This is a genomic window from Acetobacter papayae JCM 25143 (assembly GCF_000613285.1).
GTDB classification, from domain to species: Bacteria; Pseudomonadota; Alphaproteobacteria; order Acetobacterales; family Acetobacteraceae; genus Acetobacter; species Acetobacter papayae.
Map to the genome: position 1 here is coordinate 1 of NZ_BAIN01000012.1, position 57671 is coordinate 57671.

The following is a 57671-nucleotide window of genomic DNA, read 5'->3' on the forward strand; positions in this document are numbered from 1 at the left end:
CCCCCGCCGGGGCCGCCGCCGCCCGGCCCACCACCGGGACCACCCCCACCGGGGCCTGCAAATGCACTGACTGGCGCTGCCCCAAGGCATGCAACCAGAACCCACGCAACGGCTTTCGTCTTCATATGATCTCCTCCATAACAGCCGGACATGTTCCCCATGCACTGGCTGCTCTCTCTTATTCCTATAGGCCAGAACTGGTGGCGAAAATACGGCTCAGCCCCACAACGCCCAGAGAACGCAAAAAGCTCCATCACGTCACGCTGTCGGCAATCAAAAACTCCATAGATACGGCCAGTTGCAGCAAACCCCGCCACTGGGCACCCAAGCCGCGGCACCAGACAAGGCTTGCGAATCAAAACGCAGACCAATATTATCCGCGTATGGCACTCTATGGCGCAAGCACCGAATATGTCCTGCACAGTCTGCTCTGGCTAGTGAACAACCCCGAGCCTGTCAGCAGCCTTGATCTGGCGGAGCTTCAATCCATTCCTCCTGCTTCATGGCCAAGCTTCTACCCCGGCTTGAAAAGGCGGGCCTGCTGATCGCCGCTGAAGGGCTGAAAGGGGGCTACAGGCTGGCCAGACCCGCTGGAAATATCAGTGTTCTTGATGTCGTCCACGCTGTTGAAGGCGAAAAAAGCCTTTTCAACTGTCAGGAAATTCGCGGACGCTGCGCGCTTTTTCACGAGAAACCACCCCAATGGGCTACGCGGGGCCTCTGCGCTATCCACGCCACCATGCTACGGGCCGAACAGGCCATGCGGCAGGAACTGGCGCAAACATCACTTGCGGATCTGGCGCACTCCGTGCGGGACAAGGCTCCCCCGCCGTTTTTTGAAGAAGCCCGGTCATGGCTTGATGAACGCGCACAAACCCGCCGCACCGGTAAGGTCAGACAACGCAGGCGCGCAGAAACAACCCAACCGCTCCCGAAAAGCAAGAGTATTTGAAAAAGGATATGAACCTGTCGTGAAAATTCTTGTTGCCGGAGCCAGCGGTGCCCTGGGCCGCCCCCTGATAACACGCCTGCGCGATGCAGGGCATGAAGTCTGGGGACTGGCCAACCGAGTAGAAAGCCTCGAAACCATCGAGGCCCATGGCGGCCACCCTGTACAAGCCAATGCGCTCGATCGTTCAGACCTGTTTGCCGTGCTTGAGCAAATCCGCCCGGATGTGGTTATCGACCAACTGACCTCGCTCCCCGCAAGTCCTTTTGACCTGCCGAACAGGCTCGCCGCGGATCGTCAGCTCCGGCTGGAAGGCGGCGGCAACCTGTTTGACGCGGCACAGGCATGGAAGGTCAAACGTTACATCCAGCAATCCTGCGGTTTTTATCTGGATGGGAATGATACACTGGCCACAGAAACCTCGCCCCTGCGTATTCATGCTCCCGGCAATATTGGAGAAAGTGCGCGCATGTATGCTGCACTGGAAAAGCGGGTTCTAACGGCCGCCGGCATGGAAGAAATTGCGCTGCGCTATGGCTTTTTCTATGGGCCCGGCACATGGTATTGGCCAGACGGCGCCTTCAGCACACATATGAAAAATGGTGATGTTGCGCTTATGGGCGCTGGCAGCAGCGTTTTTTCCTTTATCCATGTCGATGATGCAGCTCAGGCCACTATCGCGGCTTTAACAGCACCCGTCGGTTTATATAATGTGGTTGATGATCAGCCGACCCGATTTTGCGACTGGCTACCCGCTTACGCCCGCTGGGCCAAGGCCCCGCCCCCGGCCTCTTTACCCCTGCAGGACGCCCTCCGGCTGGCAGGGGAGGAAGGCGTTTATTACCAGAACAGCCTGACAGGTGCATGCAACCGCAAAGCCAAGGAGAACCTGAACCTAAGCCCCCGCCCACAGCCATGGTTCCCCGAAAACTAATTGTATGGCTGGTGCATACCTGCCCTTGAAATATAGGGACAGGTATACGCGGTTTTTTTGATTCCATTACATCCGTGTTGCTATGCAGGGCGATACGAACAAATCCCCTTTCCATGCCCCGGCGAGTGTTCTGCACGCGACAACCAGCCACAGAAACGCCAGCACAAGGGTCAGGACCGTGGCGATATATCCAAAAACTGCGAGGTGAAGCATCAAACCAAGCCGATAGGTCGCCGCCACATAAACCCCCAGTGGAAACGTATAGCCCCACCAACCAAGATTGAACGGAATACCGCTGCGCAGATAACGACCGGTAATCAGCAGGGCAAGCACCAGCCACCATACCCCCAGCCCCCACAGGACAAGCCCCGCCATGACGCCTACCCCCTGTGCGATCACACCGATCCGGGCGAGACCATGGGCCGCAAAAACAGCCGGTGCATCCTCCCCCATTACCAGCATACCCAGTGCCCCCGTTCCAACAGGCCCCAGCGCCAGCCAGCACGATGCCGCCATGCTCTCATGTGGCAGTTTATGAAGCGCCATACGCAAAATAAGAATTGCAAGGATACTGAGCGCAATAGGAACAGAATACGCCCACAACACATAAGACGTTATCAGAACAACAAACCCAGCATTGGCATCAGCCAGATGGGGCACGAGCAGCCCCCCTGTTGCACCGGCCACCTCGGCAGCAACAACAGGCAGCAGCCATACAGCCGTCATACTATCGAGGCTTATCTGATGGCGGGTGAACATCAGATAAGGAATACCAACACCGCAGGCCAATGCCATGACCACATCCACCCACCAAAGGGCTTGCACTGCCGGAATAATGGAAGAACCAAAAAGGCTTAATCCAAAAACACAACATCCATTGATAATAGTTGCAAGCCCCATCGGGATCGTGCCGATAAACATCGATGCGACAGAATGCCCGAAGATACGTCTGGCCTCCTGCCCATACAAAATCCAGCGGGCAGCATAAAGCGCGCTAAAAAGCAGGAAAAGCCCGATCGTGACAAACCACAACCCTTCACCCACAGGCCTCAACAACGGGCCAATACCAGACATTTGCGGCAGGGTAAGCGCCAGAATGCCGGTACCCATGGTTGCTGCAAACCAGTTTGGCGTAAACTGGCGAATAACTTCACGCGAGCCGCATCGCTTTCCAAATGTCGCAAAAATATCAGGGCTTTTTTTGATAGCATTCGAGAGAGTCATTGCTGTTTCTCCCTAAGAATAGCAACCAGCGCATCGGCCATACGTGTCCGATAGCGCTCCTTGTGCCGCAATGCGTGAAAAGGCCGGGCTGGCATTGGCAGCGCATATTCATGCAGGTCTCCCACCGCCAGCGCACGGCGCACCACAAATTCCGAAAGAACGGCAACACCGGCTCCAGCCTCGACAGCACTGCACACCGCTTCGTTGGAAGGCATGACCATCGCAATGTTCATATCCTGCGGATCGAACCCCCGCGCGCGTAGCACCGCCTCGAATGTTGAACGCGTGCCAGACCCCTGCTCACGCACAATCCAGCGCGCTGCACGAAGCCAGCCCTCATCCACCACCTGACCAGCCGATGCCCCGACAAGGAGCATCCTGTCCTCGCCCACTGTCCATGAAGCCAGAGCGGGTTCGTTAATCGTGCCCTCCACCACCCCCAGTTCCGCAACACCGTCCAGAACACGCCGGGCCGCCCCCTCGCTATTATCGATGCTCAGTTCAATCGCAATGCCGGGATAGCGCGCATGAAAGGCAGCAAGCCTTGCGGGGAGCCAGTAGCTTGCAACCGTCTGACTGGCGACGACCCGCAATGTGCCACGTTTCAATGCGCCATAGTCAGCCAAGGCAAGCTCAGCCGCCGAGGCCCGCCCCAGCACAGCGCGCGCTTCATCAAGAAACATAGCTCCGGCCTCGGTCAGTTCGATACGCCGCCCGATACGATGGAAAAGCGGCACGCCATACTGAGCCTCCAGCGCGGCAATGGCATTACTAGCAGCAGACTGGGTAATATGCAGCGCCTCAGCCGCCCGCGTGACATGCTGGCGTTCAGCAACGGCAATGAAAATACGAAGCTGCTCTAACGTCATGGCTTCCCCCTTCGCATCCAAAATACGCAACCGGGATCAATCTTTCCAATGCCATTTATCTATGATTCCAATCTGAAAATCAGATCATTCAATCAGAACAGCCTGCGCACGGATCGAACCAAGCCTGACCAGAGCAGACGCAGCGTACCCGGCCCCTGAGAAGGTCGTGCCAGTTCAGTTTCCAGACCAGACCACTGGACATTTCGAAAAACCATATCAACCAGATGATTGTTTTCATCAACATGAATGACACAATCACCCGAAATCGAAAAAACCTTATGTCTATTAGCCCTACGCCCGAAACCAATCCACACGATGCGCTGCTCTCTATCAATTTCAATAGAAATATCCTCTTTGAAATCGATATCATCCTGCGGTGGTTCACTCTTCTGCATCACAAGCGATACAAGCGGCCCGCTTTCAAAAGCACCCTCATATTTAAAGAGTTCATTTTTTATTCTACCATAATAAATATAAAATGAATTTACGATATATCCTACCCTGAGACCCAACTGCATTTCCCCAATATTGACCCTCGGAAATGTTTCACTGATTCCCAATCGAGATTCTATGCTTTCCTGCATAGATGTTCTTTTATCACCATACGAAAAAGGATAAATAATTTCAGCATAGAACGCGATATCTGAATATACCGCATCCAATCGTGGTGCCACATCGCAGGGCAGAAAATCAAACTGTACCATGGTCAAATCCCTGACTTGAGCACTGTTATCCGTAAGCACTTTTTGGCCCAGCCTTGCTCAGGCCGCCTGAGCCTGCAAGAGTAGCCCGCTGCTTGCAAGCACGCCTGCCAATGGCTTTATACCTGCGCACCTACCGAGGTTTTACCCTTGTCACTGCTGGATAATCCCCTGCCCGCCTCGACACAGGCTCAACGTTCCACCCGTCTGGCTTTTCTCATCGCCGGGTTTGCTGGTGCCGCCTGGGCTCCCATCATCCCTTACGTAAAGCTCAGATGCGGCCTAACAGATGCTCATCTGGGCCTGTTACTGCTCTGCCTTGGCACGGGTTCGATCATTGCTATGCCTGTAGCCGGCGCGCTGGCTGGCCGTTTGGGTTGCCGGTGGATTGTGGCTTTTTCAACCCTTGCTGTCTGCTGTGTCCTGCCTGTTCTAGCCACATCCAGTTCAGTCCCTCTGCTCGCGGTGGCACTGACTATTTTTGGTGCCGGGATCGGGTCGATCGACTGCGTGATTAACGTGCAGGCAATTCTTGTCGAGCGGGCGTGCCAGCGCACCATGATGTCGGGCTTTCATGGCCTGTTCAGTGTCGGCGGGTTGTCGGGGGCTACGGGCGTCAGCACTCTGTTGAGCCTTGGACTATCGCCCACAATCGCATGCAGCGCTGTTTCCGTTCTGATACTACTGGGTGGCATTCTGGCCTTGCCCGGCCTGTTTACCAGCCACACCAGTTCCGGCGACAACCAGCCCTTTGCCATACCGCATGGTGTGGTTCTGATTATCGGGATCATGTGTTTTATCGTGTTTCTGGCAGAAGGGGCCGCAATCGACTGGAGTGCAGTGTTTCTGGCCACAATCCGCCATGTAGACATGCGCTATACGGGGTTGGGCTATGTCGCCTTTGCCTGCACCATGACAGCAGGCCGATTGTTGGGAGACCATCTGGTACGCCGCGTGCCGGGCCGCACGCTAGTAACAGCAGGCAGCCTGATGGGCGCTTTGGGCATGCTGCTGATTGCAACAGTCCCTGTCTGGCAATTAACTCTGTGCGGTTATGCTATGGTAGGGGCTGGCTGTGCCAATATCGTGCCGGTTCTGTATTCCACCGTTGGTCGGCAGAAGCTCATGCCGGAACATCTGGCGGTTTCTGCGGTCACCACCCTCGGCTATGCTGGCATCCTACTCGGCCCCGCAGCCCTCGGATTTATCGCACAGAGCCTCAGCCTGCCCTTCGCACTCGGCACTGTGGGCGTTCTGCTGATGGTCGTCGCCCTGTCAGGCATGATTTTACCACGCGCCCTCATCAACGGCGAGGATCAGGGGTAATCAACAGCGCACACGGCATGCGGCCACATGGGGCATGCCAGAAAGCCCAAGGGGCTTATGGTGGTGTAAATTTAAAAGGGGAGACATGGATAAACCGCTGATTTCTGCGGCCAGGAATGGTGGGCGCAACAGGGATTGAACCTGTGACCCCTACCATGTCAAGGTAGTGCTCTACCGCTGAGCTATGCGCCCATTCCTGTGGTGTGTGGCCTTGTATCGTGCTTGCGCTGGCAGCGCAAGCCCACAATAAAGGGGGGAGATGAAAAATTTTGTTCACTCCGTCCTGTCCCGCGGAATCCGTGCTTCCCTGTCGGCCATGCAGCCGCAGGAAACTGCCAATGCCCCTCCAGCAGACCCGCAGGCGCCACCTCCTGTCATCACCATGCAGGGCAGTGCGGCAAGCCCCATCGTGCTCGCGGCCCCCCATGCGGGACGCTACTACCCGGACTGGTTTGTAGAAACGGCACGCCAGCCACTGGATGACCTGCGCAGCGGCGAGGACAGTTTTACGGAGCTTCTAGCGCAACCGGCCCATGCTCTGGGCCCTGCGCTTGTCCATGCCACGTTTCCGCGCGTTCTGTGCGACCCGAACCGTGCCGCATGGGATCTGGACCCGCGGATGTTCCATGGCCCTATCCCCCCATTCATACGCCCGACAGAACGCGGGTTGGCTGGACTTGGCTCCATTCCGCGCATTACCGGCAGCCACCGCGCCATTTACCGTTCCCGCCTGCCATTCAACGAGGCGGCACGGCGGATCGCAACATACTGGATGCCCTACCATACAACCCTCGCCAACCTGCTGCGCAGCACCCATCAGCAGCATGGGCAATGCCTGTTACTGGACCTGCACTCCATGCCGGACACGGCTGAAATCGGCACGGCGGATTTTGTGCTGGGCGACCGCCACGGCACGGCCTGCGCTCCAGCCATTATGGACAGGGCCGAGCAAACCCTGCGCGCTCTGGGGTACAGCACCGCACGCAACACACCGTATGCGGGTGGCTATATTACCCAGCAATATGGCCACCCCCCGAAAAACTGCCATGCGCTGCAAATTGAAATCCGCCGCAGCCTGTACATGACTGAAGCAACCCACACACCGCATGACGGCTTTGAGCCTCTGGCGCAGGGCCTTGCTGTTCTGGTGGCCCGGCTGCTTGAGCAGATGAGCTGAAAATACCACTCCCCAATGCATGACAAGATATTGAAACAGAACGACCAAACCCTCATCTCATGCTGCAAAACAGGGTGTGGCGGAAACCCTCAGGCCGCACCCATGCCGAACCACGACAGAGGATACAGAATATGACCGACAGTACGAGCACTACTCATCCGGGCAGCGAAACCAAGGAATTCAGCGCCGAGGTCGGCCGCCTGCTCGATCTGGTCGTGCATGCGCTGTATTCCGAACGGGAAATCTTCCTGCGTGAACTGGTAGCCAACGCGGCGGACGCCACGGACCGCCGCCGGTTTGAAGCGCTGACAGATGGCGCGCGCGCCCTGCCCGACGAGGCCAAAATCCGCATCAACCCGGACAAAGATGCCCGCCTGCTGAGCATCAGCGATGATGGCGCAGGCATGAGCCGCGAGGAACTGGTGTCCAACCTTGGCACCATCGCACGCTCGGGCACACGCGCCTTTGGCCAGCAGCTTGAAAACGCCAGCCCGGAAGACCGTCCGAACCTGATCGGCCAGTTTGGTGTTGGTTTTTACGCGGCCTTCATGGTGGCTGATCGGGTTGAGGTCGTCTCCCGCCGAGCCGGTTCCGATGAAGCGTGGCGCTGGACATCCGACGGACGGGGTTCCTACACGATCGAACCCGCCAGCCGCGAGACAGCGGGCACCGACATTACGCTGCATATCAAAACCGACGCCGATGAGTTTCTTGATACCTACCGGCTGCAATCCATCATCCGCAAATGGTCGGACCATATCGCATGGCCTGTCACCATCGTGCAGGACGGCAAGGAAGAAGCCGCCAACGAAGGCACAGCCCTGTGGCGCAAGCCCCGCTCCGAGGTCACCACGGAGCAGATGGAGGAATTCTACCGCCATCTGACCCATAATTTTGATACCCCGTGGGAAACCCTGCACTGGCGCGCCGAAGGCACCATGGAGTTTTCGGCCCTGCTGTTCATTCCCTCGTCCCGCCCGTTCGAGTTTGGCGAGCAGACGCGTGAAAGCCGTATCCGCCTGCATGTGCGCCGGATGTTCATTACCGACGAGGCTGAAATTCTGCCGCCGTGGCTGCGCTTCGTGCAGGGCGTTGTGGATACGGAAGACCTGCCACTAAATGTCTCGCGTGAGATGCTTCAGGCCACGCCGGTTCTCGCCCGTATCCGCAAGGCGGTAACCGGCAAGGTGCTCTCGTCCCTCAAGACCCGCCTTGAAGATGCGCAGGCCTATGCCGCGTTCTGGGAAAACTTCGGCCCGATCCTGAAAGAAGGCATGTGGATGATCCGGCCTACCGCACCGAGGTTGCCGGGCTGAGCCGTTTCCGCTCCAGCGCGGTAGAAGGGCTGACCGGCCTTGCGGACTATGTCAGCCGCATGAAGCCCGAGCAGGACGCCATTTACTACGTAACGGGTGACAATGTGGACGTACTGGCGGCCTCACCCCAGATCGAAGGTTTCAAGGCACGCGGGGTCGAAGTTCTACTGCTGTCGGATGCAGTGGATTCCTTCTGGCCGGAACGACTGGGCAGCTATGAGGGCAAAACCCTGCGCAATGTCGCACAGGGCCTGAACGATCTCGACAAGTTCGCCCCCGATACGGAAACCGCTGAACAGAAAGCGGACATGGACACACTTCTGCCAGCCCTTAAAACCGCGCTGGAAAATGAAGTGACGGACGTGCGCGCAACCGACCGCCTCGTTTCCAGCGCCATGGTACTGAGTGCGCCCGAAGGCGGGCCGGACCTGCAACTGCGCAAGCTGATGCAGCGGAGCGGACAGGCCATGCCAGAAGCCAAGCCGGTGCTGGAACTCAACCCCGCCCACCCGCTGGCACACGCGCTGGCCGCCCGCCTGCAGGCAGGGGAAGACATTACCCCGCTGGCGCAGATTCTGCTTGATGTCGCCAGTATCCAGAACGGCGACACCCCCAAGGATGTCAACGCGTTCGCAGGCCGGATCATGACCTATCTGGCCGCTGCCCCTGCAACCGCAGGCTGATAATACAGGGTGGGCTCGGCGTTCAGGCCGGGCCCACCTGCTCCTGCTGCTTGACCTCGCGCCACAGGGCATCAAGCGTTTGCACATCCTGCTCGGCCATGGACAGGCCCTTGTCTGTCAGGCGGGCTTCCACCCCTTCAAACCGCCGGGTGAACTTGTCGCAGGCCTGCCGTAAACAGGCCTCGGGGTCCAGCTTCAGCCGCCGTGCAAGACTGGCGACCGAAAACAGGATATCGCCCAGCTCATCCTGCATGCGGGCATGGTCTCCGCCCGCCATTTCCACGGCAAACTCCTCGACTTCCTCACGCACCTTGTCCAGCACGCCGCGCTCATCCGGCCAGTCAAAACCCACACGCGCCGCACGGGATGCTAGCTTGGATGCCCGCAGCAACGCAGGCAAAGCCGGTGGCACGCCCGCCAGAGCCCCCTGCACGCCCCCACCGGCCGCACGGCGCTCACGCTCCTTCAACTGTTCCCACTGAGCAGGCACACCCGCCTCCACCACAGGCGGTGCTGCCTGCTGGACAGGAACCGACAGAACATCCGGGCCGAAAGTGACATGCGGGTGACGACGGATCATTTTTTCCGTCACCATTCGTGCGACGGTGGCAAAGTCGAACAACCCCTGCTCACGCGCAAGCTGGGCCTGATACACCACCTGCAGGAGCAAATCCCCCAACTCATCGGGGAAAGCGCGCCAGTCCTGCTTCTGAATAGCGTCCATGACCTCATACGCCTCCTCGATGGCGTAAGGAGCAATGGTTTCGAAGGTCTGCTCCTTATCCCACGGGCACCCTTCCTCAGGGTCGCGCAGGCGGGCCATCAGCGCCAGCAAACGTGAAAGCTGCTGCTCTGCCTCAGCCATGCCAGAAGAAGAAAAATCCGTCATGCCGCCTGCATCCATCCTGTTCTGCCAGCCCCGCCATATGCGGGCTTTATCGCGGGCGCATTGTGCCATAAAACGCTCTTACGTCCATGCACCCCGGCATACGCCCCATCGGTCGGGCGGGATGGCATACAGGCGCAACGCGGAGAACCAGAATGGCGCAGCAACCAGTCGTATTCATTGATGGCGAAGCAGGCACAACCGGGCTTGGCATTCGCGACCGCCTGCGCGCGCTGCCGGTACGCCTGCACTCCATAGACCCAGCCCAGCGTAAGGATCGTGACGCGCGCAAGGCCGCCATGGCCGAGGCCGATCTGGTGGTGCTGTGCCTGCCAGACGCTGCCTCCCGCGAGGCCGAGGCCATGGCCCTTGAACTGGGGGCTGATGCCCCACGCCTGCTTGATGCCAGCACGGCATTCAGAACCGACCCCACATGGGTTTACGGTTTTCCTGAACTCTCGCCCGAGCAGGCGCATGCCATCTCATCGGCACCGCGCGTCTCTAATCCCGGCTGCTACCCAACGGGTGCCATTGGCCTGCTGCGCCCGTTGATTCAGGCCGGTGTGCTGCCCGCGCATTACCCGGTGTGCATCAATGCCGTCAGCGGGTATAGCGGCGGCGGTAAACAGATGATCGAAGCCCATGAGCGCGATGGCGGCCCTGCTTTCGAGCTGTATGGGCTGTCCCTCGAACACAAGCATGTGCCGGAAATCCATACCCATGCCGGGCTTACGACACGGCCACTCTTTGTGCCTTCGGTCGGGCATTTTGCACAGGGGATGATTGTTTCCATTCCGCTGCACCTGTCCATGCTGGAAGGCGCCCCCAGCGCTGCCGACCTGCACGATATTCTGGCCCGCCACTACGCAGGACAGGACCATGTGCGGGTGGTTACGGCCGATAACACACTCTCCGCCGAAGCGCTGGCGCATAGCGACCTCATGGAACTGCGCGTGCATGGCACCCCCCATACCCGCCATGCCCTGCTGACCGCTCGACTGGATAACCTCGGCAAGGGCGCCTCCGGGGCGGCATTGCAGAATATCCGGCTCATGCTGGGGCTTTCGTAAGAAAGCCTTTGAGCCGGTTTGAAAACAGGAAAGGTTAGACAGACATGACACATCGTGTAGCGCTCGTAACCGGCGGCAGCCGTGGCATTGGTGCCGCCATTGCCGAACGGCTTGCGGCAGACGGATATGACATCGCCATTTCCTATTCCAGCAACGCCACGGCAGCCGAACAGGTCGTTGAAAAAATCCGTGCACAGGGGCGCAAGGCGCTGGCCATCAAGGCCAATGGTGCCTCTGTGGAAGGCAACCGCGAAGTTATTGCCGAAACCATAGTGGTTTTTGGTCGGATCGATGTGCTGGTGTGCAATGCAGGCACGTTCTTCTCCGGCCCGATTGACGAAATGAGCGTCAGCCAGATCGAGCATATCCTCAACCTGAACGTGCGCGCGTCCATGATTGAAACCATGGAAGCTACCAAATACATGACCACGGGCGGGCGGATTATCTATATCGGGTCTGCTTTTGGCGCACGCGCTCCATTCCCCGGTATTTCGCTATATGCCGCAACCAAGGCCGCGCTGCGTGGCTTTGCCAAAGGCGTTGCGCGCGACCTTGGCCCGCGCGGCATTACCGCCAACGTGGTGGAGCCCGGCCCGATCGATACTGACCTGAACCCCGATAGTGGCGAAGTCGCAGCCCTGATCCGCAGCTTTGTCGCCACCGGCGCTTACGGCAAGGCGCATGACATTGCGGATATGGTCTCTTTTCTGGCCAGCCCGCAGGCCAGCTATATAACAGGGGCCGCCCTGCCGGTTGATGGCGGCCTGGAAGCCTGATCGCCCCCTCACCCCGGCCCACTCAGGTGCCGGGGGAGGTCTTGCCTTCACGCGGTTTGAGGGATTTCAACCACGATCCGGCCTGTCAGCCGGCTTTCAAGCAGATCTTCCGCTGCCTGCGGCACCTCTGCCAGCGGCACGCTCCGGCTTAGCCCGGCCAAACGCTCCAGATCGACCAATTCTGCCAGACGCTGCCAGGCCGTCTGCCGCAAGGGGCGCGGGCACATAACGCTGTCGATCCCCACCAGTGTAACACCCCGCAAAATGAACGGCGCAACAGTCGCGGGAAAATCCATGCCCCCCGCCAGCCCGCAGGCTGTCACCACGCCCCGCGGCTTCATACCTGCACAGACCGCGGCCAGCACATGCCCCCCCGCCACATCAACAGCACCGGCCCAGCGGGCCTTTTCCAGCGGGCGGAGCGGCGCTTCAAACAGCGCGCGCGGCAGCACCTCATGCGCGCCGAGGCTTTGCAGGTAAGGCTGTTCCTCCAGCCGGCCGGTCACGGCGGCCACCTCATAACCCAACCGGGCCAGCAGCATGACAGCTACACTACCAACCCCACCCGTGGCGCCCGTAACCAGCACCGGGCCATCAACCGGCCGCACGCCTTCACGTTCCAGCGCCATCACGCACAGCATGGCCGTAAACCCAGCCGTGCCCAACGCCATGGCCTGAAAAGCATCCAGTCCCGCAGGCAAAGGCACCAGCCAGCTCCCCGGCACTCGCAGGCGCTGGGCATAGCCACCCCAGTGCAGTTCACCCGCACCACAACCATTCAGCACCACCGACTGCCCGACCTGAAACTCAGGCGATGTCGTGTGTTCCACAATCCCTGCCGCATCTACACCCGGCACCATGGGCCATGTTCTGACAACCGGCCCACGGCCTGTCACAGCCAGCGCATCCTTGTAATTCAGGCTCGACCAGAGCACCCGCACCGTAACATCACCCTGCGACAGGGCATCGTCCGGGAGCTACGCAGCGCGACATGCTGGCCACCTTCAGCGGTTTTTTCTATGTACAAAGCTTCAAACATACGCTCTTCCATATCATGTGGGCAGAACAGCACCTGCACGCCTGCCCCTAGCTCTTGACCATCCGCCCCTGCGCAGGACCATGTCCGGCAGAAGGTAGCAGGCTCTCAACGCCCGAAAAGAGCCGATGTTTGTGTCTGACAGAGTTTTGATACCGGGCGAGAAAGCAATCGCACGCTCAGGCATACGCGATCACATAAAAAATACATTGGCCTGCCCACCCCTATCAGGACTATAGATGCAGTAATTATTATAATATCTTACTGACCGGACATTCTCTTGCTCCTGTTTATCATGGGCCTGCTGGCTCTTACGCTGCTCATCGCGGTTAGCGTACTGATCTCCCTTTCAGAAATTTCCTTTGCCGCCGCGCGCGATGTGCGCCTTCGCAGTCAGGCCGAAGCGGGCAACCGCAAGGCACAGGCCTTCCTTGCCCTGCGCCGCAACAGCGGTCAGGTCATGACCGTTATCCAGATATGCCTCAATGGCGTGGGTATTCTGGGCGGTATCGTCAGTTCGGAAATGCTCACCCCACCACTGACCGACTTTCTGCTTCAGTGGCATTTTTCAGAATGGTGGGCGCAGAACCTCGCCTCGGCCTCCAGCTTTTTATTTGTAACAGGCGTATTCGTTCTGTTTGCTGACCTGCTGCCAAAGCGCGTCGCTATGAACGACCCCAACCGGGTAGCACTGGCTATCGGCTGGTTTCCCCGGGTCGCGCTCCGTGTGCTTTACCCTTTTGTCTGGACGTTCTCGCGTATATCGGATGCCGTGCTGCACGCCCTGAAAATTCCCGCAGCCTCGGCGGTGGAGCCCGTAACCCCGGAAGACCTGCGCGCTATTCTAGCTGCCGGCACTGTCTCCGGTGCATTGCTCCAGCAGGAGCACCAGATGATCAGCAACGTGCTGGCATTGCAGGACCGGGCTGTAACCTCCGCCATGACCCCGCGTGATGAGGTCGTGTTTCTGGATATTCAGGATACGGCGGAACATAACTACGACAAGGTACGCGCGGCCCCCTATTCACGCTACCCGCTCTGTAACGGCGGGCTGGACAAGGTTATTGGCTCCATCCGTGCGGAAGACGTTCTGGCCTCCGTAGTGGACCCCAACGCCATTCCGGTGGAACAGCCACGCGGCAACCCCATCGCCCGCCTGCGGCGCGATGTGCTGTCTGTGCCTGAAACCCTACACCTTTGGGACACGCTGGCCCAGTTCGACAGCCATGGCACGGGCTTTGCCCTTGTGGTGAACGAATATGGTCTGGTGGTGGGGCTAATTACCTTCAAGGATATCATGGGCGTGCTGATGGATGGCGTGGCCAGCCCGTTTGAGGAACAGGCCATTGTCCGCCGCGATGAAAACTCATGGCTGGTGGACGGTGCCGCCCCTATTGGCGATGTCATGCGCGAACTCGCCATCCTTTCTCTGCCCGATTATGATCAGTTCGACACCATCAGCGGCTTTATCATGCACCGCTTGCGCCGCATGGCCCGCAAGACCGACCGGGTTGATGCCTCTGGCTTCCGTTTTGAAGTGGTGGACGTAGAAGGCTTCCGCATCAACCAGCTATTGGTGACACGCCTGCCCGCCAAACTACCCACCTGAACCCCGTAACAGGCTCTCAGCGGGCGAGGCCCTTTAGCCAGACAGGCCATAAACGCCCCTGCTGGGCAGCGCTGCGCATGATCATGCTCCAGCCCCCGGCATAGACGCCTCCACGTATCGCGTGACAAAATAAGACGCTGCCCCCCTTCCCTCCCTTGGACCATATCGCACGAGCAGTCACGCCCTATCATCCGTGCGCCTGCCGTGCGCAGCCTGTCAGGATATCGTGAGAGTTTTCACAGAACATCCTGTTGCGCATGCAACCTCTGGCTGCCTCGCGGGTTTACATAAAAAAACGGGCCATTCCCTAAGGAATGGCCCGTCCTGTGCAAGTCTTTTAAAATCGGAAGAACCGGGATCAGGAAAACTTAGAAAGCTGCCTGAACACGGGCTGCCAGCGAGTTACCGCTACGACCATATTCGTTGATGACGGCCATTGTGCCGTAATTGGTGTTGCCGTTGCCGGTAGCCATGAAGTGGTTGAAATCAAGCATGAAGCGGAAGTGACGGTTGGGATACCAGTTCAGTCCACCAGACCACACAGTCTGCTGGTTACCGTTCATAGCGCCTGCCGCGTTACCGTTAATCGCAGTGTCGTGGAAGTCGCTGACGCTATAACGACCCGAGATTTCCAGAGCACCCCAGTAACCGTGCTGAGGATCAAACTCGTGTTCAACACCCGGAGCGCCGAACGCGCCTTCTTTCTCATTATAGCGCGCCCTTTACCCATCAGGGTGTAGTTGGCTGCCACGTAGTAACCATCCATGTTCACGTTGCCCATGCCCTTGGCATAGTCGCTGGCACCGAGAGAACGGCTCACACCAATGTTGTAATACTCGGCCTTAAGCACAAGCTTTTTCCAACGCAGACCCAGTTCCGGGCCAGCCGCCCAGACAGAGTCAACATTGTTCATAGTCGCACCAACACCGAGGAGAGAGGTAGAGGTAAGAGCCACTTCCGGGTTGCCGTTGGCTGTATAGCTGCGGTTACCCGTAGCGGAGTTTGTCCCCGGACGGAAAGAGCTGATAGCCGACAAACCGACGTGCAGGTCGATATCTTTCGATACAAACGGACGACCGGCAACACGGAAAGTACCACCAAGGGGGTTATTCGTCGTGTAACTGGTAGCCGAATTGCCGCCACGCGCACCGTATTGCTGGCCAGTGAAGTAGGCTGCAATCCACCAGCGCTTTTCATAATGCAGACCGCCAAGACTAAAGCGGGCATCACCTGCTGCAATGTTACGCACCACGTTGGTAATATTGGGGCGTTCCATCATTTCAAAGTCGTTCGAACTTTCGGAATCTTCTTCCGTCACGCGCGGCTGGAAGTAACCAATCGTCAGGACCGTATTGTGCAGCCCAGTATAATTCAGGTTTGCTTCATACAAATTCTGGTATGTCTGATACCCATCGGTGCTGCCGCCAAGATCAGGCGTTACGTTAGCTACCCAATCTTTATAACGGAATGTGAAGGGAATACGAATACGGCGAGCATTTTCTGTCAGACCGGAGAAATCACCACGGCTCTGACCGGGAGCGGACGACATACCCATGAAACCACCGAAGTCTTCATGGAAGGCCAGACCAACCGAGAAGCCGTAAGCACCATCTTCAGAAGAAACCGTGAAGCGCCCCTTGGGGAAGCCGATGATCATGCCACCAACGCGGACTTCTTCATCCTTAGCACTTGCAGCCTTGAAGTCCTTCCAGGACATCGTGTCACCACGGTCGGAAGGCGGGGTGCCCACGCCGCTGGGGCCAAAGGACTTGTGCAGAGCGGCGTCATCAAACTGTACGCCGTGCTCGACCGGGCCAGAAGAAATCTGGCGGCTGGCGCGGTAGCCATGGGTTGCCTGCTTCTGAGCCGCATCGGTCTTGGCAAGCTGGGACTTGAGGCTAACGATCTGCTGCTGCATTTCGCGGCGCATGGAAGCCATTTCCGCCTTCAGGGCGCGGAGCTCGGCATCATCAACCGGGGCAGCCTGAGCCACAGGAGCAATCCCGGCCAGCAGCATGGTCGTAAAAGCAATTGTCGGAAAAAGGGGTTTGCAGCGCATTATGCCATTCCACAAGTAAAACAGTGAGGGATGGATACCGTGTCCGCTCGCTTTTGCGTGTGACGCTTCAATGAGGGTTTCATTACGGTTTCATTAAAAAAGCGGCCTGGAAAACCAAACCGCTTTTTATGGATATCCACCAACAGGTTACAAAAAAACCTTGGTAGAACTCTTACTTTCCGCTCTTCCAAGCAGCAAGGATATCATCCTTCACGCTCTTGGGCAGCGGAACGTAGTCCAGCTTCTCGGCAGCGCTATCGCCATTGGCGAAATCCCAGGAGAAGAAGTTACGCACAGCTTCGTCACGCGCGGGGTTACGCGCAGGTACCGGCACCAGCACATAGGTTGCGGAAACAACCGGCCAGGCTTCCTTGCCGGGGGTGTTCAGCAGGTTGATGGCGAAATGCTGAGCGCTCTTCCAGTCGGCGGCTTCAGCCGCATGGGAGAAGCTGAGCAGGCCAGCGGCAACATTCGTGCCCGCCTTGTTGCGCAGGCGCACCGTGGTCAGGTGGTTGCGGCTAGCATAGGCGAATTCGACATAACCGATCGCACCCTCGGTGTTACGCACCGTGGCGGCCACGCCGTCATTGCCGCGCGCACCCAGACCGTTCGGCCAGTTGATGGAGGTGCTGGCACCCTGGTTCTGCTTCCAGCTATCCGAAGAATCAGCCAGGTAGGAGGTGAACACGAAGGTCGTGCCTGAACCGTCAGCGCGGTGCACAGGAGCAATAGCCGTGTCAGGCAGATGCACGCCGGGGTTCAGCGCCGCAATCTTGGCATCGTCCCAGGTGGTGATGTCGCCTGCATAGATCCCGGCCAGCACTTCGCCGCTCAGGGTGATGGCGTCAGGCTTGACACCGGGGATGTTCACAACCGGAACAATGCCGCCCATGACCGTCGGGAACTGGAACAGGTGACCGTCTTCGAGCTTCTTGGCATCCATCGGCGCATCGGATGCACCAAAATCAACCGTTCCGGCCAGAATCTGGTTCTGCCCCGCGCTGGAGCCAACGCTCTGGTAGTTAACCGTAACACCGGTTGCCGTCTTGGCCGCCGCGCCCCAGGATTCATAAATGGGGGCCGCAAAGCTGGAACCAGCGCCAGTCACGTTTTCAGCCCGGGATACCGCCGGAAAAGTGGCCAGGAGGCTTGTAACAGCTGCCAGACACACTCCAGACCTGATTGAAAGACGCATTGTTGGATAAATCCCTTTGCCGTGAGCTTGCGGCGGCTTGCCGCGCCCATGTGCTTAAAGGAGCCACCCACGAAACGGTGTGATGTTTTCAGGACATTTACATTACAGATTTATGACAGGGCATCCGCCAGCGGCAACCACACGCAACATTCCGTGCCCTGCCCCACCACACTGCGCACGACAAAACGTCCGTTATGCCGGGTCACAACATGCTGCACGATTGCCAGACCCAGCCCGCTACCCTGCACGCTGGCGGCTGTTTTCGCCACACGATAAAAGCGTTCCGTCAGGCGGGAAAGATGCCGCGCAGGGATACCCGGCCCCGTATCGGCCACACTCAACACCACCCCGGGTGTTGCGGGCCAGCCTGCATCCAGCGGCGCGCGCTCTCCGCGCACGGTAATGGACAATGTCGCACCGCCAGACTTTGCTTTAGCGGCCAGTCCATATTTAAGGGCATTTTCAACCAGATTCATCAGAATCTGGGAAAGCTGCGCCTCATCCCCCTCTACCCGCAATCCTTCATCCTGTGGGATATCGACCGTAAGGGCAGCATTTTTACCAGCCAGAAGCCCAACCGTTTCTCTCTTCAGGTGACTGAGCAGGTCTGTCAGAGCAACCACTTCCGTCGGGCGCAAATGCTCCTGCATCTGCACGCGCGAGAGATAGAGAAGACTATCCAAAAGCCGCTGCATACGCCGGGCCTGAGCACTCATGATCTCTAAAAACTCCTGCTGTGCGGCAGGATCATCCGCAGCAGGGCCCTGCAGGGTTTCTATAAACCCCAGCAGGGCAGCCAGCGGGGTGCGAAGCTCATGACTGGCAAAGGCGACAAAATCCGTATGCTGGCGCTCGGCCATAACGGCTTCCGTCTCGTCATGCAGGGCGACAAACACGACGGTTGCCAGCCCCCCCTTACGCTGCGCCTCGCCCATAAGGGCCGCAGGCACGGCTTTTTTATGCAGCCAAGCACGAATAACCCGATACTGGGGAATATCCAGCACCACCACGGCTTCTTCCGGCGCGCTACTGCTCTCACCATTGGAAAGCAGAAACTCGACACGATTCTGAAAAGCCGGATGCCGGACAATGCTCCCGATACAATCGCGAAACTGCCTATGCGCCTCGGGCGAAATCACACAGGGTAGGCGCGATTCGTTCAACGCCAGCGTGGCGGCGGGCAGACAGGCCATAACCTCTTCAAGCGGCAGGCCATAAGGCACTTCCACCCGGCGGGGCATGGCCCCCAGCGCCTCGGCGCGCTCACGCAGCGAGAACATGCGAGACAGTAAAAACGGCACGGAAGACAAAACGCTCCCTGCCATCACACCGTATGCCACGGCCTGCCATACCTGCATGACGTCAAACCCCTTTCATGAGCAGGTGGGGTCAGTCCTGTTCCAGAGGTTTGTCCAGTGCATAGCCTCTGGCCCGAACCGTGCGGATCAGATCAGGTTCGGTCGCTTCGTTCAGGGTCTGCCGCAAACGGCGGATATGCACATCCACAGTCCGCAGTTCCACGCAGGAGCTACGCTCCCATGCATGTTTAAGCAGTTCCTCGCGCGAGAAAACCTTGGCCGGGTGCAGCATAAGAAATTCCAGCAGACGGTATTCAGTCGGCCCCAAAGACAGCACGCGCCCGTTGCGCTCAACCTTATGGCCCACCCGATCCATAACCAGATCTTCAAACCGCAGGGTCTTGTCCGCCGGGGGGGCACGCCGCAGGATTGCCTTTACACGGGCAAACAGCGTGTCCATGCCGAACGGCTTGACCAGATAGTCATCCGCCCCGATATCCAGCCCGCGAATACTATCCGCTTCCTCACCCCGTGCACTCAGCATGATAATAGGCAGGGAGGCGGTGCGATTCTGCTCACGCAGGCGGCGGCAGACCTCGATACCGGACATGCCCGGCAGCATCCAGTCGAGCAGAATAAGGTCTGGCTGGCGCTGGCGCACCTGCTCAAGCGCTTCCTCGCCATCGCCCGCGTGGCGCACCGAGTAATTCTGCTTTTCAAGATTGTAACAGATCAGCCGCGCAAGGGCCGGGTCGTCCTCGACAACCAGAAGATCCGTTTTCTGCATAACCGTCCGCCCTCATCACTACTGACAGGCAGGATATGACGTGCATGTGACAAAAAACAACCGCGCAGGCAGCTTATGTTACACTGCCACACCCCATGACACGGCAAAAAACCACGTTTGTCATGGTGAAAACACGCTTGTGAAACTTTTATGAAGCCGCATGGCGGACAAACAGAGCGTTACAAAAAACCCCCGTAAAAACGGGGGTTGATTGTTTCAGCCGCTGGATCAACTCGAACGGGTCACGCACCAGAATGGTGTCATCACGGTCCGGGCTGGTGGACAGCAGGGTAACGGGTGCGCCCACCAGTTCCTCAATCCGCCGCACGTATTTGATGGCCTGAGCGGGCAGGTCTGCCCAACGGCGCGCACCGTGGGTGGTTTCTTTCCAACCCTCGATGGTTTCATAAACCGGGCGGATACGCTGCTGCGCGGCCGGTGCGGACGGGAAGCGCTCCGTCTTTTTGCCATCCAGTTCATACCCGACGCAGATACGGATTTCATCCAGCCCGTCCAGCACGTCCAGCTTGGTCAGGGCCAGACCATCTACCCCGCCTACGCGCACCGCATGGCGCACCAGCACGGCATCAAACCAGCCACAGCGGCGCGGGCGACCCGTAACCGTGCCGAATTCATGCCCACGCTCACCAAGACGGCGGCCGGTCTCATCAAACAGTTCGGTGGGGAAAGGCCCCTCACCCACACGGGTGCAGTAAGCCTTGGCAATACCCAGCACAAAACCAGCAGCCCCCGGCCCCATGCCAGAACCCGTGCCCGCATTGGCCGCAACCGTGTTGGAACTGGTCACGAACGGATAGGTGCCGTGATCGACATCCAGCATGACGGCCTGCGCGCCTTCAAACAGGATACGCTTACCCTGACGGCGTGCATCGTCCAGAATATCCCAGGTTGCGGCCATGAACGGCAGTACGCTGGGGGCTACCTGTGCCAGATAATCCAGCAGCTCGGCCTTGCTGAACGTGGGCGCACCCAGACCCGCCAGCAGCGTGTTGTGGTGCAGCAGCAGTTCATCCAGCTTCCAGTCCAACGTTTCCGGCTCGGCCAGATCACACAGGCGAATACCGCGGCGGGCTACCTTATCTTCGTAAGCAGGGCCAATGCCGCGACCCGTTGTACCGATCTTGCGGTCGCCCCGCGCAGCTTCACGTGCGCGGTCGAGCGCGCCGTGCACCGGCAGAATCAGCGGCGCGTTTTCCGCAATCCGCAGCGTTTCAGGGGTAACGGACAGGCCCTGCTCACCAATCCGGGCGATTTCCGCCAGAAGGGCCTGCGGGTCCACCACCACGCCATTGCCGATAATGCCCAGCTTGCCGCTGACAACACCCGAAGGCAGGAGCGAGAGCTTGTAAACCTGATTGCCGACCACCAGCGTATGGCCCGCATTGTGGCCACCCTGAAACCGCACCACCACATCGGCCCGGCTGGCGAGCCAGTCTACAATCTTTCCCTTGCCTTCATCACCCCACTGGGCGCCGATCACGGTTACGTTGGACATTGAGGGTCTGCTCCTGAAAAAACTGCCTGCTGGTCAAGAAAAAGGGCGCCACGGCACAGGGCCGGGCCAAAAGGTTGATCCTGTATCTGCTATCCGTGACTAGGTCAGCGCGACACAGTCCACACCCGAAAGCACAAAGCCACAGCCCAGACGGCGGGCTTCTTCCACCGCCTGTGTGCCGGACAGAAAGCCACCGATCGTGGCATGGCCACGCGCGCGCAGTTCGGCGGCCTGCGCGTGGTCGCAATCAGTTGCCAGATAAACGCGCGGACGCGGCGGGGCGGCGGGAATAAGCCTGCACAGCACATCCGGGCGGAATGTCAGCCCGCAGGCGGGTTCATTATCGTTACAGCGGTAACGCCCACCCCGGCCCAGCTCTTCCGAACGGCCCTGAGCAAACAGCGTCACACAAACACCGGTATGGTATTTCCAGCCCCGGAACTCCACCGGGTCCACAGTCAGGCTCAGCCCGGGGCAGCGCTCACGTAGCGCGCCAACCGTTGCCACCAACCTGCGCACAATGGCCTCGGCCCGTTCCGGCAGGGTAATTTCCATCAGCCGCGCCACGGCATGTTCCGCAGCACCACTGGCATCGAGCAGGGCAATGAGCGTTGCGGCCAGCGCCCCCCCATGTTCCGCCACTGAAGCTGCATCCTTGCGGTCCAGCGCCCGCAGGAGTGCCGGGCGTTCAGCCTGCGGCACGCCTGCCTCTTCCAGCAGGGCCGGAATAAAGGGCGGCATGGTCAGATCAAAAGACACACCGCGCACGCCAAGCCGAGAGAGGGCTTCCGCACCGATGGACATGACCTCGGCATCTGCCTCGGGGGAATCGGGGCCGATCAGCTCGATCCCCGCCTGCATGATCTGCCGCCCGCTTTCCTCGGCTGCAACTGGCGCCACCACCACGCATTCGCCCGCATAGGACACACGCAAGGGACGCGGCACACCGCTGAGGCGCGTACCCGCCATGCGGGCCACTTGCGGGGTAATATCGGGACGCAGCACCATCATACGCCGGGTGTCAGGGTCCATGACGCGGAAACCCTGTTCCGCCAGCGCGGCCCCGGCCCCGGCCAGATACGTGTCCTCAAACTCCATGAGCGGAGGCCGCACCGGGTCGTATCCGTGCGAGGTGAACACATCCATAAGGACTGCAACACTCTGCGCCTGTGTGCGGGCATCAGGCGTCAGCAGATCGACAAAGCCAGCGGGCAGCAGGGCCGGGCTAAAGGGCGGGTTTTCCGTCATGTCTCGGCCTATAGCACTCCCTGTCTCACCCGTCATGCCTGCAAATCATGCGCGAAGGCCGCGACATTGCCTTCACTGCCACGCCCGTGTGCGCTCACCCTTCCGCAACGCCCGGCAGGGTTTCCCAACCTGCACCAATAAACGCCAGCACCCGCCGTCCGGGCCCTGCAGGCCGCAGCACGATCAGGTTGCGGTCTTCCAGCCAGCCCAGCAGACGGCGGGCGCGGCCGGTGGACACAGTGCCGTAAACACGCGCGATCTCGGCATCTGACGGGCAGGCATGCTGCTCAATGGCCGCGCGCGCCAGAAACAAAAACACACCCTGCAAATCCTCAGGCAGATCCGCTGCCATGGATTCGGCCTGCTGCCAGTCATCCGAGCCGGATATATCCTCGCTGACACCGCTACGCGCTACCGCCAGCAGCCGGTTGAAACGCCGCATATCCAGCGCATTGCGCCCCAGCCCCGCGATACGGCAGCGCACCAGAAAATCCTGATACAGCACGGGGGCTGAGCGGAAGGCTACTTCATCATCCTCGAGCATATCGCGCAGGATAGCGGTCATGCGGGTTTCACGCTCGGCATCGGTTTCAAGCGTGGGAGGAGCGGATTCGGGCTCCTGCTCGGCCTGCGCCTGCCCGTGGGCAGCAAGCTGGCTGAGCAGATCAGGCACGGGCGCAGGGGGAGCCCGACGCACGCGCGCAGGCATGTCCATAACCGGCACGGGTGCGAGAATCAGTTCATGCACCGGCGCTGAAGGCGGTTCGAACGGTGCTAGAACCGGCCCGGCCGAGCGGCTCTGGGTTTCCACCGCACCAATCCGCACCATGGCCGGGCGGCGACACAGGGCTGGCCCCAGCGCGAGAAAAGTGCCCCGGTCCAGATCACGGAACGATTCGGCCTGCCGCCGCTCCATGCCCAGCAGGTCAGCCGCGCGCGCCATATCGATATCGAGGAAAGTGCGGCCCATAAGAAAATTGGAGGCCTCCGCCGCCACGTTCTTGGCCAGCTTGGCCAGACGCTGGGTAGCGATAACCCCGGCCAGACCACGCTTACGGCCACGGCACATCAGGTTGGTCATGGCCCCGAGCGAGACACGGCGCGCCTCGTCCGATACATCGCCCGCTGCAGCAGGCGCGAAAAGCTGGGCTTCGTCCACCACCACCAGCACGGGGTACCAGAACGTGCGCGGCACTTCGAACATACCGCCCAGAAAAGCAGCGGCCCAGCGCATCTGCTGATCGGCATCCAGCCCTTCGAGGTTGAGCACTACAGAGGCCCGATGCTCGCGCATGCGCTCGCCCGCCGCGTGCATGGCCATTTCAGAATGATCCGCCGCCTCGATCACCAGATGGCCAAAGCACTCCGCCAGACTGACAAAGTCCCCTTCAGTCGATAATCGCCTGCTGCACCATACGGGCAGACTGCTCCAGCAGCCGCCGCAGCAGATGCGACTTGCCCGAGCCGGAATTGCCCTGAACCAGCAGGCGCGTGGCCAGCAGTTCGGCCAGATCCATCCGTGCCGGACCACCCCCCGGCACCTCACCCATTGTAATCATGTTGTTCATAACGAAACGGGATACCGCTCCCCGCCCTGCTTTCGCAACCAGTCCAGCGCCCCATGAGCCGCCGCACGCCCGGTAGCAAGGCAGGCATGGAGCAGGTAGCCGCCAGTTGGGGCCTCCCAGTCCAGCATTTCTCCCGCCACAAACACGCCGGGCAACGCCCGCAGCATGTATTGCTCGGTGCAGCCCGCCCAGCGCACACCACCCGCCGATGAAATGGCGCGGGCCAGCGGTTGCGGCGCTTCAAGCCGGACAGGCAACGCCTTGATCCGCTCGGCAAGCCCCATGGGGGTGACAGGCACGACCACACTTTCGCGCAAAAGCCCGATAGAAGCGGCAGACAAGTTCAGCCCCTTGCGAAGCCTGTTGGACAGGCTCTCGCGCGCCCTCACGCGCGCCAGCTTTGCAGCCATATCGGCAAGGCTCATATCCGGCCGCAGATCGCACAGCACCGTTGCGTAGCCCTGTGCCGCTACACGCTCACGCAAGGCCGCGGACAGCGCGTAAACCGCACCGCCTTCGAGCCCACCTGCTGTCAGCACAAACTCACCCCGGACGGAACGCCCTTCAAAACTCAAGGCCACCGGCTTGAGCGGCACACCAGCAAAGCGCTCGGCAAATAGGGGGGACCACGCCACGGTAAAACCGCAGTTAGCAGCTGAAAAGGCGCCAGCTCCACACCCCGTTCAGCCAGAAGAGCCGCCCAGCCACCCGTGCTGCCCAGCCGGGGCCAGCTCGCCCCACCCATAGCCAGCACCAGAGCATCGGTTTTTTCCGAACTGACAGCCGCACCCTCCGGCCCTGCCACGAGCAGCGCCCCCTGCGCATCCCACCCCAGCCAGTGTGTACGCGGTCGCAGGGTCACCCCTTGTTCGCGCAACCGTGCCAGCCACGCCCTGAGCAACGGCGAGGCCTTCATGACCACAGGGAACACCCGCCCCGATGAGCCCACAAAGCTTTCCTGCCCCAGACCATCCATCCAGTGGCGGATATCCTGCGTGGTCCATTCTGACAGTGCGGCATGCAGGCGGGGTGCCGCCGCGCCATAGCGGCTTTCCAGCGCCTCATGCGGTTCGGAATGGGTGATGTTCAGCCCACCCCGCCCGGCCATAAGGAACTTGCGGCCAAAGCTTGGCATGGTGTCGAGCACCTGCACGGCACACCCGGCGGCAGACAGCACTTCCGCTGCGGCAAGCCCCGCCGGGCCACCACCTACAACCGTAACGCGAAACGGCTCTGTCATGTCGTGCGCCAGAACCGGCTCGCGCTCATACCGTCTGGCGGCCTGCGGCGCGCACCGCCGTTGCCAGCCCGCCAATCTGCTCCAGCACGGTGGGCAGAGTCGCAGCCGTGGCGCGGCCCTGTGCATCCAGTGTACCGGCCAGCGTTTCCAGCAAGGCGGAAGCCACAACGGCACCATCGGCAATACTGGCCGCCTGAGCAGCCTGTTCTGGCGTCCGCACGCCAAAGCCTACGGCCACCGGCAGGCTCGTAGCCGCACGCACACGCGGAATAGCCGCACGCAGATCACCCGCACTGGCGGTGCGTGTGCCGGTTATGCCAGCAATACTGACATAATAGACAAAGCCCGAAGCATGAGACAGCACATAACCCAGCCGCTCTGGCGTGGTGGTAGGGGCAACAAGGCGGATGATAGCAAGCCCGGCGGCTTGGCCGGAGCCTCGATCACATCGGCTTCCTCTGGCGGCAGATCGACCAGAATCACGCCGTCCACACCGGCTACCACCGCATCCTTGCAGAAGCGCTCGTAGCCATAGGACTCAACAGGATTCACATAGCCCATGAGGATAATCGGCGTATCGGCATCATCCTGCCTGAAGGCCGCAACCATATCCAGCACACCAGCGAGTGTCGCACCGGCTTTCAACCCGCGCAGGGCCGCCGCCTGAATAACCGGGCCATCGGCCGATGGATCGGAAAACGGCATGCCGATCTCGATCAGGTCGGCACCAGCCGCGGGCATGGCGCGCAGCAGCGCCAGCGAGGTCTCGCGGTCGGGATCATAAGCTTCCAGATAGGGAATGAGCGCGCCGCGAGCCTGCGCGGCAAGGTCGCTAAAACGCTTGGCGATACGGCTCACAGTTCCACCCCCAGATGCTCGGCCACGGTAAAGATATCCTTGTCGCCCCGGCCGGAAAGATTGACCACCATCAGGCTGTCGGCAGGCAGGGTGGGGGCAAGTTTCATGGCGTAGGCCACGGCATGCGCGGATTCCAACGCGGGAATAATGCCCTCCAGCCCGGTGCAGAACTGGAAGGCTTCCAGCGCCTCCCCATCGGTGGCCCCTACATATTCAGCCCGCCCGATATCGTTCAGCCATGCGTGTTCAGGCCAACGCCGGGATAATCCAGCCCTGCGCTAATGGAGTGCGCTTCCTCAATCTGGCCATCGGTGTTCTGGAGCAGATAGGTGCGGTTGCCGTGCAGCACGCCGGGGCGGCCACGCTCGATGGAGGCGGCTGTCTTACCACTATCCAGCCCGTGACCTGCGGCTTCCACGCCGATCAGGCGCACGGTCGTATCGTCAAGGAAAGGGTGGAAAATGCCCATAGCATTGGAACCACCGCCAATGGCGGCCACCACCACATCGGGCAGACGCCCTTCGGCCTCGTGCATCTGGGCCTTGACCTCGGTGCCGATCACGCTCTGGAAGTCACGCACCATGGCCGGATAGGGCGAAGGCCCCGCAACCGTACCAATAAGCATGTAGGTGTCCGCCACATTGGCCACCCAGTCGCGCATGGCCTCGTTCATGGCATCCTTGAGGGTACCGGCCCCGGCTGTCACGGGTACGACTTCCGCCCCCAGCAGGCGCATACGGAACACGTTGGGTTTCTGCCGTTCTACATCGGTAGCACCCATGTAAACCACGCATTTGAGGCCGAACAAGGCACAGACCGTGGCCGTGGCAACGCCGTGCTGGCCCGCCCCTGTTTCCGCCACGATACGCGTGCGCCCCATGCGGCGGGCAAGCAGGATCTGCCCCATGACGTTATTGAGCTTGTGCGAACCGGTATGATTGAGTTCCTCACGCTTGAGGTAGATTTTCGCTCCCCCCAGCTTTTCGGTCATCCGGCGGGCAAGCCATAGCGGGCTAGGACGGCCTACATAATCCTTGAGGTAATAATCCAGCTCACGCTGAAAAGCGGGGTCGGCCTTGGCCTGTGCGTAGGCGGCTTCCAGTTCGAGAATCAGCGGCATCAGGGTTTCCGCCACGAAGCGGCCACCATACCGACCGCCGAAATGACCCCGGCTATCCGGTTCATGCCGGAGCGAGCTGTTTGCCAGCGCTGCTTTTTGCTGTTCCATCAGGTTTGCCATTGCCAGTTCCACCACTCCTCTGCCGCCTGTGCGCCACGGCACCGCATAGAGCGCCGCCCTGCCCGTACAGCCGTTATGCGCCCCGCTTACCAGATACCGCACCGAATTGCACAGTCCCGCGCCGCAATCTTGCAAGCCGGGGGAGGCTGCCCCATAGTCCGGCCTGCCCGTATGGCCCCGCCCCTTGTAGCGGCCATACACATCCGGCCACCCCTCCGGCCGGCACGCACCAGCGTGATAGTGCACCCAACAGACAGGCAGGGAGACTCGCATGTTTCTGGCTCACAGACCCGGTACAGCCACAAAAGCCATTGAAACACCCGAGGACGCGGCAGGCTCGGTCTGGCTTGATCTGCTCGACCCCACCGAACAGGAACTGGAACTGGCGGAAAGCCTGTGCGGGCAGAAACTGCCGACCCTTGATGATTTGAACGCCATTGAAAGCTCATCACGCATCAGTGTCCGCAAGGGTGTGGCGTTCCTGTCCTCCCCCCTACTCAAGCGCAATGGCACCGAATTCCTCAGCACCCCGGTAGGATTCGTACTGACCGATGAGCGGCTGTTTACCATCCGCTTTCAGCCCTATCAGGCGTTTGAAACCGTGGCGCAGCTTGTGTCCGACCATACCGCCATGCCCGCGGCCACACCTGATGCCGCCACCACACCGCATGCTGTGCTGCACGCAGGCGAAATTCTGGTGGCCCTGATCGAGACCATCGTGGACCGGCTGGCCGATGTGCTCGAAGCTATGGGCAACCTGCTCGATACGTTGTCGCACGATATTTTCCGTCCCTCGCAGCAGGGGCCACAGATACGCACCATGGCCTCGCGCCAGCGCGACCTGCTGCAACGGGTGGGGAGTGCTGGCAGTTTCTGCTCACGCATGCGTGACACGCTTTTAGGTATGGAGCGCATCACGCTATTCCTGAGTGAAAGCCGCAAGACCGCCTCTGCAGCCCCGGCTCCTGGCTTCTCCCTGAGCAGCCGCCAGATCAGCGCGGCACAGCAACCCCTGACCGAAGCCGATGCACGAGCCGCCGCCTATACGCTTTCCGGTGCGCAGCGCACGCGCATTACAACTGTCAGCCGCGACCTGTCCTCGCTCGATGCCTATGTATCGCAAGCACAGGACAAGGTTGAATTCCTGCTCGACGCCACGCTGGGCTTTATCAATATCGACCAGAACGGCGTCATGAAAGTACTGACCGTGGTCAGCTTCATCGGGGTAGCCCCGACCCTGATCGCGGGTATTTACGGCATGAATTTCAAGGACATGCCCGAGCTCAACTGGTCGTTCGGCTACTGGTATGCCCTCAGCCTGATGGCCGCCACCATTGTGCTGCCGCTGATGTGGTTCTGGCGCAAAGGCTGGTTAGGCGGGATCAAATAACCGCATATATCTTGACGGCGCACCACGCGCCCCCTATCCTTTGCGCACAACGCTGGCTGACTTCACCTGCCCAGCATTTCCCCTTCCATGTCAGGACTTCAACCGCTTTCTGGTTCCTTTCACCCACGGACGCATTCTGTCCGCACGGCGAAAGCGCGGAAATGCACACGGTACAGTCCCGGCTTTTCGTTCTATTCACGAACTTTCTTGCCAGTCAGGGCATTTTTTCATGCATCTTGCGGAACTCAAGGCCAAGTCTCCAGCCGACCTCTTGGCCTGCGCTGAAGACCTGAACATCGAAAACGCCTCATCCCTGCGTAAGCAGGACATGATGTTTGCCATACTGAAGACACTGGCCGACAACGACCAGGCTATCTATGGCGAGGGTACCCTCGAGATCATGCATGACGGATTCGGCTACCTGCGTGCGCCCGAATCCAACTACCTGCCCGGCCCGGACGATATCTACATCTCCCCCACGCAGGTGCGCCGCTTCGGCCTGCGCACCGGCGATACGGTGGAAGGCCAGATTCGCGCCCCGCGCGACGGCGAGCGTTACTTTTCAATGCTCAAGATCAACACGATCAACTTTGAATCGCCCGACGCCGTTCGCCACCGCATCAACTTCGACAACCTGACGCCCCTCTACCCCGAGCGGCGTCTGCAGATGGAAGTCGAAAGTCAGGCCACTGCCCCTGAGCCCAAAAGCGAAAAGGGCAAGAAAGGCGCGCAGAAAGACTTTACACCGCGCGTAATCGACCTTGTCTCGCCCATCGGCATGGGTCAGCGCGCCCTGATTGTCGCACCGCCGCGCTCGGGCAAGACGGTCATGCTCCAGAGCATTGCCTCCTCCATCAGCGCCAACCACCCCGAGGTGTTCCTGATCGTTCTGCTGATCGACGAACGCCCTGAGGAAGTGACCGACATGGCGCGCTCCGTCCGGGGTGAAGTCATTTCCTCCACCTTTGACGAACCGGCCCACCGCCACGTTCAGGTGACGGAAATGGTGCTGGAAAAAGCCAAGCGTCTGGTCGAACACAAGCGCGATGTGGTGATCCTGCTGGATTCCATCACCCGTCTGGCGCGTGCCTACAACACCGTTGTGCCTTCATCGGGCAAGGTGCTGACCGGTGGTGTGGACGCCAACGCCCTGCAGCGCCCCAAGCGCTTCTTTGGTGCGGCCCGTAACATCGAGGAAGGTGGCTCGCTCACCATCATCGCCACTGCGCTGATCGACACCGGCAGCCGCATGGATGAAGTGATTTTCGAAGAGTTCAAGGGCACCGGCAACTCCGAACTGGTGCTGGATCGCAAGCTTGCCGACAAGCGCACCTTCCCCGCGATCGACATCACCAAGAGCGGCACCCGTAAGGAAGAACTGCTGGTGGACCGCGCCACCCTGTCCAAGATGTGGGTGCTGCGCCGTATCCTTGCCCCCATGGGCACTATGGACGCGATGGACTTCCTGCTGGACAAGCTGAAATACAGCAAGACCAACAACGACTTCTTCGAGGCCATGAACAACTAGGCGGACAGATGGACAAAAAAAGCCGGCCAGAGGCCCCGATCGGGTTTTCAGCCGGCTTTTTTGCGAATGATCAGAACCATGCTGCCATCAGCATGCGCCACCTCGGAAACGATTGCATGGCCCAGAGCGCGGACAGAACGCCCCACGTTACGATGCGGCTCCTCCCCTTTGAGGCGCACGACCAGCACGCCTTCCGGGGCCATGCTATCCAGCGCCAGGCGGGTTCGCACGAAAGTCAGGGGGCATGTATCCGCGGTGATATCCAGTTCGACAATCGCAGGAGTGCTGGGCTCATTGTCGGTCATGGTCACCATTTTGCATTTCTCCCCTCTTTGCAGGCATATATACCTACCATAACGAGCATCCGGTCTAGCGCGTATCCGCGTAAAATTGGACAAACACCTTACCTTTCGGCTACCTGAAAGACAGACGCAAGCATGACAGTACAGGCAGGTTTGGGATCGTGAAGGCACAAGCGGCAGAATCACGTATCGAGCAATTGTGTGTGGAACATGGCCTGAAAATGACAGGCCAACGGCGAGTGATCGCGCGCGTGCTTTCCGAAGCCGACGATCACCCCGATGTGGAAGAGCTTTACCGCCGCGCACTCAGCCTTGATTCCCGTATTTCAGTGGCAACCGTTTACCGTACGGTGCGCCTTCTGGAAGAAAAAGGAATTCTGGAGCGCCGTGATTTCGGCGGGGGCCGCGCCCGCTATGAAGCCACCGAGCACGGACGGCACCATTACCATCTGATTGATGTGGATAATGGCCGGGTGATCGAGTTCGAAGACCCCGAGCCCGAAGAACTCATGCGCAAAATGGCCGACCGTCTCGGTTTCGAGTTCGTTTCCCTGCGCCTTGAACTGTTCGGCAAGAAAAAGAAGCCGGCCGCGGGTGCTGCGGCACCGCACCGCAAGGGAGAGACGACATGAGTTCCGCACGCGCCAGTGGCGGCGGCCTGTCCACACTGGATCTGGACCGTAGCAGCTTTCCCGAACTGCACGGCGGCAGCCTGAGTGTCCGTATTGCGGAAACCGATGCCGAGCGCGAAGCCGCTCAGGCGCTGCGTTACCGGGTATTTTACGAGGAAATGGGTGCGCACCCCGATGCTCAGACCCTCCGACTCAAACGCGATATTGACGAATTCGACGCTGTTGCTGACCACCTGCTGGTGATCGACAATGCAATCGCCTCGGACGAGCGGGGCGTTGTTGGCACCTACCGTCTAGTCCAGAGCGATGCCGCTGAACGCATCGGGCGTTTTTATTCCTCCAGCGAATACGACATCACGCCGTTGCAGGATTTTCCCGGCAGGCTGCTTGAGGTCGGGCGTTCCTGCGTAGACAAAAACTATCGCGGCCGTGCCGCCATGCAGCTTCTATGGCGTGGCATTGCCTCGTATATTTTCCTGCATCGCATCGACCTGCTGTTTGGTTGTGCCAGCCTGCCCGGCACCGACCCAGACCGCATTGCCGATGAGTTGACCTATCTCTACCACAACCATCTGGCCCCTCCGGCCCTGCGTGTTAGGCTCTGGAAGATCGCCGGGTGGAAATGCTGCGTACCGACCCGCATACCCTGAATGTGCGCAAATGCCTTGTTGGGCTTCCCCCTCTTATCAAAGGGTATTTGCGTCTGGGGGGTTATATTGGTGATGGTGCGGTAATCGACCCCCAGTTCAACACCACGGACGTAGCCATTCTGGTAAAGAGCGAACTTCTGGCGGACAAATATTACCGCCATTATGAACGCCGCCTGCGCGACGCACTGGACTGAAGTGCCACAGGGGCGGCGAATCGTGCCTTACGCCGCCCCTGACCATTACTCTTTGCGCACGGCCCTTTTATCTACAGGCGACTTTTATCCATGCGTCTGCCGAGGTTTTTCCTCCCGCCGTCCGTAAGGACCTGTTTTACCCCTACCTCCCTGCGTTTTACAGGCCGTATGCTGGGCTTGGGCGTGCTTGCCGCACTGGCTCTGCCACCAGTGCATTTCCTGCCTGTTTTGCTGTTCAGTTTTGGCCTACTGGGTAAAACGCTCAATACAGCGACAAGCTGGAAGCGCGCCGCGTGGGCGGGTGGCCTGTTCGGCTTTGGCTTTTACGCTGCCGGGCTGTACTGGCTCATTCATGCCGTGCTGATCCGTGCTGACGAATTTTGGTGGTTCGTACCCTTCCCCTCATTGGGATGCGCCCTGATTCTGGCTCCCACAGCAGCAGCACCCGCAGCGCTCAGCCTGCTCGCCCCGCCGGGTGTCAGGCGGCTTGGCGCCTTTGCCGCCCTGTGGACACTGGCGGATATGAGCCGCAGTTTCCTGTTCAGTGGTTTCACATGGAACGCTCTGGGCAGTTGTCTGGCCATCCCCGGCGTGGTGGGGGATATCCTGATCCAGCCTGCCGCATGGGTAGGCGAAGACGGGCTGACCCTGTGCCTTGTCCTGCTCAGCACACTAGCGGGCGTTGCCTGCCTGCGTGGTAGCCTCCTGTCACCCCGTATCCATGCATTGATTCTGGGTGGTGGTGCCGCTGCCGTGTTGGTCTGGGCCATGGTGGGGGCCGTACGTTTCTACACCGTCACCCCAAGTGGAGAAGAAGGGCCGATTGCCGTGATCGCGCAGGGCAATGTGCCGGAAACCGAAAAGGTCGGCCGCCTGAACCCGCGCGATATTTTCCTGCGTTATCTGCGCCTGACCCATGACGGCGTGCAGCAGGCGCTCGCCCTTGATCACCGCCCCCCCGCCCCTGAAAACCCGGCCGATGCGGAACCGGAAAATACTGGCAGGCCGATTGTCTTCCTGTGGCCTGAAACATCCTTCCCCGGTTACGATCTGCTACAGGACAGCCCGCAGGCCCGTGCGATCATCATGCGTTGGGGGAGTGGTGCCGAAGCCGGGCTGATTGGTGCACTGCGTGTGGATGAGCAGGGCCGATACCGCAATGCCATGCTGGCCCTCGCCCCCGATGGCACTGTGGAAGATTTTTACGACAAGGCACGGCTTGTGCCGTTTGGTGAATACCAGCCGCCTTTCATCCCTCTTCAGATCGTACCGCAAGGCGGTATGGCCTCAGGCCCCGGCCCCCGCACCCTGCACCTGCGTGGCCTCCCCCCTGTCGGGCCGCTGATCTGCTACGAGGTGATCTTTTCAGGGGACGTGACAGACCACCATGACCGCCCCCGCTGGCTGGCCAATATCACCAATGATGCGTGGTTTGGAAATAGTGCCGGACCACGGCAGCACCTGGCCTCAGTCCGACTACGGGCTGTTGAAGAAGGTCTGCCGATTGCACGCGCCGCCAATACCGGTATTTCCGCCGTTTATGACGGGCGGGGTCACCTGCTGCACAGTCTGGGCTGGAACCGCACCGCAGCCTTCGCTGTGCCACTCCCTGCCCCTCTGCCCGCTACGCTTTTTGGCCTGTATGGCCAGACCATTCCCCTAAGTGCGTGCATTATACTGCTCGTTGTCTGTATCAGTCGTATCAGAAACCGCAAAAAAAGCGCTAAATGAACAGAAATTCGAGAATTTCTTTTATTCCAGCGACGTTATTACCAATCCTTCATCTTCCTTGCTGTAACTTGCGCTGGCGGTGGTCGTGATTTCATCTATAAACAGCTTTATCGTGAAAATTGTGACCTTCCCTTCGTCACCTGTTCCTCAGAGGGAAACGTTTCCATCGTGACCGCAGTCGACAAAATTACGACACGCAGTGTCACACCCACGTTACAATCAGGCGGGATTGATCTTCATGTGGGCAGCCGCATCCGGCTGCGCCGAACCCAGCTTGGCCTGTCCCAGGAAAAACTGGGCGAGGCACTCGGCATCACATTCCAGCAGATTCAGAAATATGAACGCGGGGCCAACCGTGTCGGGGCTTCGCGCCTGTACCATATCGCCAGCATCCTTGATGTGCCGATCAGCTTCTTTTTTGATGACATGGGTAGCGGGCGGCAGACCTTCAGCCACACGCCATCGCACCCTGCCATGGAAGTTGCAGACCAGCGGCCCCCGTTCAACAAGGCCCAGCAATCCGCAGCCTGCACCGGCTCGGAAGATCAGGCTCTGCTCTCACGCAAGGAAACACTGGAACTGGTCCGCGCCTATTACCGAATTCCGCAGCCTGCCCTGCGCAAGAAAATCCTCGATCTGATCACATCCATGAGCGACGAAACATCCGCAGAGTAAAGCGTCGCTTCTGCCCATAAAAAAAGCGCGGGAAGGTTTAACCTTCCCGCGCCGTAAAGACCTCAGGGATCGATACGTTCAGAAGCTCTGGTCGTCTCCGCCCCAGTCACCGCCGGAATCCCCCCAGCTATCGCCCCCAGCGCTGAAATCCTGATCAGCCGTTGTACCAGCCCCACCAAACGGGTCCGAATTATCACCATAGTTGTTGATGATGGTCTCGCTACCCGGCGCCACGCCGCTGCCAAAACCCGAGCCCCCCATATCATGATGCCCGCTGAACAGGCCTGTCAGCGCATTGGCTGCCAGCATGCCACCGGCAACGCCGGTCGCGGTTGTAAGCGCACTGCCAAGAAAACCAGAGCCGCCCTGAAACATGCTGGGGCGTGCGCCATACGGCATGGACTGGGCCTGCATCGGCGGGGGCATCTGCTGGGCCGCACCACCCCAACCCGGCGGGGGCGCTGCCTGCGGCTGGGCAGACTGCCCACCACCGAACAGCCCACCCAGAAAACCACCAGATTTCTGGGGAGCAGACTGCTGTGCCGCCTGCAAAGCCTGCTGGGCCTGCTGCAACTGGGCCTGAAGCTGCTGGATCCGATTCTGGGCCTGCACCAGCGCCACTTCCTGCACAACCGCCATCTGGGTTACGCGGTACCGTGCTTCAGGATATTTCTGGAATTCCTGAGCAATAAGCTGGTCGGCCTGCATATCTACTGCGGGCAGGTTGGGCTGTGTGCCGGGCACGCTGGCAAAGCCACCCTGCGATGCACCACCCACACGGGCAAAGAATTTCTCGATAAGATCGCGTTCTTCGTTGGTCATTCCATCCCTTCCTGCCCTTGCGGGCGTCCGATCCCGGCCCTGCCATAGGGGGTTTTGCATGATGCAGCCCCCTATCAGGACATTTGATAGCGGGTCACTCTGGCCAAGATGTGGCAAGGACACAACCCCGTTACAAGGGCCATAAGCCCCCCAACGCCACGGGTTCTCTTCCGGTTCCGGCGCGGGGCCTGTATGGTGGCCACCACATAGACCCCAAGCCAGACCCGCCCGGCGGGAACGGCCATGGGGAATGACCCAGTCACCCTTGCGGAGTTTCATCCTGACCATGGTTCCGGCGCCTCCCCGCCCTTCAGAGCGACCTCTCTCCTTTCAGGACCTGATCCTGACCCTGCACCAGTTCTGGTCTGCGCAGGGATGCGCCATTCTTCAGCCGTATGATACCGAGGTGGGCGCAGGTACACTGGCCCCCCACACCACCCTGCGGGCTCTGGGCGACAAGCCGTGGCGCGCGGCCTATGTGCAGCCCTGCCGCCGCCCGTCAGACGGACGCTACGGTGAAAACCCCAATCGCCTGCAGCATTATTACCAGTATCAGGTACTGCTCAAACCCACCCCCGAAGAAAGCCAGAAGCTGCTGCTCGACAGCTACCGCGCCATTGGTATCGACCCCGACCGACACGATATCCGCTTTGTTGAAGATGACTGGGAAAACCCGACCATCGGTGCATGGGGGCTGGGTTGGGAAGTCTGGTGCGATGGCATGGAAGTCACCCAGTTCACCTATTTCCAGCAGGTGGGCGGTATTCCGGTAACCGTGCCCTCAACCGAACTGACCTACGGGCTGGAACGTCTGGCCATGTATGTTCAGGGCGTTGAAAACGTCTATGACCTCGATTTCAACGGCGCTGGCCTGACTTATGGCGATGTTTTCCTGCGCGCCGAAAAAGATTATTCACGCCATAACTTTGAACTGGCCAACACAGACCTGCTGTTCCGCCACTTTGCGGATGCGGAAAAGGAAAGCGTGGCTCTGGCCGAAGCCGGTGTGGCCCAGCCCGCTTATGACCAGTGCCTGAAAGCCAGCCATCTGTTCAACCTGCTTGATGCCCGTGGCGTCATCAGCGTGAGCGAACGCGCCTCCTATATCGGTCGCGTGCGTACTCTGGCGAAACTGTGCTGCGAAACCTGGCTGGCTGGCGAGGACAAATAACACCATGCCCGAATTGCTGATTGAACTGTTTTCAGAAGAAATTCCCGCGCGCATGCAGCAGCAGGCCGGTGAAACCCTGCTGAACGCGCTGGCCGATGCGCTGGCTCCCCTCGCCCCATCAGACCTGCGCGCCTATACCGGCCCGCGCCGTATCGCCGCCACGCTGAACGTGGCCGAACAGGTGCCCGGTTGCCTTGTCAGCGAACGCGGCCCACGTGAAGGCGCTCCCGACAAGGCGCTGGAAGGCTTTACGCGCAAACACGGTGTCACACGGGACGCGCTGGTTCTGCGCGATGGTTTCTGGCTGCTGGAACGCGATGAACCCGCGATAGACGCAGCAACCCAAATCGCAACCGTGCTGCCTGACCTGCTGCGCCGTTTCCCATGGCCCAAATCCATGCGCTGGGGACAGGGCAGCAGCTTTACTTGGGTGCGCCCCCTACGCCGTATCCTGTGCCTGCTGGACGGTGCGGTCGTACCGGTCTCGCTCGCTCAGGGGCAGGATAACGGCCACGGCCTGCAAAGCGCCAACCTGACCGAAGGCCACCGCTTCATGGCCCCTGATACGATCACGGTCAGCAACGCCACGCAATGGAAGGATAGCCTGTTCCAGAGCCGCGTGATGGTGGAAGCGCAAGACCGCCGTGAGGCCATTGCAACCGGACTGGAGCAACTCGCCACCGCCGAAGGTCTGCGGATCGTGCCTGATACCGGGCTGGTGGATGAAGTCGCCGGGCTGGTGGAATGGCCGGTGCCTATGCTGGGCCGGATTGACGAACAGTTCATGGAACTGCCGCCCGAGGTCATGCAGGTCTCCATGCGCGTCAACCAACGCTACTTCGCCCTGCGCGATTCCGATGGTGCCGCAGCCCCACGCTTTGCTTTTGTAGCCAATATCATCCCCGCCGATGATGGTGCGCTGATTGTCGCGGGTAACGAGCGCGTGCTGCGCGCCCGTTTTGCCGATGCTCGCCATTTCTGGGATCTGGACCGCAAGCACACGCTCGCCTCACGCCTGCCTGCGCTGGACAACGTAACCTTCCACGCCAAGCTGGGCTCGCTGGGTGAGCGCGCCCGCCGCATTGCCCGTCTGGCGGGGCTGCTGGCAGGTATGACAGGTGCCCCGGTCGAAGCCTGTGAACGCGCCGCCCTTTTGTGCAAAACCGACCTGACAACCGGCATGGTAGGCGAGTTCCCCGAACTACAGGGCGTCATGGGCGGCTATTATGCCCGTCACGATGGCGAGGCGGACAGCGTGGCGCAGGCCATTAGCGAGCATTACACCCCCAAAGGACCGGGCGATAACGTACCCACCGCCCCGGTTTCCGTGGTGGTTGGCCTTGCCGACCGGATCGACATGCTGTGCGCGTTTTTTGCAGCGGGTGAAAAACCCTCAGGCTCGGGCGATCCCTTCGGTCTGCGGCGCGCCGCACTGGGGATTATCCGCCTGATCCGTGAAAATACCCTGCGGCTTGATCTTGTCCGCCTGTTCACTTTTGCTGCGGAAGCCCTGCCGGACTCCCTGCGCAATGCACCTGACCTTGACCTGCTGCCACAGTTCATTGCCGAACGCCTGCGTGTGCAGCTTCGTTCCGAGGGTGCACGCCATGACTGTCTGGCAGCCATTTCCGTAGACAATACGGATACCGATATTGTGCGCCTGCTGGCCCGCGCAGGTGCCCTGCAAGCCATGCTGGAAACGGAAGACGGCCAGAACCTGCTGACCGCCACCCGCCGCGCCGCCAATATTCTGCGGATAGAAGACAAAAAAGACGGCCCGCATGAAGGCACGCCGGATGCAGCACTGTTTGAGCAGCCCGAAGAACATGCCCTGTTCAACACGCTGGAAAAGGTGGAACCCGCCGTGGAAGCGGCTTTTGCGAAGGAGCTGTTTACCGATGCCATGCGCGAGGCCGCAAGCCTGCGCCAGTCTCTGGACAGCTTTTTCGAACAGGTAACGGTCAATGCGCCCGAACCGGCCCTGCGCCTGAACCGGCTGAAACTGCTCTCGCGCCTTGTGCGTATGATGCGGCTGATTGCCGATTTCAGCCAGATCGAAAGCTGAAAAAACCTTGTGGCCAGCCCGGTTATGCACCGGTGCTGGCCATATGCTCTGTCAGCCTCGCCCGAAAAAGAGACTGATGATCAGAAGCACAACAAAAACAAATAGCAAAACCCGAACGATTTCCGAAAAGCCCGCCGCCATGTCGTGAAAACCGAACAGCGAAGCAATGAGCGCGCAAATCAGAAAAATCAGTATCCAGCGTACCAGAACCATGGCCTGTCTCCGCGCTTTTCCCTGCCGCTCTTTCACGGCTGGAAAATCGTTTAACCGCCTGTTTTAACGCTGGAAGCGGCCTTTGGTTCAGTGCCGCCCGTATTTAATCATCTAGCCCGCTCTGGGCTTGCGGTATTACTCGTGCGTATCAGCACCGGGAATAATATCATATGCGGCACTGCCCGCCGCCGGGCCGGGCGGCGGAGGCTGGTTAACCGCAACCGGTGTCAGCGCCTCAAGCGAAGGGCCGATTTCGCGCACATCTACAGCGACACCCAGCCCGCCATTACTACCACTGCCAACGGCATAAACCGTCTGGCCGGGCTTGAGCAGATCGGCAAAGCGTGTGGCTTCAGCCGGTGTGAGATACATTACCGAATGATCCTGCAAGACAGCACCCGTCAGCTTGCCACTCATGTTGTAAAGCGGCATCGACACGGGGCCATGCAGAACAAGATCGGGGCCAGCCAGCATTTCCGTTGAATGATTGGGCATGGAAATCACGCTGTCTTCCACGCTGCGACCACGGGGGCTGGTAACCAGAAAAGCCCTCAGGATTGGCAGGGTCTGGCCTTTCAGGCCCCGGATTTCCACCGTATCGCCGGGTTTGACCAGCCCTGCGAAAGCATGGCCCTGCTCAGCCGAGACAAGAACCTGCGTGCCATCTTCAAGAATGAAACCGTTGATACCGCCATGGGTGGACGGCAGGAACTGCGACACCTTGCCGGTAAAGACCGGCAGCACCGACAGGTCATAGACAGAGCCTACCCGGGCACCTGTAGGCGCAGGCGCTACCGGTGCGGGAGCCGGGGCGGGCTTGGCCGCAGCGGCATGATGGTGTGTAGCCTTGCCCTCATGAGCATGGGCAAGAGGAGTAAAAACAGCAGAACACGCCAGCACATAGGCGGGCAGAAAAAACACAGGGCGCATTATTCAACCAGTCGAAAACCACCCTGCAATCAGGGCGGGGGGCAAGGCCACGGGATTCGCCCCCCAGTTTCCGCTATGAAGCCCCCTGACCGCAAGAGCGGTGCAAGCGTGTCAGTGACGGAAATGACGCATACCGGTCAGAACCATGGCAATACCTGCGGCATCGGCCGCGGCAATCACTTCATCATCACGGATTGAACCACCCGGCTGAATAACCGCCGTGGCACCGGCCGCTACAATGGCCTCAAGCCCGTCAGCAAACGGGAAGAACGCATCGGAGGCAGCAACCGAGCCATGGGTCAGCGGCGTGTCCTGACCGGCAGCACGCGCGGCTTCGCCACTCTTGAAGGCAGCGATACGCGCTGAATCCACGCGGCTCATCTGCCCGGCACCAACACCCACTGTTGCTCCATCACGGGCATAGACAATGGCATTGGACTTGACGTGCTTGGCAACCCGGAAGGCAAACACCAGATCCTGCATTTCCTGAGCTGAAGGGGCGCGCTTTGTCACCACTTTCAGTTCAGACGGCACGATCCGTCCGGCATCGCGGGTCTGGGCCAGAAAACCGCCCGCCACGGAGCGCACCACAATCCCTGCGGCAGCCGGGTCAGGCAGGCCGCCCGTCAGCAGCAGACGCAGGTTTTTCTTGCGAGCCAGCAGCGCCTGAGCCGCTTCATCAGCCTCAGGCGCAACAATGACTTCGGTAAAGATCGCTGAAATCTTTTCAGCCGTTTCCGCATCCAGCGGACGGTTCAGCGCCACAATGCCACCAAAGGCGGAAACCGGGTCGCATTTCAGCGCCTGATCCCATGCTGCCGACAGGTGGAACCAACCGCGACACCGCAGGGGTTGGCGTGTTTGACAATCACAACGGCCGGAGCATCGAACTCGGCCACCGCCTCAAACGCGGCATCCGTATCGTTGATGTTATTGTAAGAGAGCGCCTTGCCCTGCACCTGCACGGCTGTGGCCACGCCGGGGCGCTGGCTGCCATCACGGTAGAAAGCCGCCTGCTGGTGCGGGTTTTCACCATAGCGCAGGGTTTCAGCCCGCTGCCCGGTCAGGGCAAAACGCTCGGCCAGAGGCTCGCCCGCCTGCTGGGCAAACCATGTGGCAATGGCGGCATCATAGGCCGCCGTGCGGGCATAGGCCGCACCTGCATAAGCCGTACGCATGGCCAGCGTGGTGCCACCATCGCCCAGCGCATCGATCAGGCCCGCATACTGGGCCGGGTCGGTCAGCACCACGACATGCGCATGGTTTTTGGCGGCAGCACGGATCAGGGCGGGGCCGCCGATATCGATGTTTTCGATGCAGGTTTCGCTATCCGCACCGGATGCCACGGTCTTTTCAAACGGGTAGAGATTGACCGCCACGAGGTCGATCTCGCCAATGCCATGCTCACGCATCTGGGCCTGATGCGAAGGCAGGTCACGGCGGCCGAGAATACCCCCATGGATCATGGGCACCAGCGTCTTGACCCGGCCATCCAGAATTTCGGGAAATCCCGTGTAATCCGACACATCCCTGACCGGCACACCTGCATCGCGCAGTGCCTTGGCAGACCCGCCTGTGGACAGGATTTCGGCTCCCTGCGCGGCCAGCGCACGCGCCAGATCAAGCAGGCCTGTCTTGTCGGAAACGGAAATAAGGGCACGCCGGATTGGCAGTGTCGTCTGGCTCATGGAGGGACCTTTCGCACAGCAGGAAAGACGGAACGGCTGAGCGACCGCAGAACCGTGCGCGCGCAATCAGCCTGTGAGAAAAAACAAACCCGCCGTTACCGACGGGTGAATGTCCAGTACAACGGCTGGCGGCCCGCCGCGATGGCCTTGGCCTCATACCGTGTTGGAAACCAGCCCTCAGGCCGCTCGGTTGCAGGGCTGGTGCATCAAACCAGTCCTGCTGGGCCATAACCTCGCCTACCCATGCCTGATAGGTCGGGTCGTCACTGGCGACACGCCATACCGCACCGGGTTTGAGGGCACGGGCCACCAGCTCCACGTTCTGCGGGTGCATGAAGCGCCGCTTGGCATGGCGGGCCTTGGGCCACGGGTCGGGGAACATCAGGAAAAGACGGTCAAGACTGGCCTCAGGCAGAGCCTTGAGCACCAGCCGTGCATCGTCGTCCCACAGACGCAGCCTGTCCGGCACGGGGGCCGTTGCTTCCTGCCCGACAGGCACGAGCTTGGTGAGCAGGGAACACAGACCGTTATGGAAAACTTCGGAAGCAATATAGCCCACCTGAGGGTGGGCCTGCGTCTGGGCCAGCACATGCTCGCCCCCGCCAAACCCGACCTCAAGCCAGATCTGCTCGGGCTCCTGCCCGAATACCGCTGCCGGGTTTCCTGCTTTTTCAAGCGGGAAACGCAGGCGCGGCAGCGTTTCATCAAGCAGACGTTCCTGACGGGGCCGCAGGGGGTGCCCCCTCTGGCGACCATAAAGCCTTTCGGGTGGCGGTTTGACTTCCGCCGTTTCCGGCTGGCCGCCCACGGCCTGACCTGTGACCTCCGTCATGAACAGACGCGCTCTCTCAGCTTAGCGGTTGAGTGCGCTGCGCAGGGCGTCAACCAGATCCGTGCGTTCCCACGTAAAGTCGTCACGCGCGTCATCGGGTGTGCGGCCAAAGTGACCGTAAGCCGATGTCTGGGCATAGATCGGGCGGTTCAGACGCAGGTGCTTGCGGATACCGCGCGGCGTCAGGTCCATGACCTCACGCAGCACGTTGCCCAGACGCACTTCGTCCACATCGTTCCCGCTTCCGTCCAGATCGACATAAACGGAAAGCGGATGCGAAACGCCGATAGCGTAGGAAAGCTGGATGGTGCAGCGGTCAGCCAGACCAGCCGCCACAACGTTCTTCGCCAGATAACGGCAGGCATAGGCAGCCGAACGATCCACCTTGGTGGGGTCCTTGCCGGAGAATGCGCCACCACCATGGGGAGCCGCACCGCCGTAGGTGTCCACAATGATCTTGCGCCCGGTCAGGCCGCAGTCACCATCGGGGCCACCGATCACGAACACACCGGTGGGGTTCGCGTAAAATTCGTTTTCAGGCGGCATCCAGCTTCGGGCAGGACATCGCGCGTCAGGCCCAGCAGGCGCTGGCGCAGGTCAGCCTGATCCACACCCTCATCATGCTGGGTGGAAATAACGACAGACGTAGCACCAACGGGACGACCGTTGACATAACGCAGGGTCACCTGGCTCTTGGCATCGGGCTGCAGGCCTGCCACGCGGGCATCGCCAGCACGACGCAGGTCGCGCATGGTGTGCAGGATGCGGTGCGCATAATACAGCGGAGCGGGCATGAGGGTGTCGGTCTCATTGGACGCGTACCCGAACATGATACCCTGATCGCCTGCGCCTTCGTCCTTGTCGTCCGTGCTGTCCACGCCTACGGCTATGTCAGCGGACTGAGCATGCAGGTAGTTGGAGGCATCGGCACGACGCCAGGAGAAACCCTCCTGATCGTAACCAATGTCACGCACGGCTTCGCGCGCCAGCTCGATCAGCTTTTCCGATGTCACGGAAGCCGGGCCACGCACTTCACCAGCGAGGACGATGCGGTTGGTGGTTACCAGTGTTTCACAGGCAACACGTGCTTCCGGGTCGGCCGCCAGATACGCGTCCAGAACGGTATCGCTGATCCGGTCAGCAACCTTGTCGGGATGACCTTCGGATACGGATTCCGAAGTAAACAGAAAATCGCCGTCTTTACGCATAATGGTGCCGTTGCCCCACGTGAGTGAAAAGGAAACAGAGGATGTCCCTTGCATGAAAGGGACGGGACGATATGACGGGATAGACAGCGCGGGTCAAGGATATTTACCATTTGGCCACGCAGTCCGGCCCTGCGCCGCCCCGTTCAGGCGCTCTGCCGCCTAAAGCGGTGGCAGGCCCAGAACATCCTCCATGCCGTATAAACCGGGCACACGCCCGGACAGCCAGCCAGCCGCACGCACGGCGCCGGTTGCAAAAATACGCCGGTCGAACGCCCGGTGCGTAAGAGTGATCTGCTCATCCGCTGAGGTAAACAGAACCTCGTGCTCGCCTACGATCTGCCCGCCCCGCAGGCCGCAAAGCCGATTGCTCCGGCCTTGCGGGGACCGGTATGCCCATCGCGCCCGCTTTCGCGCACATCCTCCAGCACCACGCCACGCCCCAGCGCTACGGAGCGCCCGATGGCCAGCGCCGTGCCTGATGGGGCATCCACCTTCTGGCGGTGGTGCATTTCCACAATTTCGGCATCGTAGCTCTGCGCGGGCAGGGCCTGCCCCATCATCTGGCCAGACGCTGCACCAGCGTAACGCCGGGTGAAAAATTGGCGGCATGCACCACGCCAATCTGCCGGGCCGCTTCATCAACCGCTGCCTGCTGCTCGGCAGACAGGCCCGTTGTGCCCAGCACCCAACCTACGCCAGCCTGCGCCAGCACACGGGCATTCCCGCACACCGTATCGGCATGGGTAAAATCGATCATCACATCGCTCAGGGCGGCCAGTTCAGCGATATCCGTAAACAGGGGGTAGGGCGATACCACATCCTGCACCTTGCGCGTGGTGCCGCCCGACAGATCCAGACCCGCCGCGCGCACCTCTTCCACCAGCAGTCGCCCTACGCGCCCGCCAATACCGGCAATACCAACCCGCATGCGTGTTATTCCCCACCTTCGAAAAAGTCACGCACACGGCGGAAAAAGCCCGTATGTTCGGGGCTGTGCTTGATGTCCTCGCCCGCTTCGGTCTCGAATTCCTCAAGCAGTTCGCGCTGGCGTTTGGTCAGGTGCTGCGGTGTTTCCACCGTGACCTGAATATACATATCCCCGCGCGCTGAAGACCGCAGAACCGAGAACCCCTTGCCGCGGAGCCTGAAATGCGCGCCGCCCTGCGTGCCTGCGGGAATTTTGACATTGGCGCGGCTACCGTCGATCACCGGCACTTCGATTTCCGTGCCCAGAGCCGCCTGCCCCATCCGCAGCGGCACACGGCAGTAGATGTTCGCGCCATCGCGCTGGAACAGCCCATGCTCCAGCACGGACACATGCACATACAGGTCACCCGGCGGTACACCGTTGGCTCCGGCCTCGCCACTGCCGGTCATGCGGATACGGGTACCGTCCTCCACACCGGCAGGCACCTGAACCTCCACCACGCGTTCACGCTCGACCGTACCTTCGCCATGGCAGGCCTTGCACGGGTCTTTGACCGAACGCCCCGTGCCATGGCAGGTCGGGCATGGCCGCTCGACAATAAAGAAGCCCTGCTGGGCCCGCACCTTGCCTATGCCATGGCAGCTCGGACAGGTCTGCACACCTGAGGCACCAGTTTCCGAACCGCTGCCGTTACAGCTTTCGCAGGCCACTCGGGTAATGACCCGCACATCCTTCTTCACACCTGAAAACGCTTCTTCCAGCGTGATTTCAACATGAGTCTGAATATCGTTGCCACTGCGGGCCTGACCACCGCCCCGGCGGCCCATCATATCCCCGAACATCTGCTCGAAAATATCGCCCAGACCGCCGCCACCGCCGCCAAAGCCGCTGAAATCAAACCCACCCGGCCCAGCCCCGCCGCCTTCAAACGCGGCATGGCCAAAGCGGTCATAGGCAGAGCGCTTCTGCTCGTCTTTCAGAATATCGTAAGCGTGGCTGATTTCCTTGAACCGCGCTTCCGCATCCGCATCACCCTGATTCCGGTCGGGGTGGTATTGCATGGCCAGCCTGCGATAGGATTTCTTGATTTCCTCCGCCGAAGCTGTCCGGGAAACCTCAAGAACTTCATAATAATCAAGCTGCGTGGCCATGAGCTATCCTTGTGGCGCCGCCCCACGCCGGGCGCGGCCTTTACTGTCCTGAATGTAAAAAGGCGCCCGGCTTCATAAAGAGCGGGCGCCGGACGCGCAAGACAGGCGGCCATACGGATGGCCGCCTTCTGGAACCTGCGCCGCTTACGACTTCTTGTTGTCGTGCACGTCTTCGAAATCGGCATCGACGATTTCGGGTTCGTCCGCCTTGGGAGCGCCGGAAGCCGCAGCACCCTCTTCTTCCTGAGCTGCCTTGTAAGCGGCTTCACCCACTTTCATGGCGGCCTGCGTCAGGCGTTCGGTTGCACTCTTGAGTGCTTCCGCATCCGTGCCTTCCAGAGCGGCCTTGACGGCGGCAATAGCGCTTTCGGCTTCGGTCTTTTCAGAAGCCGGAACCTTGTCGCCTGCATCCGTCAGAGACTTTTCAGTCTGATGCACCAGAGCTTCGGCATTGTTGCGGGCTTCAACCAGTTCGCGCTTGGCCTTGTCGGCTTCGGCGTTAGCTTCGGCGTCCTTCACCATCTGGTCGATATCGGAATCGGACAGACCACCAGAAGCCTGGATCTTGATCTGCTGTTCCTTGCCGGTTGCCTTGTCCTTGGCGGACACGGACACGATGCCGTTGGCGTCGATATCGAACGTGACTTCAATCTGGGGCGTGCCGCGCGGTGCGGGCGGAATGCCGGTCAGGTCGAAGTTGCCCAGCAGCTTGTTATCAGCCGCCATTTCGCGTTCGCCCTGGAACACCTTGATGGTAACCGCGCCCTGATTGTCTTCCGCCGTGGAGAACACCTGGCTCTTCTTGGTCGGAATGGTCGTGTTGCGGTCGATCAGGCGGGTGAACACACCACCCAGCGTTTCAATACCGAGCGAAAGCGGCGTGACATCAAGCAGCAGCACGTCTTTCACGTCGCCCTTGAGCACCGCACCCTGAATAGCCGCACCAATGGCCACGACTTCATCGGGGTTCACGTTACGGGCCGGATCCTTGCCGAAGAAGGACTTCACCGTTTCGATCACCTTGGGCATGCGGGTCATACCGCCGACCAGAATGACTTCATCGATCTGCGAGGCAGACAGACCGGCATCCTTCAGGGCTGCCTTGCAGGGCTCGAGCGTGCGCTGCACCAGATCATCCACCAGGCTTTCCAGCTTGGCGCGGGTCAGCTTGAGCACGAGATGCTTGGGGCCAGACGCATCTGCCGTGATGAACGGCAGGTTGATTTCCGTTTCCTTGGAGGAAGACAGCTCAATCTTGGCTTTTTCCGCGGCTTCCTTCAGGCGCTGGAGAGCCAGCTTGTCGGAACGCAGGTCAATGCCCTGCTCGCGCTTGAACTCGTCAGCCAGGAACGCGATCACCCGGTTGTCGAAATCTTCACCACCCAGGAAGGTGTCACCATTGGTGGATTTAACTTCGATCACGCCATCGGAAATCTCAAGCACGGACACGTCGAACGTGCCGCCGCCCAGATCGTATACCGCAACCGTGCCGCCGCTCTTTTTTTCCAGACCATAGGCCAGAGCTGCCGCAGTCGGCTCGTTGATGATACGCAGGACTTCAAGACCCGCGATCTTGCCGGCATCCTTGGTGGCCTGACGCTGGGCGTCGTTAAAGTACGCGGGAACGGTAATGACCGCCTGCGTAACCTTTTCGCCCAGATAGGCCTCGGCCGTTTCTTTCATCTTGCCCAGAACAAAGGCTGAAATCTGCGACGGCGCGTATTTGGTGCCGCGGGCTTCAACCCATGCATCGCCGTTATCGCCCTTGACGATGGAATAGGGCACCATGCCCTTGTCCTTCTGGACGGTCGCATCATCAAAGCGGCGCCCGATCAGGCGCTTGACGGCGTAAAGCGTGTTGGCCGGGTTGGTAACGGCCTGACGCTTGGCGGCCTGACCCACCAGCATTTCACCACCTTCGGTGAAAGCGACCATGGACGGCGTGGTGCGCGCGCCCTCGGAGTTCTCGATAACCTTCGTCTCGTTGCCTTCACGCACGGCAACGCAGGAGTTGGTCGTGCCGAGATCGATACCGATAACCTTGCTCATGTATTCTCCCTTCAGCGATTCCGTCTGGCCCGAAGCACCTGATGGAACCCTTCTTGCATCTTTATACCGGCCCGCCACCTGCACCCTGCCTTACGCCATGGGAGCCGCACGAACCGACTGAACTTGATGTATGGCGGCGTTTTTCCTTTTTCAAGGCACGCCAGCCAACATCGGATGGTTTTTTAGCCCTGCTGTCCGCCTTCATGCGCCTTGGCCACCACAACCATGGCCGGCTTGAGCAGACGACCATGCAGGGTCCATGTGGGCGTCCATGCCTGCATGACCGTGCCGGGCGTGTGCTCGGCACTGGGCTGCTCGGCCATGGCCTGATGATGGTTGGCGTCGAAAGGCTTGCCAGCGGGGTCTTCGCAATGGATGCCGTGGCGCTCAAGAATGGAAATAAAGGAACGCTCGGTGCTGTCGATGCCTTCACGCATCTTGCTCAGCACGCCGTCCTCGCCTTCCTGCGCGGGGGGCAGGCTAGCCAGCGCACGGCGCAGGTTTTCAGCCACTTCCACCACGTCCCGGGCGAATTTCTGCACCGCGTACTGGCGGGCATCATCCACATCGCGCTTGGCGCGGGCCAGAAGGTTCTGGTTCTCCGCCTCGGCGCGCAGCCATTTTTCCTTGAACTCCGTTGCGGACTGTTCAAGCTCTGCAATACGAGCGTCCGTCCCCGGCGCGGCATCATCCTGCCTGGGGGTGGACTGTTCGGCCTGGCCCGGCTCGACCGGCGCCTCGACCTGTGAGGGGTCTGTATCGTGCGTCATGCCCAAAGAAGTAAGCAACGCCGCCGCCGCCGACAAGACCTCTCGCGCATGAAACTCCCATGAACCGGCCTACCAGCCGCCCAAGGGGCAAAAAAGCGTGTCATTCAGCCGCTACCCCTTGGCATGCCACCCTTGCAAAGCCTAATCTGACGCGCTCGCGCCGTTGCCGGGAAGGAAAACAAGACCAATGACAGAGCGCACCAAGCAGACAATTGCTCTGGTTGATGACGACCGCAACATCCTGACCTCGGTTCAGATGACCCTTGAGGCCGAAGGATTCAATGTCCGTACCTACACGGATGGCGAGGCAGCCCTGCAGGGGCTGACCGCCTACCCGGTGGATCTGGCCGTGCTGGATATCAAAATGCCCCGCATGGACGGCATGGAGCTTTTGCAGCGCCTGCGTAACCGTTCGAATCTGCCGGTTATCTTCCTGTCTTCCAAAAACGAGGAAGTGGACCAGCTGATGGGGCTGCGTCTCGGGGCGGACGACTACATTACAAAGCCTTTCTCGCAGCGGCTTCTCCTTGAGCGCATTCGCGCGCTACTGCGCCGCAACGAGGCCAGCAAGGCTGAAGCCAGCGGTGCCCCCGCCGGTGGCGCGCTGATGCGGGGCGATCTTTCGCTCGATGAGCTGCGCCACAAATGCACATGGCGTGAACAGGACGTACCGCTGACGGTTACCGAGTTCCTGCTGGTCAAAACGCTGGCGCTGCGTCCGGGCTTGGTCAAATCACGCGACCAGCTTATCGATGCAGCCTATGGCGATACGGTTTATGTGGATGACCGGACAATCGACAGCCATATCAAGCGCGTGCGCAAGAAATTCCGGCAGGTTGATGATGATTTCAACCAGATCGAAACCCTGTACGGTATCGGCTACCGCTACCGCGAGGACTGACCAGCACACATGACAGACCGGCCCCCCTTTCTGGCGCCGCTGTCCCGCCGCGTGGATTCGCTGCGCCACCTGCGCGTGCCCGGCAGACGCCCCCAGAAAGGGGTGGAGGCCACCGCCGCCTATCAGGCGTCACGCACGCGTCTGGTCTCGCCGCTCATGCGGCGTATCCTGCTGGTCAATATCCTCCCACTTGCCCTGCTGGGCGTTACGGTGCTGTTTCTGGGCCAGTTCCGTAACAGCTTCTGGCCTCCGAAGTCTCGGGACTACGCGAGCAGGCCCGCATCTATGCCGGAGCGCTGGGGCAGAGTGCCGTGCGCGCCACCCACTCGCCCCGCATAAGCAGCGGGGGACAGGACAAGAACTACGCGCTGGAAACCGCGCTGGCCCGCCCGCTGCTGCAACGCCTGACAGAACCAAGCCCCGCCGCCCATGCCCGTCTGTTCGGGCCTGACGGGCGACTGGTGGCCGATAATCTGATCGATATTTCAGACGCGCCAGACATCCCACTCACGTTCTCGCCGTCCACCCATCATGCGCGGGCCATCAACATGCCCGCCCCCAGCGCGTATGAGCGTTTTCTGTCCTGGCTGTGGGCCAGCCACAATCCGCGTATCGTGACGCTGGATACGGATGAGGAAGACACGCCCGACCACCCCCCCGGCCCGCCGGAAGACAATGGCGACCCCGCGACCCCCGCCACGAGAAGACCCGCGCCCGAAACCCCGCCCTATATCCGCCGCACGGCACAGGGCCGCCTGCTAATTACAGTGGCCGAACCGGTCGTGCATGATGGCTGGACGGTGGGAGTGGTGCAGCTCACCCGCATGGCCTGGCAGGTGGACCGCTCACTGTTTACCATCCGCTCCACCATTCTCTCGCTGTTTCTTATGGCGCTGGTACTGACGGTTCTGCTGTCGTGGTATCTGTCGCTCACCATCGCGCGACCTCTGCTGCGCCTTGCGGCCTCGGCTCAGGTCATGCGCGATACGACAGGGCGCACCGGCACCGTGCCCGCCCGCCTGCTTGCCCGGCGAGATGAAATTGGCGACCTCGCACGCGCTCTGCAGGCCAGCGCGCAGGCCTTGTGGAAACGCATGGACGCGATCGAGCGCTTTGCCGCCGATGTCAGCCACGAAATCAAAAACCCGCTCTCCTCCATCCGCTCCGCCATCGAAACCCTGCTCAGGATCGAGGATCTGAACCAGCAGCGCCGCCTGCTGACCATCATCAACGCCGATGTGCGCCGCCTTGACCGGCTGATTACCGATATTTCGGACGCCAGCCGTCTGGATGCCGAAATGTCCCGCGCCAAGGCCGCACCGGTAGAAATAGCGCCGCTGCTGGGTGTGCTGGCGGAAATTCATCAGCCACCCGGCAGGAGGGGCAGCCTATCATCGTCACCAACATCACGCAGGAAGTGCCCGATCACCACTCTGTGTGCTGGCGGTGGAAGACCGGCTGGTGCAGGTTCTGCGCAACCTGATCGGCAACGCCATTTCGTTCTCGCCCCCCAATGGCCGCATCGTGCTGAGCGCTGCCGAAACCGGCAAAATGGTGAGCATTTCCGTGGCCGATGAAGGGCCGGGCATTCCGCAGGCCAAGCTCGATTCCATTTTTGACCGCTTCTATTCCGAACGCCCGAAAGATGAGAATTTCGGCCAGCATTCGGGGCTTGGCCTGTCTATCAGCCGCCAGATCATTGAAGCCCTGCACGGCACGATCAATGTGGAGAACCTGCTCGACCGGCAAGGCTCCGTTACCGGCGCGTGCTTCACCATCCTGCTGCCCCGCGCAACACCACTGCCACGCCCACCCAAGGCTCTGCACCACGTCGTGACTGATACCGCCACCCAGCAGAGCCCGGCCCGCACACAGGCTCCCGCCATCCCCCCCGATGTGGAGCATGCGCGCCAGCAGGTTGAAGACCTGGTTGGCCAGAACCGTATAGACGAGGCCATAGCCTGTTATCGCGCCGTGCTGGTACGGCACCCCAACCTTGGTGCGGTGCATGCCGCAATCGGCGCGCTGCTACGCAAACAGGGCCACCACCAGCAGGCGCTGCGCGCACTGGAACAGGCCCACAGCCTGATGCCGCACGAACCTTCGCTCAACACCTGTCTGGCCGTGGTGCTACAGGAAATGGGCCGGATTGATGAGGCTACTGCACAGTTCCGTCAGGCCATTGCTTTGGCGCCGGACGAACCTTCGCACTATCTCGGCCTTGTGCGCTTACAAAGCCTGACGCTGATGATCCGGCTCTGGCGGCCCTGCGCCAGCTTGCCGCACAGGAATCCCGCTTCAACCCGTCACGGCAGGCCAGCCTGCATTTCGCACTCGGCAAGGCCCTGAGCGATACCGGCGCACCGCAGGACGGGTTCAGCCATTTTCTACGGGCCAACGCCCTGCGCCGGGCCAGCCTGTCTTATGATGAAAATGCCATGCTCGGGGCCATGCGCCGTGTCAGCCAGCATTTTACCACCGCCGCCATGGAAGCGCTGCACCAGACAGGCCACCCGTCAACCCAGCCGGTCTTCATTGTGGGCATGCCGCGCTCGGGCTCAACGCTAGTGGAGCAGATTCTCGCCAGCCACCCGGATGCTTACGGTGCGGGAGAGGTCAGCACGCTGGCCGATACCCTCAAGGATGCCGCCCAACGCTGCCCCGCATGGAAAAACCCCATGCCCTTTGCTCAGTTGAGTGAGGCGGAGTGTCTGGCCACTGCCGAGGACTACCTGAGCCGGATGAACGCTCAGGCCGTGGACTGGACTAGGCCGGAACCGCCCCTGCGGATGATCAATAAGATGCTGGATAATTTTGCCCATATCGGGCTTATCCACCAGCTATGGCCGCGGGCACGGATTATCCATACCATGCGCGATCCGATCGATACCTGCCTGTCTTGCTTTTCGATCCCGTTCGATCATCTCGATTTCGCGTTCGATCTAGGAGAGCTGGGCCGTTACTACCGGCAGTATAGCGCCCTGATGGCCCATTGGGAGCGCACACTCCCACCGGATACGATCCTGAACGTGCGGTATGAAGATCTCGTGCAGGATCTGCCGCATCAGGCCCAGCGGATTATCGCCTATTGCGACCTGCCCTGGAACCCGGACTGCCTGCGTTTTCATGAAAGCCGCCGGATTGTGCGCACGTCCAGTCTGGCGCAAGTACGCACACCACTTTATCGCTCGGCCCTGCGCCGCTGGCGCCCCGATAACGAGACCCTGCGCCCGCTACTGGAAGGGTTAGGCGGCCTAGCCTGAACCCTTGGCTTATAATGCCCTCTGTAAGGCTATCAGGCGAACTCGTGTTCCATTTCATCCACCCGCTGCACGCTCAGCGAGCAGGTAATGGCCGGACCGCGTGTACGACCGGTATCCTTGAGCCACATGAAGCTCATGGAGGGTGAGGTAGTGGGAAAAAACTGCCTGAAAACCGGCAGGCACGACATCAGGCCATCCGGGTCGGCAAGGGTGCAGGCAAAATGCGTGACATCACGCATGGCCAGCCCCTCTTCCGCCAGCAGTTCGGCACCCTGTTCCAGAGCAAGGCGGCACTGCTCCACCACGTCCTGCCCCTGACAATCCGTTGCCCTCAGGCCGCTGCATGTCAGCCCACCCTGAGTATGCTGGACACGGGGCTTATGCGCACCCTTTGTCCTGCCCTGCGTATTTTTGCTATTCGTCATCACGGGCTGAGGATGTAAGCCAGCCTTGATCTAACGGCAAATTTTTCTTTTTTTTTAATGAGTCAGATAGTGTCCCGATCGGGTAACGAATGTGATCAAGTGATAGCTGACCTGATCACAATCTTCTCTCAAAACATGAAAAACCACGGTAGAATGGTTAACGCGGTTTCCTGCATGATAAGAAACCAAACACGCATATGCCAACTGCTGCGTACCGGGTTATAATTCAAAGGAATGCCAACCGATGAATACGGCGGATGACACATCAGCCCCGCGCCGTATCCTGCTGGTTTCCGGTCTTTCCGGAGCAGGGAAATCATCCATTCTGCGGATTCTCGAAGACCTCGACCATGAGGTGATCGACAATCCGCCTTTAGGCATGCTCGATGAGATTGTTGCCCGTGCGGAGCGCCCGGTGGCCATTGGCGTGGACTCGCGCACCCGCGGGTTTGATGCCCGCGCCGTGCTGGACGCCATGAGCAGGCTCCGGCTCAACCCACAGCTACGGGTAGAGCTGATTTACGCCACGGCGGAAGAAAACGTGCTGCTGCGCCGTTACACCGCCACCCGCAGGCGGCACCCGCTGGCCCCTCATGGCAGCATTTCAGAGGGAATCGAGGCTGAAATTGCCCTCACTGCCCCCCTGCGCGCTGCGGCCGACCTTGTGATCGACACCACGGACATGCCGCCGCCTGAACTGCGCCGCTTTGTAGAAAGCCGTTTCAGCCCGTGGGAAGGCGAAGGCGGCGAAGGGCTGACCGTCTCTCTGATGTCCTTTGCCTACCCTGCGGGTCTGCCGCGCGAGGCGGATATCGTGCTGGATGCGCGCTTTCTGCGTAACCCACATTACGTGCCGGAGCTGGCCCCCAAAACCGGGCTGGATGCCGATGTAGCCGAGTATGTGGCCGCAGACCCGGATTACGCGCCGTTTCTCCTGCAGATCCACGCCATGCTGCGTCTGGTGCTGCCGCGCTTTGTGCAGGAAGGCAAAAAATACGCCACCATCGCCATCGGCTGCTCGGGCGGGCGGCACCGCTCCGTTACCATTGTTGAAGCACTGGCCCTGCGACTGGCCGCCCCTGACGGCATGGGGGCTTACGAGGGCTCCGGCCACTGGCCTATCATGATCATGCACCGTGAACTGGCCCGACTGGGGCTAAACACATGGCGCTGGGCCAGAAAGCCGGTGGAAACTTTCAAGGCCGATACCGCAACCCTTTCAGCCTGATTCTCCTCAGCCTGCGGTTATCTGATCGAACAGGCCGCCAGAGACGAAGTGCTTCTTCTGCGCAGCCCCCCAGCCCCCAAGGCTTGCGATGTCAAACAGAGGCACATCCGTAAAGTGCTCCCTATTGGCCGCAAGGCAGGCCGCATCCACCGGGCGGAAGTAATGCCGCGCGCCAATGGTCTGCCCTTCAGGGGTAAACAGGTAGCGCAGATAAGCCTCCGCCACAGCGCGCGTGCCATGGCGTTCGACATTACGATCCACCACCGCCACAGGCGGCTCAGCCAGAATGCTCAGTGAGGGCACGATAATCTCGAAATGTCCGGGGGCGAGTTGCAGGCTGGCCAGCAGGGCCTCGTTTTCCCATGCCAGCAGCACATCACCAAAGCCGCGCTGCACAAAGGTGTTGGTCGCCCCACGCGCCCCGGTATCGAGCACTGGCACATGGCGAAACAACGCCTGCATATAGGCCCGCGCCGCAGCCTCCGACCCGCCAGAGCGGCGCAACGCCGCCCCCCAGGCCGCCATGTAGTTCCAGCGCGCCCCACCGGATGTGCGGGGGTTGGGGGTTACAACCCGCACCCCCGGTCGCACGAGGTCCGGCCAGTCATGGATACCCAGCGGATTGCCCCTGCGCACCAGAAAAACAATAGTGCTGGTATAGGGCACCGCCCCGTGTGGCAGGCGGGTGCGCCAATCGGCGCTGATCAGACCATATTGCGTCAGCAGGTCTATATCGCGCGACAAGCCAAGGCTTACGATATCAGCGGGCACACCTTCGAGCACCGAGCGCGCCTGTGCGCCAGACCCGCCATTGGAGGTGCGCACCACCAGTGCATCGCCAGAAGGAGCCGTTTTTTCCCAACCGGAAACAAAAGCCCGGCTGATATCCGCATACAACCCACGTGTGGGGTCGTAGGAGACATTGAGCAGGGAATGCGCCTGCTCATGCCCGCCCGCTTCCGATACGGGCTGCGAAACGCCTCCCGCACCGGCCAGCGCCGCCGAAGACAGCATAACGCCCGAAGCCGCCCCTGCCCCTGACACGGCCGTACGCCACAGGAACCCGCGCCGTGATAGGGTGACAGACACGCTCAACTCTCCTTCCCACCTACGGGAAACACACCGCCGACGCAGCACAACGCCTTAAAAAACTTACAAAAACAATACCCTGTTCAGGCATGCCCTGTCTGCGCGCTCAGGCGCGCAGGATCAATGCGGATAGAGGCCAGAGCGCGCCGCCATTTGGCTGTCTGGTCAGTCCCGAACACCAGATCGCGCGTGGCAGGCACGACCAGCCACGCATCATGATGCAGGATTTCCTGCTCAAGCTGCCCAGCGGCCCAACCCGCATGGCCCATGGCCAGCAGCGCATCCTTCGGCCCCTGCCCCGCCGCAATCTCGCGCAGCACGTCCATGCTGGCCGTGAGCGTAACATTGCCGGTAACCGTCATGCTTTCCTCTCCACTCCAGTCGGAGGAATGCAGCACGAGGCCATGCCCTTCATCCAGCGGGCCGCCCGCGCACAGGCCTATGCGCCGTCTGGGCGGCACGGGGCCGATCTCAAGCTGTTCAAGCAGTTCATCCAGATCAGGGCGCGGCAGGCGGCGATTGACCACAAGCCCCATAGCGCCCCCTTCCGTGCTGTGGGCACACACATAGATGACCGATTGTGCAAACGGGGTATCACCCAGCATGGGTGTCGCGACAAGCAGGGCACCGCTGAGGGACACGCCCTCTTCCAGTGCAAGGCCCAGACTCAAGATGGAAGGCAGGGAAACCATCAGGAAAATATGAGGTGTTCCACGCTTTTGACAAGACCATCATCGCGGCCCACAACAGATTGACTGTCGCGCCAGACACGGTACGGCCCTTCCGAACCAGAGGCACCCTTGCATGAGTAATCCCCTGAACAACCTGAACCGCTTTCTTGAAACACTGGACAGCTACCAGGTGACGGACGGCAAAACTTTCGATCTGGAGCATTTCAGCCCGGATGATGACGGCGGGCTGGGACTGGACAAGGAACACGGCAAGGCCCTGCTGGCAGCCGTAAAAACCCGCCTGCAGGAACTGCAGGAACTGCTTTACGCCAACCAGACGCGCTCGCTGCTGATTGTCCTACAAGGCATGGACACGGCGGGCAAGGACGGCACCATCAAGCACGTCATGTCCGGGGTGAACCCACAGGGCGTAAGCGTGACCTCTTTCAAACAGCCCGGCCCGTCCGAACTGCTGCATGGCTTTCTGTGGCGCATCCATCTGGCTGCCCCTCAGGCAGGGCGAATTGTCGTGTTCAACCGCAGCCATTACGAGGATGTGCTGGTCACACGCGTCCACCCCGAGTTGCTGGAAAACGAACACCTGCCCGGTGAAACCAACACGCCGGCTTTCTGGCAGGGCCGCTATAGCGATATCCGCCATCTGGAGCATTATCTGAGCCGTCAGGGCACGGTGGTGCTGAAATTCTTCCTGCATATCTCGCGTGAGGAGCAGCGCAAACGCCTGCTCGCCCGGCTTGATATTCCGGACAAACGCTGGAAATTCTCGACCGCCGACCTGCGTGAACGCGAATTCTGGAACGAATACAAATCCGCGTATCAGGACGCCATTGCCGGAACGGCCCGCGAGCACGCGCCATGGACCATCGTTCCCGCCAACCAGAAATGGTACGCCCGTCTGGTGGTCATCGGCACTATTATCCGCGCCCTGCATAACCTGAACCAGACCATGCCTGACCCCTCGCCAGAAATCACCCGCCAGCTCGACAACTACCGTGACAGCCTGCTGAACGAAGAAACCCCTCCCAAGAACAAGAAAAAATCCTGATCACCCCATACCCGACGACTCCATGAAGGCCTCCCCCATGCTCTCCATTCCGCTCCGCCCGCTTCTGGCGGGCCTTGCCCTTACCGTCTGCCTGCCCGTTATGGGCATGCCTCAGGCGCAGGCCCGCGAAGGCTGGTACAACCGCCAGCAGGAACGCACAGCGCCGCCCACACAGGTATCCGCCACCTGCGACAATGCAGGCTTCCTGGCGGCGCAAAGGAATTTTGAACAGGGTGGTGGCCCCAAGGGCGATGTGCCGGTGCATATCTGCGGCACGGTGCTGACTCTGGCACCACACGCAAAAAAAACACGGAGCGGCCTGCACGGCTATTTCTATGTGGCGGTCACCCCCACCATTTCCATCCGCATTGTCACCAATCTGGATGAAATGCACACCCCTGCCTGGCCATGGGTGGCCAAAGGCGACCATGTGGACGTTGTCGGGCGCTATTATTACGATTCGTACAGGCGTCAGGGCATCGATTGGACGCACCGTGGCACCGGACGTTCATGGGGGGTGCCGGGCTCTGTCAC

At 60.4% G+C, this 57671-nt stretch carries 39 protein-coding genes, 1 tRNA gene and 14 pseudogenes (1 of these 54 running past the window's edge); 24 read left to right on the forward strand and 30 right to left on the reverse strand.

Annotated features, from left to right (window positions below; all coding sequences use genetic code 11):
- The first annotated feature begins 125 nt into the window (after positions 1–125).
- The 3 genes from JCM25143_RS23510 to JCM25143_RS04925 are packed head-to-tail and all read left to right on the forward strand — an operon-like array spanning position 126 to position 1883.
- Positions 126–545: a hypothetical protein gene (locus JCM25143_RS23510; RefSeq protein WP_234394986.1), complete on the forward strand. Its 420-nt coding sequence runs from the start codon at positions 126–128 to the stop codon at positions 543–545.
- Entirely contained in the window at positions 503–952 is a 450-nt protein-coding gene (locus JCM25143_RS04920; protein ID WP_025860230.1) for an RrF2 family transcriptional regulator, read from the forward strand. Before JCM25143_RS23510 ends, JCM25143_RS04920 begins: the two co-directional genes overlap by 43 nt.
- 19 nt (positions 953–971) lie before the next feature.
- The gene (locus tag JCM25143_RS04925) at positions 972–1883 is read left to right on the forward strand and encodes an NAD-dependent epimerase/dehydratase family protein (RefSeq protein WP_025860231.1); all 912 of its coding nucleotides are present in this window, start codon (positions 972–974) and stop codon (positions 1881–1883) included.
- A 66-nt stretch (positions 1884–1949) separates the two neighbouring features.
- Here JCM25143_RS04925 and JCM25143_RS04930 read toward each other — a convergent pair whose 3' ends face one another.
- The 3 genes from JCM25143_RS04930 to JCM25143_RS04940 form a co-directional block, all read right to left on the reverse strand.
- Complete coding sequence (locus JCM25143_RS04930) at positions 1950–3107, reverse strand: TDT family transporter (protein WP_025860232.1); 1158 nt, start codon at positions 3105–3107, stop codon at positions 1950–1952.
- Positions 3104–3976 (reverse strand): LysR family transcriptional regulator, encoded by an 873-nt coding sequence (locus JCM25143_RS04935; RefSeq protein ID WP_025860233.1) that lies wholly within the window; start codon positions 3974–3976, stop codon positions 3104–3106. The genes JCM25143_RS04930 and JCM25143_RS04935 overlap by 4 nt, the downstream gene beginning before the upstream one ends.
- Positions 3977–4068: 92 nt before the next feature.
- A complete protein-coding gene (locus tag JCM25143_RS04940) occupies positions 4069–4680 on the reverse strand; it encodes a hypothetical protein (protein ID WP_025860234.1) in 612 nt (203 codons plus the stop codon).
- A gap of 147 nt (positions 4681–4827) precedes the next feature.
- On the opposite strand from JCM25143_RS04940, the gene JCM25143_RS04945 reads away from it, so the two are divergent.
- Entirely contained in the window at positions 4828–6003 is a 1176-nt protein-coding gene (locus JCM25143_RS04945; protein WP_025860235.1) for an MFS transporter, read from the forward strand.
- 117 nt (positions 6004–6120) lie between these two features.
- On the opposite strand, the gene JCM25143_RS04950 is transcribed toward JCM25143_RS04945, so the two are convergent.
- Positions 6121–6195: transfer RNA gene (locus tag JCM25143_RS04950), tRNA-Val, on the reverse strand.
- Positions 6196–6319: 124 nt separating this feature from the next.
- Here JCM25143_RS04950 and JCM25143_RS04955 point away from each other — a divergent pair.
- On the forward strand, positions 6320–7180 hold the full coding sequence (locus tag JCM25143_RS04955; RefSeq protein ID WP_234394988.1) for an N-formylglutamate amidohydrolase: 861 nt from the start codon (positions 6320–6322) through the stop codon (positions 7178–7180).
- Positions 7181–7311: 131 nt separating this feature from the next.
- Positions 7312–9179 (forward strand): annotated as a pseudogene (gene htpG, locus JCM25143_RS16985) (molecular chaperone HtpG).
- 22 nt (positions 9180–9201) lie between these two features.
- Here the strand turns inward: htpG and mazG are convergent.
- The gene (mazG, locus tag JCM25143_RS04965) at positions 9202–10083 is read right to left on the reverse strand and encodes a nucleoside triphosphate pyrophosphohydrolase (RefSeq protein WP_025860237.1); all 882 of its coding nucleotides are present in this window, start codon (positions 10081–10083) and stop codon (positions 9202–9204) included.
- A gap of 137 nt (positions 10084–10220) precedes the next feature.
- Between mazG and argC the strand changes: the two genes are divergently transcribed.
- Positions 10221–11135 carry an N-acetyl-gamma-glutamyl-phosphate reductase gene (gene argC, locus JCM25143_RS04970; RefSeq protein WP_025860238.1) on the forward strand — a complete coding sequence of 305 codons (915 nt, stop codon included), beginning with the start codon at positions 10221–10223 and terminating at the stop codon, positions 11133–11135.
- 44 nt (positions 11136–11179) lie between these two features.
- The gene (locus JCM25143_RS04975; RefSeq protein WP_025860239.1) at positions 11180–11911 is read left to right on the forward strand and encodes an SDR family oxidoreductase; all 732 of its coding nucleotides are present in this window, start codon (positions 11180–11182) and stop codon (positions 11909–11911) included.
- 47 nt (positions 11912–11958) lie between these two features.
- On the opposite strand, the pseudogene acuI reads toward JCM25143_RS04975, so the two are convergent.
- Positions 11959–12950: pseudogene (gene acuI, locus JCM25143_RS16990) on the reverse strand (acrylyl-CoA reductase (NADPH)).
- A 277-nt stretch (positions 12951–13227) separates the two neighbouring features.
- Here acuI and JCM25143_RS04985 point away from each other — a divergent pair.
- Entirely contained in the window at positions 13228–14556 is a 1329-nt protein-coding gene (locus JCM25143_RS04985; protein WP_025860240.1) for a hemolysin family protein, read from the forward strand.
- 368 nt (positions 14557–14924) lie between these two features.
- Here JCM25143_RS04985 and JCM25143_RS16995 read toward each other — a convergent pair.
- From JCM25143_RS16995 to trpB, 10 genes and pseudogenes are all read right to left on the reverse strand, one after another.
- Positions 14925–16615: pseudogene (locus tag JCM25143_RS16995) on the reverse strand (OprO/OprP family phosphate-selective porin).
- A gap of 172 nt (positions 16616–16787) precedes the next feature.
- Positions 16788–17822, reverse strand: coding sequence for a phosphate ABC transporter substrate-binding protein PstS (gene pstS / locus JCM25143_RS04995; RefSeq protein ID WP_025860241.1), 1035 nt, complete (start codon positions 17820–17822; stop codon positions 16788–16790).
- A 98-nt stretch (positions 17823–17920) separates the two neighbouring features.
- Positions 17921–19168: a sensor histidine kinase gene (locus JCM25143_RS05000; RefSeq protein ID WP_025860242.1), complete on the reverse strand. Its 1248-nt coding sequence runs from the start codon at positions 19166–19168 to the stop codon at positions 17921–17923.
- A gap of 31 nt (positions 19169–19199) precedes the next feature.
- A complete protein-coding gene (gene phoB / locus JCM25143_RS05005; RefSeq protein WP_025860243.1) occupies positions 19200–19895 on the reverse strand; it encodes a phosphate regulon transcriptional regulator PhoB in 696 nt (231 codons plus the stop codon).
- 232 nt (positions 19896–20127) lie between these two features.
- Positions 20128–21411, reverse strand: a pseudogene (locus JCM25143_RS05010) (adenylosuccinate synthase); the annotation flags it as partial.
- Between the two features lie 99 nt (positions 21412–21510).
- A complete protein-coding gene (locus JCM25143_RS05015) occupies positions 21511–22695 on the reverse strand; it encodes an ATP phosphoribosyltransferase regulatory subunit (RefSeq protein WP_025860245.1) in 1185 nt (394 codons plus the stop codon).
- Positions 22696–22753: 58 nt separating this feature from the next.
- Positions 22754–24227: pseudogene (locus JCM25143_RS17000) on the reverse strand (helicase HerA domain-containing protein).
- Positions 24224–25467 (reverse strand): annotated as a pseudogene (locus JCM25143_RS17005) (TIGR03862 family flavoprotein). The pseudogenes JCM25143_RS17000 and JCM25143_RS17005 overlap by 4 nt, the downstream one beginning before the upstream one ends.
- A 25-nt stretch (positions 25468–25492) precedes the next feature.
- A pseudogene (gene trpA, locus JCM25143_RS17010) lies at positions 25493–26325 on the reverse strand (tryptophan synthase subunit alpha).
- Positions 26322–27553, reverse strand: a pseudogene (gene trpB / locus JCM25143_RS17015) (tryptophan synthase subunit beta). Before trpB ends, trpA begins: the two co-directional pseudogenes overlap by 4 nt.
- 283 nt (positions 27554–27836) lie before the next feature.
- Between trpB and JCM25143_RS05040 the strand changes: the two are divergent.
- Positions 27837–28955 carry a magnesium transporter CorA family protein gene (locus tag JCM25143_RS05040; RefSeq protein ID WP_025860246.1) on the forward strand — a complete coding sequence of 373 codons (1119 nt, stop codon included), beginning with the start codon at positions 27837–27839 and terminating at the stop codon, positions 28953–28955.
- 229 nt (positions 28956–29184) lie between these two features.
- Entirely contained in the window at positions 29185–30483 is a 1299-nt protein-coding gene (gene rho / locus JCM25143_RS05045) for a transcription termination factor Rho (RefSeq protein WP_025860247.1), read from the forward strand.
- 47 nt (positions 30484–30530) lie between these two features.
- Here rho and JCM25143_RS05050 read toward each other — a convergent pair whose 3' ends face one another.
- A complete protein-coding gene (locus JCM25143_RS05050) occupies positions 30531–30788 on the reverse strand; it encodes a sulfurtransferase TusA family protein (RefSeq protein WP_025860248.1) in 258 nt (85 codons plus the stop codon).
- 218 nt (positions 30789–31006) lie between these two features.
- Here JCM25143_RS05050 and JCM25143_RS05055 point away from each other — a divergent pair, with 218 nt between their 5' ends.
- The 4 genes and pseudogenes from JCM25143_RS05055 (at position 31007) to JCM25143_RS05070 (ending at position 34667) form a co-directional block, all read left to right on the forward strand.
- Positions 31007–31417 carry a Fur family transcriptional regulator gene (locus tag JCM25143_RS05055; protein WP_035370507.1) on the forward strand — a complete coding sequence of 137 codons (411 nt, stop codon included), beginning with the start codon at positions 31007–31009 and terminating at the stop codon, positions 31415–31417.
- Positions 31414–32261, forward strand: a pseudogene (locus tag JCM25143_RS17020) (GNAT family N-acetyltransferase). Before JCM25143_RS05055 ends, JCM25143_RS17020 begins: the two are co-directional and overlap by 4 nt.
- 90 nt (positions 32262–32351) lie before the next feature.
- On the forward strand, positions 32352–33992 hold the full coding sequence (gene lnt / locus JCM25143_RS05065) for an apolipoprotein N-acyltransferase (RefSeq protein ID WP_025860250.1): 1641 nt from the start codon (positions 32352–32354) through the stop codon (positions 33990–33992).
- A gap of 168 nt (positions 33993–34160) precedes the next feature.
- Positions 34161–34667, forward strand: a complete 507-nt coding sequence (locus JCM25143_RS05070; protein WP_025860251.1) for a helix-turn-helix domain-containing protein — start codon at positions 34161–34163, stop codon at positions 34665–34667.
- A 78-nt stretch (positions 34668–34745) separates the two neighbouring features.
- Here the strand turns inward: JCM25143_RS05070 and JCM25143_RS05075 are convergent, their stop codons facing one another.
- On the reverse strand, positions 34746–35489 hold the full coding sequence (locus JCM25143_RS05075) for a DUF2076 domain-containing protein (protein WP_025860252.1): 744 nt from the start codon (positions 35487–35489) through the stop codon (positions 34746–34748).
- A 286-nt stretch (positions 35490–35775) separates the two neighbouring features.
- Between JCM25143_RS05075 and JCM25143_RS05080 the strand changes: the two genes are divergently transcribed.
- Both JCM25143_RS05080 and glyS read left to right on the forward strand, forming a co-directional pair.
- Positions 35776–36660 carry a glycine--tRNA ligase subunit alpha gene (locus JCM25143_RS05080; protein ID WP_025860253.1) on the forward strand — a complete coding sequence of 295 codons (885 nt, stop codon included), beginning with the start codon at positions 35776–35778 and terminating at the stop codon, positions 36658–36660.
- Between the two features lie 4 nt (positions 36661–36664).
- A complete protein-coding gene (gene glyS, locus JCM25143_RS05085) occupies positions 36665–38725 on the forward strand; it encodes a glycine--tRNA ligase subunit beta (RefSeq protein WP_025860254.1) in 2061 nt (686 codons plus the stop codon).
- 51 nt (positions 38726–38776) lie between these two features.
- Here the strand turns inward: glyS and JCM25143_RS21355 are convergent, their stop codons facing one another.
- From JCM25143_RS21355 to JCM25143_RS05130, 9 genes and pseudogenes are all read right to left on the reverse strand, one after another.
- Entirely contained in the window at positions 38777–38938 is a 162-nt protein-coding gene (locus tag JCM25143_RS21355) for a DUF1328 family protein (protein ID WP_025860255.1), read from the reverse strand.
- Between the two features lie 135 nt (positions 38939–39073).
- The gene (locus tag JCM25143_RS05095; protein ID WP_025860256.1) at positions 39074–39868 is read right to left on the reverse strand and encodes a hypothetical protein; all 795 of its coding nucleotides are present in this window, start codon (positions 39866–39868) and stop codon (positions 39074–39076) included.
- Between the two features lie 111 nt (positions 39869–39979).
- Positions 39980–41556 (reverse strand): annotated as a pseudogene (purH, locus tag JCM25143_RS17025) (bifunctional phosphoribosylaminoimidazolecarboxamide formyltransferase/IMP cyclohydrolase).
- A gap of 95 nt (positions 41557–41651) precedes the next feature.
- Positions 41652–42388 (reverse strand): annotated as a pseudogene (gene trmB, locus JCM25143_RS17030) (tRNA (guanine(46)-N(7))-methyltransferase TrmB).
- Between the two features lie 21 nt (positions 42389–42409).
- A pseudogene (metK, locus tag JCM25143_RS17035) lies at positions 42410–43596 on the reverse strand (methionine adenosyltransferase).
- 159 nt (positions 43597–43755) lie between these two features.
- A pseudogene (gene dapB, locus JCM25143_RS17040) lies at positions 43756–44524 on the reverse strand (4-hydroxy-tetrahydrodipicolinate reductase).
- A gap of 5 nt (positions 44525–44529) precedes the next feature.
- Positions 44530–45675 (reverse strand): molecular chaperone DnaJ, encoded by a 1146-nt coding sequence (gene dnaJ, locus JCM25143_RS05120; RefSeq protein WP_025860257.1) that lies wholly within the window; start codon positions 45673–45675, stop codon positions 44530–44532.
- A gap of 144 nt (positions 45676–45819) precedes the next feature.
- Positions 45820–47724, reverse strand: coding sequence for a molecular chaperone DnaK (gene dnaK, locus JCM25143_RS05125; protein ID WP_025860258.1), 1905 nt, complete (start codon positions 47722–47724; stop codon positions 45820–45822).
- A 182-nt stretch (positions 47725–47906) separates the two neighbouring features.
- Positions 47907–48494: a nucleotide exchange factor GrpE gene (locus JCM25143_RS05130; RefSeq protein WP_025860259.1), complete on the reverse strand. Its 588-nt coding sequence runs from the start codon at positions 48492–48494 to the stop codon at positions 47907–47909.
- Positions 48495–48681: 187 nt separating this feature from the next.
- On the opposite strand from JCM25143_RS05130, the gene JCM25143_RS05135 reads away from it, so the two are divergent.
- From JCM25143_RS05135 to JCM25143_RS17050, 4 genes and pseudogenes are all read left to right on the forward strand, one after another.
- Positions 48682–49395 (forward strand): response regulator transcription factor, encoded by a 714-nt coding sequence (locus JCM25143_RS05135; protein ID WP_025860260.1) that lies wholly within the window; start codon positions 48682–48684, stop codon positions 49393–49395.
- Positions 49396–49404: 9 nt separating this feature from the next.
- Positions 49405–51186, forward strand: a pseudogene (locus JCM25143_RS17045) (ATP-binding protein); the annotation flags it as partial.
- A 105-nt stretch (positions 51187–51291) separates the two neighbouring features.
- Entirely contained in the window at positions 51292–51744 is a 453-nt protein-coding gene (locus tag JCM25143_RS23515) for a tetratricopeptide repeat protein (RefSeq protein WP_267879917.1), read from the forward strand.
- Between the two features lie 89 nt (positions 51745–51833).
- The gene (locus JCM25143_RS17050; RefSeq protein ID WP_051542931.1) at positions 51834–52658 is read left to right on the forward strand and encodes a sulfotransferase family protein; all 825 of its coding nucleotides are present in this window, start codon (positions 51834–51836) and stop codon (positions 52656–52658) included.
- Positions 52659–52690: 32 nt separating this feature from the next.
- On the opposite strand, the gene JCM25143_RS05150 is transcribed toward JCM25143_RS17050, so the two are convergent.
- Complete coding sequence (locus JCM25143_RS05150; RefSeq protein WP_025860261.1) at positions 52691–53083, reverse strand: RidA family protein; 393 nt, start codon at positions 53081–53083, stop codon at positions 52691–52693.
- 244 nt (positions 53084–53327) lie between these two features.
- Here JCM25143_RS05150 and rapZ point away from each other — a divergent pair, with 244 nt between their 5' ends.
- Positions 53328–54311: an RNase adapter RapZ gene (rapZ, locus tag JCM25143_RS05155; protein ID WP_025860262.1), complete on the forward strand. Its 984-nt coding sequence runs from the start codon at positions 53328–53330 to the stop codon at positions 54309–54311.
- Between the two features lie 6 nt (positions 54312–54317).
- On the opposite strand, the gene JCM25143_RS05160 is transcribed toward rapZ, so the two are convergent.
- Both JCM25143_RS05160 and JCM25143_RS05165 read right to left on the reverse strand, forming a co-directional pair.
- Complete coding sequence (locus JCM25143_RS05160; RefSeq protein ID WP_081773478.1) at positions 54318–55325, reverse strand: sulfate ABC transporter substrate-binding protein; 1008 nt, start codon at positions 55323–55325, stop codon at positions 54318–54320.
- Positions 55326–55483: 158 nt separating this feature from the next.
- Positions 55484–56092 carry a YqgE/AlgH family protein gene (locus JCM25143_RS05165; protein WP_025860264.1) on the reverse strand — a complete coding sequence of 203 codons (609 nt, stop codon included), beginning with the start codon at positions 56090–56092 and terminating at the stop codon, positions 55484–55486.
- Positions 56093–56216: 124 nt separating this feature from the next.
- On the opposite strand from JCM25143_RS05165, the gene JCM25143_RS05170 reads away from it, so the two are divergent.
- Positions 56217–57137: a polyphosphate kinase 2 family protein gene (locus JCM25143_RS05170; RefSeq protein ID WP_025860265.1), complete on the forward strand. Its 921-nt coding sequence runs from the start codon at positions 56217–56219 to the stop codon at positions 57135–57137.
- 22 nt (positions 57138–57159) lie between these two features.
- A protein-coding gene (locus tag JCM25143_RS05175; protein ID WP_025860266.1) for a DUF3465 domain-containing protein crosses the window boundary here: on the forward strand, positions 57160–57671 show its 5' portion. The gene runs 25 nt beyond the window's last position; 512 of the gene's 537 nt are visible here — the first part of the coding sequence; the start codon lies at positions 57160–57162; its stop codon lies beyond the right edge, outside the window.

Bases quoted from the DNA above. Each gene is read 5' to 3' on its own strand.
- JCM25143_RS05080 (WP_025860253.1), top strand. From the start codon at position 35,776: ATGGTTCCGGCGCCTCCCCGCCCTTCAGAGCGACCTCTCTCCTTTCAG.
- JCM25143_RS23510 (WP_234394986.1), top strand. From the start codon at position 126: ATGATCTCCTCCATAACAGCCGGACATGTTCCCCATGCACTGGCTGCT.
- JCM25143_RS04920 (WP_025860230.1), top strand. From the start codon at position 503: ATGGCCAAGCTTCTACCCCGGCTTGAAAAGGCGGGCCTGCTGATCGCC.
- rapZ (WP_025860262.1), top strand. From the start codon at position 53,328: ATGAATACGGCGGATGACACATCAGCCCCGCGCCGTATCCTGCTGGTT.
- JCM25143_RS05165 (WP_025860264.1), bottom strand. From the start codon at position 56,092: ATGGTTTCCCTGCCTTCCATCTTGAGTCTGGGCCTTGCACTGGAAGAG.
- JCM25143_RS17050 (WP_051542931.1), top strand. From the start codon at position 51,834: ATGCTCGGGGCCATGCGCCGTGTCAGCCAGCATTTTACCACCGCCGCC.
- glyS (WP_025860254.1), top strand. From the start codon at position 36,665: ATGCCCGAATTGCTGATTGAACTGTTTTCAGAAGAAATTCCCGCGCGC.
- JCM25143_RS04930 (WP_025860232.1), bottom strand. From the start codon at position 3,107: ATGACTCTCTCGAATGCTATCAAAAAAAGCCCTGATATTTTTGCGACA.
- JCM25143_RS21355 (WP_025860255.1), bottom strand. From the start codon at position 38,938: ATGGTTCTGGTACGCTGGATACTGATTTTTCTGATTTGCGCGCTCATT.
- dnaK (WP_025860258.1), bottom strand. From the start codon at position 47,724: ATGAGCAAGGTTATCGGTATCGATCTCGGCACGACCAACTCCTGCGTT.
- JCM25143_RS05015 (WP_025860245.1), bottom strand. From the start codon at position 22,695: ATGACGGGTGAGACAGGGAGTGCTATAGGCCGAGACATGACGGAAAAC.
- JCM25143_RS05150 (WP_025860261.1), bottom strand. From the start codon at position 53,083: ATGACGAATAGCAAAAATACGCAGGGCAGGACAAAGGGTGCGCATAAG.
- JCM25143_RS04935 (WP_025860233.1), bottom strand. From the start codon at position 3,976: ATGACGTTAGAGCAGCTTCGTATTTTCATTGCCGTTGCTGAACGCCAG.
- lnt (WP_025860250.1), top strand. From the start codon at position 32,352: ATGCGTCTGCCGAGGTTTTTCCTCCCGCCGTCCGTAAGGACCTGTTTT.
- JCM25143_RS04955 (WP_234394988.1), top strand. From the start codon at position 6,320: ATGCAGCCGCAGGAAACTGCCAATGCCCCTCCAGCAGACCCGCAGGCG.
- argC (WP_025860238.1), top strand. From the start codon at position 10,221: ATGGCGCAGCAACCAGTCGTATTCATTGATGGCGAAGCAGGCACAACC.
- rho (WP_025860247.1), top strand. From the start codon at position 29,185: ATGCATCTTGCGGAACTCAAGGCCAAGTCTCCAGCCGACCTCTTGGCC.
- JCM25143_RS05130 (WP_025860259.1), bottom strand. From the start codon at position 48,494: ATGACGCACGATACAGACCCCTCACAGGTCGAGGCGCCGGTCGAGCCG.
- phoB (WP_025860243.1), bottom strand. From the start codon at position 19,895: ATGCAGAAAACGGATCTTCTGGTTGTCGAGGACGACCCGGCCCTTGCG.
- JCM25143_RS05050 (WP_025860248.1), bottom strand. From the start codon at position 30,788: ATGACCGACAATGAGCCCAGCACTCCTGCGATTGTCGAACTGGATATC.
- mazG (WP_025860237.1), bottom strand. From the start codon at position 10,083: ATGGATGCAGGCGGCATGACGGATTTTTCTTCTTCTGGCATGGCTGAG.
- JCM25143_RS05095 (WP_025860256.1), bottom strand. From the start codon at position 39,868: ATGCGCCCTGTGTTTTTTCTGCCCGCCTATGTGCTGGCGTGTTCTGCT.
- JCM25143_RS05075 (WP_025860252.1), bottom strand. From the start codon at position 35,489: ATGACCAACGAAGAACGCGATCTTATCGAGAAATTCTTTGCCCGTGTG.
- JCM25143_RS05000 (WP_025860242.1), bottom strand. From the start codon at position 19,168: ATGCAGGTATGGCAGGCCGTGGCATACGGTGTGATGGCAGGGAGCGTT.
- JCM25143_RS05160 (WP_081773478.1), bottom strand. From the start codon at position 55,325: ATGCTGTCTTCGGCGGCGCTGGCCGGTGCGGGAGGCGTTTCGCAGCCC.
- JCM25143_RS05055 (WP_035370507.1), top strand. From the start codon at position 31,007: ATGACAGGCCAACGGCGAGTGATCGCGCGCGTGCTTTCCGAAGCCGAC.
- JCM25143_RS05040 (WP_025860246.1), top strand. From the start codon at position 27,837: ATGTTTCTGGCTCACAGACCCGGTACAGCCACAAAAGCCATTGAAACA.
- dnaJ (WP_025860257.1), bottom strand. From the start codon at position 45,675: ATGGCCACGCAGCTTGATTATTATGAAGTTCTTGAGGTTTCCCGGACA.
- JCM25143_RS04940 (WP_025860234.1), bottom strand. From the start codon at position 4,680: ATGGTACAGTTTGATTTTCTGCCCTGCGATGTGGCACCACGATTGGAT.
- JCM25143_RS04975 (WP_025860239.1), top strand. From the start codon at position 11,180: ATGACACATCGTGTAGCGCTCGTAACCGGCGGCAGCCGTGGCATTGGT.
- JCM25143_RS05135 (WP_025860260.1), top strand. From the start codon at position 48,682: ATGACAGAGCGCACCAAGCAGACAATTGCTCTGGTTGATGACGACCGC.